This window comes from Methylorubrum suomiense, from assembly GCF_022179765.1.
Taxonomy (GTDB): domain Bacteria; phylum Pseudomonadota; class Alphaproteobacteria; order Rhizobiales; family Beijerinckiaceae; genus Methylobacterium; species Methylobacterium suomiense.
Genome location: NZ_BPRE01000015.1, coordinates 53876 through 111546, shown reverse-complemented (window position 1 = coordinate 111546; position 57671 = coordinate 53876). Strand labels below are relative to the sequence as shown.

The window sequence follows — 57671 nt, the reverse complement described above, 5'->3', positions numbered from 1 at the left end:
GAAGATCGCCCTGCACGTTGACGACCACATCGTGATTGCCGTCGGGATCGACGATCTCCAGCGCCTCGGCGAGACGGTCCGACCCGGATGGGTGGTCGGCCCGGGTCGTCACGGCCAGTCCGCCGCGGGACTCGATTGCCTCGACGACCTCGGGAGCGTCGGTGGCGACCACCACCGGCCCGACACCGGACTCGATCGCCCGACGCCAGACATGGACGATCATGGGCTCTCCGGCGATGTCGGCGAGCGGCTTGTTCGGAAGGCGTGTCGCGGCGAGGCGCGCCGGAATCAGGATCAGCGGATCGGACATGATGAACCGGATGAGGCTGTCCGGCCGGGTCTTCGGGCCCCCGCACCGGGCACCGGAGCCCGCCGGCTCTCGTCGGCAGCCTCTAACAGGGGCCGCGCGGCTTGTCATGACAGGGCGCCGACGCCGATCGCCCACCGAAATCCGTTTCAGAACGCCCTATGCGACAGCGCGCAGCGTACGCGGCCCATTGTCAAGATCGGCCCCGAACGGCTAATCACCCTCGAAGTCTTCCAAAGTCCGGCGTCTTGCCCGTCGGGCCCCCATCCGCCGGGCTCTCTTCCCGCGCGCCGGAGCTGTCGAGCATGGATTCCTTCGAGCTGAACAAGGTCGCCGGCGCGGTTCTCGGTGCCCTGTTGTTCGCGGTCGGGTCGGGTTTCGTTGCGGAGCTGATCTATCACCCGAAGCCGGCCGGCAATGCGGGCTACCCGCTGCCGGAGCCCGAGCCGAAGGCCGCTTCCGCATCGGCCGCCGCACCGAAGGCCGAGCCGATTGCCGTTCGCCTTGCCAGCGCCGATGCCGAGAAGGGCAAGGCCGGCACCAAGGCCTGCCAGGCCTGCCACAGCTTCGAGAAGGGCGGCCCGAACAAGGTCGGCCCGCATCTGTGGGACGTGGTGGAGCGCCAGAAGGCGCATGAACCCGGCTTCGAGTATTCCGCCGCCCTGAAGGAGAAGGGCGGCACCTGGACCTACGACGATCTCGACCATTTCCTCGAGAATCCGAAGGGCTACGTGAAGGGCACGAAGATGGCCTTCGCCGGGATCGGCTCACCGGCCGAGCGGGCCAACGTCGTCGCGTACCTGCGCACGCTGTCCGACAGCCCGAAGCCCCTCCCGGCCGCCGAGAAGAAGGAAGAGGCCAAGCCGGCTGAGAAGGCTGCCGAGAACAAGAGCGACGCCAAGCCTGCCGAGACGAAGCCTGCCGAGACCAAGGCACCTGAAAGCGCCACCGGGGACAAGAGCAAGAAGCCCGAGACCAACGCGCCCCAGGGCAATCAGGGGGACGGCAAGGACACTGCCCGGACGGTGCCGGCGCCCGAGAAGCAGCCGCAGCAGAACGAGGTCGCCCCGTCGCAGCCGGACATCGCCAAGCCGTCGGGCGGCACCGACGCGCAGCAGCAGCCGACCGCGCCGGCGACGCCGCCCGCGACGGACAAGCCGGCCGAGGCGCCCAAGCCCTGATTTCATCGCACACGGACGTGACGGAAGGCCGGATCGAAAGGTCCGGCCTTTTTTGTCGCGCGATCACGGCCAACGACGGGACCGGGATGGATCCGCTCCGCATTGAGCTCCTGCCATGATGCCGGAGGCGGGACCGCACCCTGTGAATGGCCTAGTCAGAGGCCGAAGCCCGCATCGCACAACACGGAGAAATTCAAGCCTGCGCCTCCCCGTTTGAGCGCATGCCGGTGAGGCAAGGCCAATTCCCATTCGTCGCCGAACGCGCCTGAGCGGACGGGACCGCTTGGCGTGAACAGCCCGCCGTCCTAGAACACCGGCCAGAAATTCTCGTTATTCCTGAGAGACCGGGAGAGAGCGCCAACGTGACGGAACACGCCGTGATTGCTCGCCGAAGCTTCCTCGCCGGTGCGCTCGCCGTCCTCGGATTGCGATCCCCAGCCTCGGCTCAGGAGCCCGCAGAATCGGCGGCGCGGGCGTCGGCTCAGGACGCATCCGGCAGAGCGTCGGGAACTTGGCGCCACGCGCTGACCCTGCTCGGCGAACCGAAATACGGTCCGGACTTCGCCCATTTCGAATACGCCGACCCGAAGGCTCCGATCGGTGGACTGGTCCGCCTCGGATCCCAGGGCGGATTCGACAATCTCAACATGATCGTCAACGGATTGAAGGGGGATCTGGAAGGCGGGATCACCCAGATTTACGACACGCTCATGGAAGATTCGGGCGACGAGCCGTTCTCTTCCTACGGCCAATTGGCCGAAGCGGTGCGCATCGCCCCCGATGGCATGTCGGTCGCCTATCGTCTGCGCGCGGGCGCTCGGTGGCACGACGGCAAACCTCTGACCGTCGAGGATGTGATCTGGTCCTTCGACACGCTGAAGGCCAACAGTCCCTTCTACGCCGCTTACTACCACAGCGTCGGCAAGGCCGAGGCCACGGGCGAACGTGAGGTCACGTTCCGGTTCACGGAAGCCGGCAACCGCGAACTGCCGCAGGTGCTGGGCCAGATGCAGGTTCTGCCGAAGCATTGGTGGACGGGGACGGATGCGAGCGGCAAAGCGCGCAATCCGACCGAGACGACATTGGAAATCCCGCTCGGCTCCGGCCCCTATCGCTTGGCCAAGATCGATGCTGGCCGCTACGCGATCTATGAGCGGGTCGCCGATTATTGGGGCAAGGACCTACCGGTCAATCGCGGGCGCAACAATTTCGGCACCGTCCGCTTCGAATATTTTCGTGATGGATCGGTCCTTCTGGAAGCGTTGAAAGGCGATCTCTACGACTTCCGCTCCGAGAATATCGCCCGGAACTGGGCCACGCAGTACGACGATTTCCCCGCCGTGAAGGATGGCCGCCTCATCAAGGAAGAGTTTCCCGGCCGCGGCACCGGCATCATGCAAGCCTTCGTGTTCAACCTGCGCCGCGACAAGTTCAAGGATGAGCGCGTGCGGCGTGCCTTCAATCTCGCGATGAATTTCGAGGAGATGAACCGGCAGCTGTTCTACGGGCAGTACAGCCGCATCGATTCGTATTTCTACGGCTCCGAACTGGCGGCGTCCGGCCTGCCGGAGGGGATCGAGCGGGCCATCCTCGACAGCGTGAAGGACAAGCTGCTCCCGCGGGTCTTCACCGAGCCCTACCGGAACCCGGTCAACGACACGCCGGACGCCGTGCGGGCAAACCTGCGCCAAGCGGTCGGCCTCCTCAAGGAGGCGGGCTACGAATTGAAGGGCGGACAGATGGTCTCGAAGGCCACCGGCGAGCCCCTGACGGTCGAGTTTCTGGAATTCCAGAATGTCTTCGAGCGCGTCATTCTACCGTTCGCGGCGCAGCTGAAACTCATTGGCATTCAATCGAGCGTGCGCGTGATCGATCAGGCGCAGTACCAGAATCGGCTGCGCGCCTTCGACTTCGATATCACCACCTCGAACTGGCCGGAATCGCTCTCGCCGGGCAACGAACAGCGCGAGTATTGGGGGTCGGTCTCGGCCGACAAGCCGGGCTCACGCAACATTGCCGGGATCAAGGATGCGGGGATCGACGCGCTCATCGAGAAGCTGATCTTCGCCAGCGACCGCGAAACTCTCGTGGCGGCGACCCGCGCGCTCGATCGGGCGCTGCTGTCCCACAATTACGTCGTGCCGCAATGGTCGTCGCCGGTGACGCGCACGGTCCGCTGGAACCGCTTCGGTCGGCCGGCGGTCCTGCCGAAATACGGATCGTCCGGCTTCCCGACGACGTGGTGGTACGACGAGGCGCTGGCCGCCAAGACTGGAGCGCCGCGTTGAGCGGCGCCCTGAATCGCCGCGGCATCATCCTCGGTGCCGGGGTTCTGGCCACCTCGGCGGCCCTGCCCCGCTTTGCTCACGCCGCGCCGACCGGACCTCGCCACGGATTGTCGAGCTTCGGTGAGCTGAAATACGGCCCCGATTTCGCGAATTTCGACTACGTTAATCCGATGGCACCCCGCGGCGGGCGCTTCTCGACGCAGCTTGTCCAGACCTTCGGCAATCAGGCCTTCGACACCTTCGATACCCTCAATCCCTACGTCTTCCGCGGCAACGGCGCGGCGGGTTTGAACTTCACCTTCGACAGCCTGATGGTCCGCGCCCTGGACGAGCCGGACGCGCTCTACGGTTTGATCGCCCGCACCGTCGAGACGAGCGAGGATGGCCTGAGCCAGCGTTTCCGTCTCCGGCCGCAGGCTCACTTCCACGATGGTTCGAAGCTCACCGCCCGCGATGTCGCATTTTCGCTGAAGATCCTGCGCGACAAGGGGCACCCGGCCATCGCGCAGGAGCTCCTCGATCTCGAAGACACGACATCCGAAGCCGACGATGTCGTGCTCGTCCGTTACAAGCCGGGATATGCCCGCGACCTTCCCCAGACCGTGGCCGGTCTGCCGATCTTCTCGGAGACATGGTGGAAGGGCCGGGATTTCGAGGCCTCGACACTCGAAGCGCCCCTCGGCTCCGGGCCCTACCGCGTCGGGCGGATGGATGTCGGTCGGTTCATCGAGTTGGAGCGCGTGCCGGATTACTGGGCCGCCGAGCTTGCCGTGAATGTCGGGCGAAACAATTTTGCCGCGCTCCGCTACGAGTATTTCCGCGATCGGCAGGCGGCATTCGAGGCGTTCAAGAGTGGGGCCTTCACCTACCGCGAGGAATTCACATCCTCGATCTGGGCGAACGGTTACGATTTTCCGGCTGCCCGCGAGGGTCGCGTCAAGCGGGTGACCCTCCCGAACAACGCGCCGGCCAGCATCCAGGGCTGGTGGTTCAATACCCGCCGCGACGTCTTCAAGGATCCGCGGGTGCGCGAAGCGATCGGACTCTGCTTCGACTTCGCTTGGACCAACCGCAACCAGATGTACGACACCTACGTGCGGACCGAATCGTTCTTTGAACGATCCGATCTCAAGGCGACGGGGAAGCCCGGGCCCGCTGAGCTCGCTCTGCTCGAACCCCTGCGCGATGCCCATCCTCAGCATCTGCCGGCCGAAGTGTTCGGCGATGCCTGGGTACCGCCCTCGACCGACGGATCGGGTCAGGACCGGGCTTTGCTCAGCCGCGCCAACGCGCTGCTCAGGGAAGCCGGCTGCACCCGCGACGGCAGCGTCTTCAAGCTGCCGAGCGGCGCACCGATCGCGTTCGAGTTCCTCGACAACGACCCGATCTGGGAGGCCCGGACCCAGCCCTTCATCCGTAATCTGGCACGTCTCGGGATACGGGCCAGCCAGCGCATCGTCGATGCTTCACAGTATCAGCTGCGGGTGCGCGATTTCGATTTCGATATCGTGGTTCGCAACGCCTCGCAGGGGGCGACGCCGGGCCCGGAACTGCGCACGAGCTTCGGATCGTCCGCCGCTGCAATACCGGGCACCAACAACATCGCCGGCATCAGCAGCCCGGTGGTGGACGCCCTGGTCGAGAAGGCCGTCACGGCGGCCTCCCGTGCCGAACTCGAGGCGGCCTGTCGCGCGCTGGACCGGGTTCTGCGCGCCGGCCGCTACTGGATTCCGATGTGGTACGCGCCGAGCTACCGGCTGGGGACCTGGGACGTGTTCGGCCATCCGGCGACCCCGCCGGCGTACGGTCTCGGCACGCCCGATCTCTGGTGGTACGACGCCCAGAAGGCTCGGCAGATCGGCCGGGATTGAGGTTCGACCCCGATGCTCGGCTACATCCTGCGGCGCCTCGCCCTCATGGTCCCGACCATTTTCGGGATCATGCTGATCACCTTCGCGATCATCCAGTTCGCCCCCGGCGGCCCCGTGGAGCGCGTGCTCGCGCAGCTCCAGGGCCAGCAGGAGGGTTCGCTCAACCGTGTCACCGGCGGACAAGGCGATCTCGGCGGCGTCAGCCGCAGCGGCTCGGAGAACGCCAAGTATCGCGGCGCGCAGGGTTTGGACCCTGCCTTCATCAAGAAGCTCGAGGCCCAGTTCGGCTTCGACAAGCCGGCACCCGAACGCTTCGCCAAGATGTTGTGGGACTACGCCCGGTTCGATTTCGGCCGAAGCTATTTCCGCGATGTGAGCGTGCTGCAGCTCATCAAGGAAAAGCTACCGGTCTCGATCTCGCTGGGTTTGTGGATGACGTTGATCTCCTACGCGATCTCGATCCCGCTCGGCATTCGCAAGGCGGTCTCCGACGGCTCGCGCTTCGACGTCTGGACTTCCGCCGTCGTCATCATCGGCTACGCGATCCCGAGCTTCCTGTTCGGCATCCTGCTCATCATCCTGTTCGCGGGCGGCTCGTTCGTGCAGATCTTTCCGATCCGCGGCCTGACCTCCGAGAACTTCGAGTCCCTTTCGCTGTGGGGTAAGGCGGTCGATTACGCGTGGCACTTGGCCCTGCCGCTCGCTGCCCTGGTACTCGGCGCCTTCGCGACCTCGACCTTGCTGACGAAGAACTCGTTCCTCGACGAGATCCGCAAGCAATACGTTCTGACGGCGCGGATGAAGGGTCTGACTCAGCGCGGCGTGCTCTACGGTCACGTCTTCCGGAACGCGATGCTGATCGTGATCGCGGGCTTCCCCGGCGCCTTCATCACCGCCTTCTTTACCGGCTCGCTCCTGATCGAGACGATCTTCTCCCTCGACGGGCTCGGGCTGCTGTCCTTCACCTCCATCGTCGGCCGCGATTACCCGGTGGTGTTCGCGACATTGTACATCTTCTCGCTGCTCGGCCTGGCGGTGAATTTGGTGTCTGATCTGATCTATACGTGGATCGATCCCCGGATCGACTTCTCCGCCAAGGCGGCGTGATCGCGCACAGTTTGCCGGCTGCGGACGGGACTGCTATCGGCCGTCGTCCCCGCTCCCGGATGACGCCCGCCTTGACCGCCCTCCCCCTCGTCATCCGCCGCGAACAACCCGAGGACGGGCCGGCCATCGAGCGACTGCACGCCCGCGCCTTCGGACCGGGACGCTTCGCCCGCACCGCCTATCGCCTGCGCGAAGGCACGGCTCCCCTCGCCGAGCTCTGTTTGACGGCTCTGGTCGGCACCTATCTCGTCGGTTCGGTCCGCGTCGGCCCGGCGGAGGCCGAAGGGGGGTGCCTCCTCGTCCTCGGGCCGCTCACCGTCGATCCGAGCTTCTCGGATCGCGGAATCGGAACCGCGCTGATGCGAGCGAGCCTGGACGCCGCCCGCGCCTCCGGTCATCGCGTCGTCGTGCTGGTGGGCGACGCTCCTTATTACCGCCGCTTCGGCTTCGCGCCGGTCCCCCCGGGGCGGCTCGTGTTGCCGGGACCGGTCGATCCGGCCCGATTCCTCTGGCTCGAGCTCGTGGACGGTGCGGCTTCAGTCCTCTCGGGGGGCATCCGTCCGATCCGGCAGACGCCTCAGCTCGACGGTGCCGGGTCGCAACGGACCCTCGACTAAACCGAACCTAATCGGCGACCACCGCCCGTGCCACGGCAGCGATGGCGTCCTCGCGTTCGGACAGCGGTCGATCCGTGGCGGTCAGGTAAACGGCGACGACCTGCGCGGCGCCCTCCGGTGGCCAGATGACGCCGACATCGTTCGTCGTCCCATACTCGCCCGTTCCAGTCTTCTCGCCGATCCGCCAGCCCGACGGCAGCCCGGCCCGCAGCCGCTTACCGCCGGTGCGATTGTCGAGAAGCCAAGCCGTCAGCCGGTCGCGGGAGGGCTGCGTCAGGGCTGAGCCGAGGGTCAGCCCCGCGAGGGTGCGCGCCATCGCCCCCGGGCTCGTCGTATCCCGCGGATCCCCCGGCAGGGCCTCGTTGAGCGTCGGCTCGGTTCGGTCGAGCCGCGTCACGTCATCCCCGAACGCGCGGAGTTGCGCGGTCAGTCCCGCCGGGCCGCCGATCGCCTGAAGCAGGAGATTGCCCGCCGTGTTGTCGCTGCGGATCACGGCGGCCTCGCACAATTCCGCGAGACTCATGCCAGATCCGCCGATGCGGGGCTCGGTGACCGGAGAATACGGCACCAGTGCCTCACGCCCGAACACCACGCGGCGATCCAGGCGCTCCTCTTGCGCGTCGACCCGCGCGAGAACGGCGGCCGCGGCCAGCGCCTTGAACGTGCTGCAGAGGGGAAAGCGCTCGTCGATCCGGCGTCCGGTCAATTCGCCGGAGCCGGTGTCGAGGACCGCAACGCCGAGCCGCCCACCGCTCCGGACCTCGATTTCGGCGAGGGCATCCTCGAACGACGCGGCCCGTGCCGGTCCCACGCGGCCGGACACAATCAGAGCGGCCAATCCGGCCATGGTGGTTTGGCGACGCGTGAACATGCGGCTCCTTCCTGCCGGTCGCGGAGCCGGCCCCCCTTCTTGACGGGCCTCGAACGGCGGCGGACACCGGATGACGCATCGAGACGACCGGACGCCGCCGTGCCGATACCCGACGACCGCCTTCCACCGCCTCGCTTCAATGCGGCCCGTCATTGTCTCGCGGAGAATGCGCGGCAACGCGGCGACAAGACGGCACTGGTGATGGCCGGAGAGAGCGGAGCGGTGAGCCGCCTGACCTTCGGACAGGCCGACCGTGCCGTGCGCGGCATTGCAGCGGGCCTTCTCGGTCGCGGCCTGAAGCCGGGCGACCGGGTGATGATCCGCATGGGCAACGAGACGGATTACGTGCTGGTCTATTTCGGCGCCCTGGCTGCCGGCCTCGTGGCGCTGCCCTCCTCCCCCCAGCTGACGCCGGACGAGGCCGCCTTCCTGATGGGCAATGCCGGCGTGGCGGCGATCGTCGTCGGCGCAGGCTTCGCGAAGCCCCCGTCGGACGACGGACGGCTCTGGCTCGACGCGGATGCCGTCGCCGCGATGAAGGCCGGTCCGCCGCTCGTGGATTACGCCGATACCGGCGCCGACGATCCGGCGACGTTGGTCTACACCTCCGGCACCACCAGCCGTCCGAAAGGCGTGCTTCACGCGCATCGGGCCATTTGGGGCCGACGGCCGATGCATGCCCATTGGCTTGGTCTGACCGAGTCCGACGTGATGCTCCATGCCGGCACGATGAACTGGACCTACACGCTCGGCGTCGGGATCACCGATCCGTGGGCCTGCGGCGCCACGGCGGTTCTCTATAACGGTCCGCGCGACCGAGGAGCCTGGCCACGCCTGATCGAGATGCACGGCGCGACGATCTTCGCCGCCGTCCCGAGCGTCTACCGCCAGATCCTCAAATATTCGGACCTCGCCGCCTACGACCTCGCGCGGCTTCGCCACGGGGTCACGGCGGGCGAGGCGCTGAGCCCCGATCTCCTGGCCGAATGGACCGACCGCACCGGCATCCCGCTCTACGAAGCGCTCGGAATGAGCGAGGTCTCGACCTACGTGTCGAGCGGGCCGACCATTGCCGTCCGACCCGGCTCACCCGGCCGCCCCCAGCCCGGCCGATGCGTGGCGATCCTGCCGGTCGATGGACCGCCTGAACCCCTGCCCCCCGGCGAGACGGGCTTGCTGGCGGTCCACCGCTCCGAGCCCGGCCTGATGCTCGGATATTGGCAGCGACCCGAGGAAGAGGCGGCTGTGATGCGCGGCGCGTGGTTCGCAGGCGGCGACCTCGCCAGCCTCGATGCGGGTGGCTACCTCTGGTTCCACGGCCGCAACGACGACCTCATGAACGCCATGGGCTACCGGGTCTCTCCGGTGGAAGTGGAGAGCGTGCTGGCGGCTCATCCTGACGTGGCCGAGGTCGGTGTGGCGGAACTGGCCGTGCGGGCCGATGTGCGGGTGATCGCGGCTTTCGTCGTCCCGCGTCCCGGCGCCGAGCCCGATGCGGACGGGTTGCTGGCATGGTGCTCCGAACGCTTGGCCGGGTACAAATGCCCCCGCTCGATCCGCTTCCTCGATTCGCTGCCGCGCACCGCCAACGGCAAGGTTCAGCGCAAGCGGCTGGCGGAGACGCAAGGCTGACGCCGCCCTCCGGCGATCGACACACGAGTCCATGTCTCGATAGGACCCGATGCGGGACGATCCGCATCGAGTCCGACGGGATTCCTTCGGGTTGAGATGGGCGCGGGCAGAGTCCTCCCGAGAAACTGCGCTGGTTCGCAATTTTCGAAGGTTCGAGAAGCGCCAGCGCAGCGCGCATCGTACGCGACCCCGATGGGCTGGAGCGCCCCCCGCCCCGTGATGGGGAGAAGGGCCACCAGTCCGATCCTCTCAGCCTTGCCGAGCACGCGCATTCGCGCGTGACGGATCGCCCGCCGTGACCCCTTGGCGAAGGCGCGCGGACCGGCTTGACCCGCCGCCCCGGAGCTTCTAGAGCCGGTGCGCCGGAGACGTGGCCGAGAGGCTGAAGGCACTCGTTTGCTAAATGAGCATACCCCTAATAAGGGTATCGAGGGTTCGAATCCCTCCGTCTCCGCCACCTTTTTTTATAACAGCCGGACAGTGGTTTAGGGTTCGCGGCAACGGATTGTCGTCCGCGTCGTCGGCCCAGCTTCATTGACCCGAATCGGTGACGAAATCACAACCACATTGCCCGTGAGGCTGGCGAGGCCAGCCGGTGCGCCAGAATCCTACTTGTCGAGAGCCACATAGATTCCGCCCCAGTCAGCGGGTGGCGGCGCACGTTCATAAGCGGCGATGCGGGTCTCGTAGAGATCGTAGAGGCCGCCCAGGCCCACACCATCGATGCCGGCTTGGCGTGCGCGGCACCGCGCTAGGTGAGCGCGGGCCTCGGACCAAGCGCAAGCCCGATAGGCCCGCAGGAAATCCATATGGGCCTCGCGCAGAGTCTGGAACGCATCCGATGCGAGGAGAGAGGCATCGCCGACGAGCGTCGAGATACGCTCGGCCTCGGCCTTGCCCTTCACCTGGATCAGATCGATCTCGAGAAGGGCGTAGCGATCCCCGACCGCCGCCGCCGTAGCCGCGCCGAGGATCGTCTTCACGGTGTAGGATTTGGATTGCCCTTCCAATCGGGAGGCAAGGTTCACCGGGTCGCCGAGGACGGAGTAGTCGAAGCGCAGGTGTGATCCCATATTGCCGACGACGCAGCGGCCGGTATTGATGCCGATGCCGATATCGATCGGCAGCACGGGATGCCCGCCGGATTCGGCCTCCACCTTGCGCAGGGCGTTCAGCGCATCCATCCGGGCGATCATTGCGAGCGCTGCGGCGCAGGCATGGGCCTCCTGATCACCGTCGTCGAGCGGCGCGTTCCAGAACGCCATGATGGCATCGCCCATATACTTGTCGATGGTGCCGCGGCTTTCGAGAATCGCGTCGGTCAGGGGTGACAGGAAGCGGTTCATCAGGGCGGTGAGACCGGCAGGATCGGTCTTGTAAAACTCCGCGATGGTGGTGAAGCCGCGCACATCCGAGAACATGATCGTCAGAGTGCGCTCTTCGCCGCCGAGCTTGAGCGTCTCGGGATGGGCCGCGAGCTGCTCCACCAGGGCGGGCGAGAGATACTGACTGAAGGCGGAGCGGATGCGCTGGCGGCCCATTCGCTCGCGCGCGTAGTTTGAGAAGATCAGCGTCGCGTAGACGCTGAGGCTCGCGAGCAACGGAAAGGTCGAATCCTGGAGGGTGTTCTGCTGGGTGAAGCGAATCCAGGTCAGAGCGACCAGCAGAACCGCCACCAACCCGCCGAGGACGAGGAGCCGCAGCGCGCCGAGCACCGGCGCGAGGACGATGATGCCGAGCCCGACCACGAGCGTCAGTCCGACTTCCAGGAGGACGGCGTAGCTCGGATAGGCGAGCGCTGCCTGCCCCAGCATGATCTCCATCATCTGGGCCTGGACTTCGACACCGGGAATGCTCCGGTCGATCGGCGACGTCTTGTTGTCGAGGAGACCGAGCGCCGAAGTGCCGATCATCGCGATCTTCCGCGCGACCCGGTCCGGATCGAAGCTTCCGTCGAGGACCGTGCGGGCGGAGATGAAGCGGGCGTGATCGTGCGCGTTGAAATGCAGCCAAATCGAGCCGTAGGCGTCGGTCGGCACCTCGAGGCCCGGCAAAGCCACGCTGCGGATCCCGCCCGCGTCGGTCCGGACGAGAATCGCCCCGGCCCCGGTCAGGACGCGCAGGGTCTCCAGCGTCACCGCCGGCACCATGCGGCCCTCGGCGAGCATCACCAACGGCAACCGTCGCACGAGCCCATCCCGCTCGGGGACAATGGTGAACATGCCACGCCCTGCCGCCGCATGTTCCAGAAGCGGCAGATTGTGCAGCAGGCCGGGGAATTCGGACAGGAAGGCGGAAGGGTCCGGGCCGAGCACGGCGAAGCCCGTGCGCGGTAGATCGCCATCGCTCGTCGTGGGTTGCGCCAGGGCGGTCTGGCCCAGGATGACCCGCGTCGAACGCATCGCATCGGCGAGTACCGCGTCGGTGCTGGGCAGCGCCTCCAGCCGATCGGCCATCGACGCGTCCATGGGCCGAATCGAGCGGGCGATGCGATCCGGCGACAGCCGATCAGGCTCGGGGAAGACCATATCGAAGACGATGGCGGTGGCGCCGGCCTGCGAGAGGCGGGTCACGAGATCGGCGATCCGGGTGCGCGCCCAGGGCCATTGGCCCTCGCTGCGCAGGCTGTCCTCGTCGATATCGACGATCACCACCGGCCGGATCGTCGTCGGACGCGGGTTCCAGGCCTGCAGGGCATCGAACGTCCGCAATCGAAGGAGTTCGACCGGAGCCGGATCGATGAGGCGCACCGCGATCAGGGCAACGAGCAGCGCGAGGGCGGTAAGCCGGTCGACGCCGACTCGCCGCAGCAGGCTGCGGCGCCGGTACGACGGCGGGGGTGGTGGGGGGACATATCCTGATCCGGTCGGCAGCATGCCGGCTTGCTGGCGCAAGAAGGTCTTCATGACCGTCTTAGGTCGCCGGAAGATCTGAAACGACGACGGACGACCAGTGGGGCTGACCGATCACTCTAAGAGCGTGGAAAGCAGGACGATCGAGCATCTGGACCGTAAAGATCGCGACGGGATGCACGACCCATAGCACGTCGCTCGTCGTATCACTCGATCGGATGAGTGGTCGCCGTTCCCACCCCTCCTCTGCATCGTCTTATCGTCGTCCCACTCGTTGCCGTTCGTGTGGAAGGATCAGATTTATTGCCCCACTGCCGAATCGATACGGCATTAGATATGTCTGAATGTCTTGAAGTCCGACCGCATCTGTACACGCAACGGTCGATGGCCTGCCTGTTCGGTTGCCAGCCGAAACGATGCGGGTTCGGCCGACCACGAATCGCCCCGACCAAGCGGGGCGATGCCTTAGAGCCCGTCGACTTGCGGACGCTCCGGACGAGCACCGATCAACGATCGGCCTGCTCACCCGCCAGCGTGAGTTCGACATATCGCCGGGTCGTCGGCTCGATCAGCGTCCGCACCCGTTGGGCCATCGCCTCCTCTTCCTGCAGCGACTGGCGGAAGCCGGTGAGGCTGGTGCCTTGGCCGGCTGCGTCGCCGATAGTGATGAGGGATTGATAGGCGGCGATCTCAAAGTTCTCGAAGGCGTGGTTGGCGTAGGTATTCTTCAGGATCTCATCCTGCGCGGGCGTGTGGCCGAGGGCCATCATATTGCCAACGAAGCCCAAAAATCCCTCCTTGATGGCCGACGGGCTGTCGCCCAAAGCCTGGAGGGCCTCTTCGAGACGGGCGCGCTGGCCGTGCGTCTCTTCGATGTGTCGGCGCAGAGCCTCCTCCATCTCAGGGTAATTCTTCAACCGCTCCACCTGCCGCTCCATGATCTGCAGAGCCTGCATTTCGAGAGCATGGGTGTTCTTCAGGGCGGTGACGTAAATCTCGCGTGCTTCGATTGCCATGTTGACCTTCTCCATATTGGTATCCTGAATGGATGCCGTCCGACCGGAGACGATTTGCCTCCGGCCGCAACCGGGACGGTTGCCCGGAAGCGGCACTGATCGCGGCGCAAACGCCCGTCAGGCGATCTGCTGAGTCTCGGCCCCGCTGTCGGGACGAGCCGGACCGAGCACCGGCTCCTGGCCCATCGGCTCGTTCTGGACCACGTTGAATTCGCCCTTGCCGTCGAGGGAGCGGCCCCGCGTCCAGCGTCCCTCCGGCGGCGGCGTGCCGTCGCGGCTGGTGGCGAAGAAGCTGTAATTGTATTTCTGGTTCTCTTCCGATTGCGGGAAGCTATTGGGGATCGGGAGCGCCCCCTCGGTGCCACCGAGTTCCTCCACCACGGCCAGCCATTGCTGCTGATGCATCGTGTCCCGGGCGATCAGGAAGGACCACATATCCTTCATGCCGGGATCGTTGGTGGCGTTCGACAGGCGCACCGCCAGCGTCCGCCCGGTCGCTTCAGCAGCAACGTTGCAGTACATATCCGCCGCAATATTACCGCTGGCATAGACGTGGTTCATGTCGAAAGGCACGCCGTCGGCATTGCCCGGAAAGGCTGCCATGCCGGAGGACAGCAAGTGCTTGTGCAGCATGCCTTCGACCAGGTGTCGGGGATTCTCGCCCCCCATCACCGCGCCGACGATCGCATCGGCTGCGCCGGCCTCCTGCACCTTGGTGGGTGCGTTTTCGAGGTTCATCGCAACCGCAGTTGCCAACATCTCAATATGGCCGATTTCCTCCGTTGCGGTATGAAGTAGCATATCGCGATACTTGGTGTTCGGCGCGCGATTACCCCAGGCCTGAAAGAAGTACTGCATACAAACGCGGATCTCGCCTTCCACGCCGCCGATCGCCTGCTGGAGCATACGTGCGTAGATCGGATCGGGGCTGTCGACCTTCACCGGATATTGCAGGCGCTTGTCGTGATAATACATCGGGCACAATCCTTCGCCGGGGCGGGCCACGCGAAGCAAGCGGATCGGACCGCAGCTTCGTTGGCCGGTAAATCACCCGGCTCGGGAATTGTTCAGAATTACTATCATGCGCTCAAGTGCCAAAACATATGTTGGCCAGCTTCGAAGCGCGCCTTAACCTAGGTTGATCTGTAACGATTGAGTTCTTGACCCCAACTCTTTCTGGATTTGCTAGGCTGCTTGGCGGCGCAGCCGGTCGAACAAGGCGTGAATGCCGGCCGCTGGCACAGGCCGGCTGAACAAGTAGCCCTGCGCCTCGTCGCAGCCCTCCAACCGCAGATGCTCCATCTGTGCCTCGGTCTCGATACCTTCCGCCGTCACCGTCATGCCGAGGCTCCGACCAAGGCCGACCACGGAGCGAACGATGAGGCGTGAGCTTGCGGTGATGTCGAGGTTCCGCACGAAAGACTGATCGATCTTGATCTTGTCGAAGGGGAAGCTCTGCAGGTAGCTCAGCGACGAGTAGCCGGTGCCGAAATCGTCCATGGCGACGCGCACGCCGAGGCGTTTCAGGGTGTGGAGCGTGGCGAGAGTCGCCACGTTGTCGGTCAGCAGCACCGATTCGGTGATTTCCAATTCGAGCCGGTAGGCCGGCAGCCCGCTCTCCGTCAGCGCCTCCATGACGGCGCGCACCACGGCGGCGTTGCGGAACTGGGCGGCCGAGACATTGACCGCGACGCCGATCCCGTCCGGCCAGCTTGCCGCTTCGCGGCAGGCGCGGCGCAACACCCATTCGCCGATCGCTCCGATCGCCCCGGTCTCCTCCGCCAGCGGAATGAACTCCGCCGGCGAGACGTAGCCGCGCTCGGGATGCTTCCAGCGCAGCAGCGCCTCGCAGCAGGAGACGCGATGATGGGCGAGATTGACGATGGGCTGGAAGTACACCTCCAACTCGCCGTGGGCGATGGCGAGCCGCAGATCGTTCTCCAGGGCGCGGCGCTTGCGCAGTTCGAGGTCCATCTCCTCGTCGAAGAACGACCAACCGCCGCGTCCGCCGCCCTTGGCGCGGTACAGGGCGAGGTCGGCGCATTTGAGCAAAGTATCCGGATCCGACCCGTGCTCGGGTGCGAGCGAGATGCCGACGCTGACCCCGACGGCAACGACCTGATCCTCAAGGTGGAAGGGTTGCTCGAACATCTCGATCAGACGCGTCGCAAGCGCGACTGCATCCTCCCGCGGGCACGGCCCGGATTGCACGATGGCGAACTCGTCGCCGCCGAGCCGGGCCAACAGGTCGGTCTCCCGCAAGCAGGACTGGAGACGCTCGGCCACGCCGCGCAGCAACGCGTCGCCGACCGGGTGACCGAAGGTGTCGTTCACCTCCTTGAAGCGATCGAGATCGAGGCACAGGATCGCGAAGCCTGAACCGTTCTCCAGACGCGCGGCCGCATCCTCGAGACGCTCGGAAAAGACCATGCGATTGGCGAGCCCTGTCAGCGCATCGCGACGGGCCATGGTGATGATCCGCGCCTCCGCCTCGAAGCGCTGCGTTACGTCCTCGTAAGTCGCGATCCAGCCACCTTCGGCCGTGGGCTGCTGACGCACCGAAACGACCATGTCGCCGCGAATGGTCCGGCACAGGGCGCCGCTGGCTCCGGCGCGCAGCAGATCCTCCTGCTCCAGCAAGAGGTCGAGGGCACGAGCATCGTCGAACGCGGAACCGGCCGCGACCACGGAAGAGATGGCACGCAGCCGCATGCCGGGATGCAAGGTCCCGTATTCGATACCGAACATGTCGCAGAAGCGGCGATTGTGAACGAGCAGGCCCCCCTCCGCATCGAAAAGGCAGAGGCCCTGAAGCATGTTGCTCAAGGCCGCATCGAGTTGCAGGTTGCTGCGCTTGAGTTGGTCTTCCTGCTTCTTCAGGCGCGAAATGTCGGAGCAGACGGCCACGAAGCCGCCGTCGCGGGTCGGAGAGCGGCTGATGCGCAACCAGCGCCCATCCGCCGCGTGGCGTTCGACGGCGGAGGTTCCGTTGGCGCGCATCGCGATCAGGGTGTCGGCCAGAACCGAGCCGCGGGCATCGGCGATGTTGCCGCCAGCGACCTTCTCGGGCTCGAGACCGAGGAGGTCGGCGAAGCGGGCATTGGCCATGACGATGCGGCCTCCCGCATCGGCCACGACGATTCCCTCGTTCGAGCCTTGGACCGCATCGGCCAGAAGCCCCTGCGCCGATCGGCGCTGGGACACTTCCTCCTGCATCATCGCTCGGATGTTGCTGCGCATCCCGTCCATGGCACGGAGCAAGGCGCCGAATTCGTCGGCGCCCCCCTCCGGCACGGGCACGGCGAGATCGCCGGCGGCGATCCGGGTCGCGACCGCGGATGCCTCGGCGACCGGCCGCACGATTTGGCGCGACAGCAGGAACGCGATGATGCCCGACAGCAGAATGGCGAAGACGGTAGCGGCCATGCTGAGGCGTACGTCGCGGGCGACGAGGGCCCGCGCCGCCTGACGATAGGAGAAGCCGTCCCCGGCGGTGAAATTGATGAGCAGATCGATATGCTGCTCGACCACTGACGCGTGCGCGTCGAGAGCTTGCCAAACATCGGCGGTCTGGGGGCCGGTTCCGAATTCCCGGCGGGCTGCCAGCCAATGGCTCAGCGCCTCTTTGGCAGCAGCGGATTCCGCAGCGGCGCGGGTCGATTGGGCGCGCTCTTCGGCGATCGCCAGATCTTCCTCGAAGGATTGGACGAGCGCGTTGACCCGGGCTTCCTGAGCACGGCGCTCGCCGGGGTCGGTCGCGAGGCGGGCCCGTGCCACCGCAGCCTGGATCGCCGCGAAATCGGCAGAGGCGGCGCGGGCATAATTGATCGACATGAGAGAACGGTCGTAGGTCTTGTCGGCCAACTGTCCCGTGGTGGCGATACCGATCGCTGCGTATCCACCCAGAATTGCGGTAATCGCGCTCAGCATCAGCGAGGCCAGAAAGATACGGCCTCGTATCGTTCCGCCCACGCGCCACAGCATGCGGACCGGGCCGCGCCGGCAAAGATCGCTGAATAGGGACCGATAGGATGGCATCGTCTGGTCGGGTACTCCGCGACCCAACGATCCGCTACATTCGTTAAGGTAATCTGCACCCAATCGCAAAGCTGAGTTGCGAAGGAAATCTATCGCACCGATTTCCGTTAAGCCGTGCGCAAGCCTCTTGTGCTGAGATCGGATGATCGGCGATCGCCGCGGCGTCTCATGATAAGCGGGGAATGCATGCCTGAACTGGGCTGGGCCGGACTACGGCGAATTGCCATGGCTAGCCTCGCGCTTGCCCTGATCGGGATCGGAGCCGGCGCCTTGGCCTTGACCGCCGGAGAGGCGCCACTTCAGCGCATCGCTCAGAAAGGGCGTGCCTTCGCCCCAGGCGCCGTCGCGCTCAAAGTCGGCGAGAGCGTCGAGATCGTCAACGACGACGGCGATCTCGTTCACCACGCCTACATCGAACACCCCGACTTCAATTTCGATACCGGCGAACAAATCCCGGGCAGCCGGATCGTCGTCACGTTTCCGGCCAAGGGAAGCTTCACGGTTCTGTGCGGCATTCATCCCAAGATGAAGCTCGCGGTCACCGTAAAGTGATGATCGAGTTGTTTGTTGGAAATATTTTATCGAAAACGCTGCCGTTGATTCACGGTTCGAAAACGACCGGCCCTTAACATCCAAACTCAGAGGTTTGGATGTCGAAGAGCTTGGCAGGTGCGGCGGCGGCCCTGATGGTGATCATGGGGTGCGCTTCGGCCGTCGGAATATCGGGTGAGCCGGATCGTACCGCTCGCCTGGCCGAATTCCGTCGCCCAACAGAGATTCCGTTCCCTGAGAGCAATCCCTACAGCCAAGCCAAAGCCGAGCTCGGTCGCTCGCTGTTCTTCGATCCGATGCTGTCGCGCGATCAAACGCGGACCTGCGCCACCTGCCACGTGCCATCCATGGACTGGACGGACGACAAGCCTCGGGCGGTGCGCAACGACGATGCGCCGATGGCGGTGCGCACGCCGACCTTGCTCGACATCGCTTGGATCGAGCGCAGTCTCGGTTGGGACGGGCGCTTCCGCGATCTCGAAGCCGTGGCCTTCGTGCCGATCTCGGCCAAAGCCAATATGGATATGCCCGACACGCTCTTGGTCGAGCGCCTGAACGCGACGCCTTCCTATGTGGAAGCGTTCCGACAAGCCTTTCCGGACGCCGCGGACGAAGCGCGGCCGGTCACCCGTCTGCGGATCGAGCAGGCGCTTGCCACGTTCGAGCGCCTGATCGTCTCCGGTCCCGCGCCATTCGATGCCTGGGTCGCCGGTGACTCGGCGGCCGTCAGCGCGGGGGCGAAGCGCGGCTTCGATCTCTTCACCGGGAAGGCGAATTGCAGCGCCTGTCATTCAGGGGCGATCTTCACCGACGGCTCGTTCCACGATATCGGAACCGCCTCGGGCGACGATCACGGTCGCGGTCGGTTCTTTCCGAATTCCACCGCGCTCCGCTACGCCTTCAAGACTCCGACCCTGCGCAACGTCGCCCGGCGGCCGCCTTACATGCATGACGGTTCGGCCAAGGATCTCGCCGCGGTGATCGATGTGTACGACCGCGGCGGCATCGAGCGCGCGAGCCGTTCCCGCGACATCCGTCCCCTGGGCCTCTCGAAACAGGAGAAGGCGGACCTGATCGCCTTCTTGGAGACCTTGACCGATGCCGGTGCCGACGGCCCGGCTCATCAGCCGATCACGGCAGAGCCGCCGCGCCCCTGAGGCACGGCGGCTCCGGTCCTGCGAAGCTCCCGGGTCCGGCTCAGATCACCGGCACCGCGCTGAGCGCCGTGGCCGCGCTGTAGAGGTCGCCGTACAGGAGGTTGTGGGCGACGTAGTAGACCCCGAGGAAGGCCGTCAGCGCACCGAGGTAGTAGACCGGGGCCAGAACCGTGTCGCGGCGGGTGGCCGGAACCCTCGCATCGTCGGCGGCGATGCCGATCAGCACCGCGATGATGCCCGAATGGCCGACCGCATCCACCTTCCCGAACTCGACGATCGCCGAGATGAAGACCGCGGCCAGGATGATGGCCGAGGCGCGGCGCACCAGCGGCGTCCAGATCAGCGCGAAGGCCAGGGTGAACTCGATCACGCCCGCCGCCCGCATGAAGGTCTCAGCCGAGGCGCCCATGGTCATGCTGGGCTTGGCGGCGAGCAGCGGATCGGTCCACTGGGGATAAGCCCATTTCTCGACCGAGGCCCACATCAGCGTGATGGCAGCGGTGGCGCGCACCACATCGATCGGACGGTAGCCGAACAGGGTGCGGTCGAGACCGGTCAGGGCGAGGTAGGCCGCGACACCGAGGAAGACCGGATAGTCGGCCAAGTGGAAGGCGCCGTAATGCCAGACCGCGAAACCGAACAGGAAGACGATGCCGAGCGCCGTCAGCGGCAGCGTTCGCTTCCAGATGAGGCAGCCGGCCATGGCAAGCTGGAGCCATGAGATCCAAGACGCGTCCGTCTTCAATTCCGGTGTCAGGATGATGCCACCGAGATTCCACACCGAGATGAGGAAGAAACCGACCACGGCCCGCACGATCAGGCTCGTATCGTCCCGCAGCCGAAGGGTGACACGGTCGAGGGCGTTGAGAAGCGCGGTGCCGAACGGCGTCCCCTCGGCGAGACATCCGACCATGAGGCAGAGGATGGCAAGGCCGGTCAGCCATTCGAACTCGGCGCAGAGCACTTGCTCCAGTCCACGGGGCTGGCCCGCAACGTCGAAAGCACAGAACCATTTCACATGGGCGCTCGCCGCTTGCGTCCCTAGAAGGAGGACGCTGGTGGCAGTTGCGAGCACGACGGGAGAGCGCACCCAAATATTGGACACGATGGACATGGCGCCGCCGGAGAGGGAGTGAGGTCCGTTGTTCGATAAAAACTTAACGAATTCGGACGGGTTGCGCTAAGGTTTTGTTCATGCACGTTGACGAATGGTTAATACCGCCCGGTGAACGAACGCAGCCCCTCCGTGTGACGGACCGCTACCGGCCCTGTCGTCCGTCACAGACGCCCTGTGGATATCGGGGGTTTTCGGCAGATCCGGACACGGATCTCGTGCGTTGACGGTTCCTGAAGCCCATTCGGGCCAGTTCTCAAACGCAACCCGATCGCGTCGCGCGGCCGGCCTCTACCGTATGATCCGGGAAACCGAATGGTCGCGCTCTTCAGCCTCGTTTGCCTGGTCGGCGGCGCCGCCCTCGCGGCCACTGCCGAACGCTATCCGGAATGGACCGCGCGGATCGAGACGGCAGGCGGCCTCGCCCTGGTGACGGGCCTCGCGACGATCGGCGCGGGACTCAAGGTGTCGGTTTAGAACGGCGCTCGGCCCCACGGGGTCGGGCGACATCCCAGACTGTTTGTTCGGTAGTGGGGCAGTTTGAAAGCGCGGATGGCGCGGGTCGGGTAGACATTTGCAATTCGGAACGGGTTGCGACACGTTCGCTTAACCAAACGTTCGAACCATCGGGTAACCCCTGTATGGTCAAGTTAGCGTCTGTCGCGCGACACGGTGATACTCTGCCGGCCGTAGCACGGTCGAAAGATCGGAGCGCATTGTAGGGTTCTCGGCAGGCCCTACCGCGGCAGGGGTTTCGGGGCGCTCCTTTGGGGCGCCCCTTTCTCATGGCCGAAACACGCGCAGGATCTGGCCCCGCTTCAGCAAGGCTCTAGTGGCCCTTAGCCGCGTACGGTGGAAGCTCTTGAGCCAAAGGTCTGGGCTGCGAACAGCCCTTTTGACCACAGCCTTGTACCTTTGGTCGCTATTCGGGATTGGCGACGACACGAGGCGGCATGTTGGCTGTCCTTGTTCCGCTATCCAAAGACCATGCGCGAAAATATATGGTAGTTGAAGAAAGTCGTAATCTATCAGCTCAGGATGTTTTGCTATAATTTCTTCGTATTTTTCGCGCGAGAGGTTAACCGATCGAAAGCTGGTTCCCAAGCTTTGCGCAACTAATTCTGGAATGTCGCCAACGTGAGTCGAGGCCAGTGCCGGGCCGCATTTTAGGCTGTGCAGCCGACTCAACTCCAGGGGCATGTCGCAGAAGGAATCAGCCGGAGAAGGCTGAGTCAATCCAGCAAGTTAGCCCGCCGTAGGGGTTGCCTTACACTTCTTGTGTAGTCCCCGCATACTCGGCTCGGCGTCGATTAATTTAACCACCTTGACGATGTGGTGGATGGTCCAAAGGGTGTCCGTCACGCCCGCCTTCATGGCCGATGTCATGCGAATGCCCCACTGCTCCTAGACGAAGTTGTAGTACATCGCGTGGGGCTCGATGGCGTGTTTAAGTTGACGATTCCAAGTTTCGTTACCAGTCGCCGCGTCCACGATAGACTTGGCGAGCTGGTTTAGATCGTGGGGGGCGCTCGGGTGTGGTCAAGAGATGGCCTCAGGGTGAAGGAACTGAGCGCCACCAGGAACCTTTTTGCAGGCCGGAAAGGCTTTTCGATGCGCGAAGTGCGCGCGCGCGCCGTCGCTATAGTCCCGGTTCGCTGCCACCTGCCCGCGGCAGGACCAGCAGCGGAAGCGAACGCCCTTGTGTTTGCCGAGCGCGTCTTTGATCCCGATGACGGTCCACCCGCCCTCAAGCTCGGCCTCGCACTTGTCCATGGGTCCAGTGCTCATTGGCGGACCATGCCACGCTCACCCGCCTGGACCAAGGCCGGGTCAATCGGAACAAATTTCAAACTGACCCACTACCGTCTATTCGGCGGCGGGTTCGTCGCCGAACGAGTTTCCGCTTCATCGGATGCTTTTCAACCGCCGCTTCGGCGCAGCACACTCGCGAAGAATCCATCGAGGCCCCCTCCCCGGCCGGATCCTCCGTCGAGATGGCAGGGCAGAGTGCGCAGGTCGCCGTTCCCGTCGATCAGCTCCGCATGGCCGCCGACTTGATCCGCGGTGATCGGCACACGTTCGAATGTCGTATGGCGAGCGAGGAACGCGGCGACCTGGTCGCGCCCCTCCTCGACTTCCAGGGAACAGGTGCAGTAGACGAGCCGCCCGCCGGGTGCCGTCAACCGGGCCGCCTTGTCGAGCAGGCGGCGTTGCAGGCCGACGAGGCGACCGATATCGGCCTCGCTCTTGGTCCAGGCGACGTCGGGATGCCGGCGGATCGTGCCGGTGGCCGAACAGGGTGCATCGAGCAGCACGGCGTCGAAGGGCGTCTCTTCCGAGAGATTGAGGGCATCCGCCGTCACCACGTCGGCCGTCAAGTTCAGGCGGGCGAGGTTGCGTTGCAGGCGCTCCAATCGCGCGGCGGAGCGATCGACGGCCGTCACGCGGGCACCCGCCGCGGCAATCTGAGCGGTCTTGCCACCGGGGGCGGCGCAGAGATCGGCAACCCGCTCGTCCGGACGCGGCGCCATGAGACGGACGGGCAAGGCAGCGGCGGCATCCTGTACCCACCAAGCACCGTCGGCGTAGCCGGACAGGTCGGCCACGGCTTCCCGCCCGGAGAGGCGGAGCGATCCGAGATCAAGCAGGCGTCCGCCGAGGCGCTCGGCCCAGGCTTCCGGTGCATCGCGTAAGGTCACGTCGAGAGCCGCGCCTTCGAGATGCGCGGCAGCGATGCCGCGGGCGGTCTCCTCGCCATAGGCGGCGGCCCAGCGTCTCGCGAGCCATTCCGGCGTGTTCACGGCAAGGGGATCGGTTTCGGCGGCCCGGATCGCATCGCGCTCGCGGCCGATCCGCCGGAGTATCGCATTCACCAGCGGCGCGAGATGCTGCAGCTGCGGGTCGGCCTTGGTGAGTCGGACCGCGAGATCGACGGCGGCATGGTCGGCCACGGCGAGGTCGAGGATCTGCGCAGCCCCGGTGACCAGGAGTGCGAGGAGGTGCGGCCTGTCCTCGGGGAGCCCATCGCGCAGACGTTCGGCCAAAGCGGCTCTGAGGAAGCCGAGGCGGCGAAAGCTCGCGGTGGCGATGGCACGGGCCAGGGCGGCATCACCCGGTTCCAGGCTCTCGCCCCGACCGGCTTGGGCGAGCGCGTCGTCGAGAGCCAGGCCACGACTCGGTCCGAGCAGCGTCGCGACCGCGTTGGCGGCCACGCGCCGTGCTGCGAGGCCCGGGACGTTCGGATCGATCGGGGGCGGGTTGCGGCGGTTCGGTGTGGATGCCACGCTCTCGGCCGTTCTCATGACGGAAACAGGGGACGGGACTCGCCCCGAACCCGACGCACTCCCATCTGAGAGCCAGCGATGCAAGCCGATCGAGGGAAACAGGCATGAGCGACGACGCGACGAAGGACGGAGAGAACCGGGAAGCCCGACCGCTCAGCCCCGCCGCGCAGCGGGCTCTTGCCGAGGCCGCCGAGCGCCGCGCCGCCATCGACGCCCGTGCCTCGCAAATCTCCGAGCGCCCGGAGCGGCTCGGTCGCGGCGGTCTTGAGCCGGTTCGCTACACGGATTGGGAAGTGAAAGGTCTGGCATCGGACTTCTGAATCCGCTCGCGCAGCCTCTGATGTCATCAGAGTGTCGCGGAGTGCGGGCGAGGCTGCCTACGTGCGGAGAAGGATCTTAATCCGCGCGCAGGAGTGATCAGCATGGCGGGATCGTCTGTGCAGGGTGTGAGCGATGTCATCGCACCCGCTGCGGAACGCCGCGGCCGGCCCGATCTCGACAGAGGCCACTCCCCTCTCCTCCTGATCGCCATCGTGGCAGCCTTGGTGGCGGCTCTGGCCTATGTCGCCTTCAGCATTCACGAGGATGTCGAGGCCACCGGCGCCCGCGTCACGACGTACCTCCCGTACATTCTGCTCTTCGTGGCCCTGACCATCGCCCTGGGCTTCGAATTCGTGAACGGTTTTCACGACACCGCCAACGCCGTCGCGACCGTGATCTACACGCATGCTCTGCCGCCGAGCGTGGCCGTGATCTGGTCCGGCTTCTTCAACTTTCTCGGCGTCCTGCTTTCCTCCGGGGCCGTCGCCTTCGGCATCGTCTCTCTGCTTCCTGTGGAATTGATCCTCCAGGTCGGTTCAGGCGCGGGCTTCGCCATGGTGTTCGCGCTGCTGATCGCCGCGATCCTCTGGAACCTCGGAACGTGGTTCCTCGGCCTGCCGGCTTCCTCGTCGCACACGCTGATCGGATCGATCATCGGCGTCGGCGTGGCCAATGCGCTGATGCATGGTCGCTCCGGCACCTCGGGCGTCGATTGGTCGAAAGCGACCGAGATTTGCTGGTCGCTGCTGCTCTCGCCGCTCATCGGGTTCGTCGCGGCGGGGGGGCTGTTGCTGACCCTGCGCGTCCTCGTGCGCAATCCCGCGCTCTATGCCGAGCCCGATGCCAAAGCTCCGCCACCGCTCTGGATCCGCGGCCTGCTGATCGCGACCTGCACCGGCGTGTCCTTCGCCCACGGTTCCAATGACGGGCAGAAGGGCATGGGATTGATCATGCTGATCCTGATCGGCACGGTCCCGACCGCCTACGCCCTCAACCGTGCCCTGCCGGAATCATCGGTGTCGCAGTTCCGCCAGACCTCGCAAGCTGCCTCCGCGGTGGTGGCCGGGAAAGCGGCCGGCTACGACATCATCGGCGATCCGCGCCCCGCGGTCACTGCCTACGTCGCGGCCCAGAAGGTCGATTCCGGGACCTACCCGGCGCTCTCGGTGATGATCCGGCAAATCGGCGAGGCGGTCGAGCGCTACGGCAGTCTCGCACAGGTTCCGGCAGAGGCGGTCGGCAACACCCGCAACGACATGTATCTCGCCTCAGAGGCGATCCGCTTCCTGATGAAGGACAAGGAGAGCGCGCTGTCGCCCACCGAGGCCGACACGCTCAAGGCCTATAAGGGCAGCCTCGACGAGGCGACGCGGTTCATCCCGATTTGGGTCAAGGTTGCCGTCGCCGTCGCCCTCGGCCTCGGGACCATGGTGGGCTGGAAGCGCATCGTGGTCACCGTCGGCGAGCGGATCGGCAAGACGCACCTGACCTACGCGCAGGGCGCTTCCGCCGAACTCGTCGCCGCCACGACCATCGCGGCGGCGGACCTCTACGGCCTTCCGGTCTCGACCACCCATGTGCTGTCATCGGGCGTCGCCGGCACCATGGTGGCCAATCGCTCCGGCCTGCAGTTCGGCACCCTGCGGGCGCTGGCCATGGCTTGGCTGTTGACGCTGCCCGTGGCGATGGTGCTGGCCGGCACCCTCTACGTCCTGTTCTCCAAGCTATTCTGAGAACGGCCCTGAGAGGAGGGGCGATCGCGGCGTGGCCGTCGCATCCTCGCGTGGAGCTGCAACGGTGGCGGGCCTGGCGCAGTGGTGCGCCCCATCAGGATCGGCTGCCCGGTCCAAGCGTCTGACCGTGCCGCCGGGACACGGCCATAGATGAATGAAAAAGGGGCCGCCTCTCGGCGACCCCCTTCCTCGTCTTCTGCGGAGGCTCTGAACTTAGAAGTCCATGCCGCCCATGCCGCCGCCGCCCGGCATCGCCGGGGCGCCGCTGTCCTTCTTCGGCGCGTCGGCGACCATGGCTTCCGTGGTCACCAGCAGGCCGGCGACGGAGGCCGCGTCCTGGAGGGCGGTGCGCACGACCTTGGCCGGATCGACGATGCCGGCCTGGATCATGTCGACATACTCTTCGGTCTGGGCGTTGAAGCCGAAGGTCTCGGAGTCGGTCTTGTCGGTGATCTTGCCGACCACGATCGAGCCCTCGACGCCCGCGTTCTGGGCGATCTGGCGGATCGGGGCCTCAAGCGCCTTGAGGACGATCTTGATGCCGGCCTGGACGTCCGGGATGTCGGACTTCAGCTCGGCGACCGCCTTCTTGGCCCGCAGCAGCGCGGTGCCGCCGCCGGGGACGATGCCCTCTTCCACCGCAGCGCGGGTGGCGTTGAGCGCGTCGTCCACGCGGTCCTTCTTCTCCTTGACCTCGACCTCGGTCGCGCCGCCGACGCGGATCACCGCGACGCCGCCCGCCAGCTTGGCCAGACGCTCTTGGAGCTTCTCACGGTCGTAGTCCGAGGTGGTCTCCTCGATCTGCGCCTTGATCTGCCCGACGCGGGCCTCGATGTCGGCCTTCTCGCCGAGACCGTCGATGATCGTGGTGTTCTCCTTCTCGATGCGCACGCGCTTGGCGCGGCCGAGCATGGGGAGCGTCACGTTCTCGAGCTTGATGCCGAGGTCCTCGGCGATCATCTGGCCCTTGGTCAGGATCGCGATGTCCTCGAGCATCGCCTTGCGGCGATCACCGAAGCCCGGAGCCTTCACGGCCGCGACCTTGAGGCCGCCGCGCAGCTTGTTCACCACGAGGGTGGCCAGGGCCTCGCCCTCGATGTCCTCGGCGATGATGACGAGCGGCTTGCCGGTCTGCACCACGGCCTCGAGCACCGGCAGCATGGCCTGGAGCGACGAGAGCTTCTTCTCGTGGATGAGGATGTAGGGGTCCTCAAGCTCTGCGACCATCTTCTCCGCGTTCGTGACGAAGTACGGGGAGAGGTAGCCGCGGTCGAACTGCATGCCCTCGACGACGTCGAGTTCGGTCTCGGCGGTCTTGGCCTCCTCGACGGTGATGACGCCCTCGTTGCCCACCTTCTGCATGGCGTGGGCGATCATCTCGCCGATCTCCTTGTCGCCGTTGGCGGAGATCGTGCCGACCTGGGCAACCTCGTCGGACGAGGCGACCTTCTTGGCGCGGTTGGTGATGTCCTTCACGGCGGCCTGGGTGGCGAGGTCGATACCGCGCTTCAGGTCCATCGGGTTGATGCCGGCGGCGACGTACTTGGCGCCCTCGCGGACGATGGCCTGGGCCAGCACGGTCGCGGTGGTGGTGCCGTCACCGGCGATGTCGTTGGTCTTCGAGGCCACTTCGCGCACCATCTGGGCGCCCATGTTCTCGAACCGGTCGGAGAGCTCGATCTCCTTGGCGACGGTGACGCCGTCCTTGGTGATGCGCGGGGCGCCGAAGCTCTTCTCGATGACGACGTTGCGGCCCTTCGGACCCAGCGTCACCTTCACCGCATCGGCGAGGATGTCGACGCCGCGGAGCATCTTGTCGCGCGCGTCGGCGGAGAAACGAACGTCTTTCGCTGCCATGTGAGTCTACCTCGAATGTCGGAAAGAAGCCCCGAAGCCTGCCGAGTGCACGGGCACGGGCGGCCTCGAAGGGCGGTGAAACGTGTCGGCCGGCCTTAGACGGCGACGACGCCCATGATGTCGGATTCCTTCATGATGAGGAGATCCTGGCCGTCGATCTTGACCTCGGTGCCCGACCACTTGCCGAACAGAACGCGGTCGCCGACCTTGACGTCGAGGGCGTTGACACGGCCCTGCTCGTCACGGGCGCCCGAACCGACGGCGACGATCTCGCCCTCTTGCGGCTTCTCCTTGGCGGTATCCGGGATGATGATGCCGCCCTTCGTCTTCTCTTCGCTCTCGATGCGACGGACGACGACGCGGTCGTGCAGCGGACGGAACTTCATGAGCTGCCCTCTTGCTTCGGAATGGCGGTTGGTCTTGATGCGGCCGGAAGGCGGCCACGCCTACCCTGGCTGTTAGCACTCACGTGATGCGAGTGCTAACGACGGCTGCGAGATAGGCGCGCGGATTTTGCGAGTCAAGACGCCGCATCTCTTGCGGTGACGCTTCGGCGCCCGATCCTTCTCCGAATAACCCGTTTCGAAGACACCTCTCCCGATGATCAATCTCCACGGCCCGCAGGGGGCGGTCGATGTGAGTGGCCTGGATGGCGGCGCGGCGCTGCCCGCTCACGCCGTGTGGATCGACTTGGTCGATCCGACCGCCGAAGAGGCGCGCCGGGTCGAGGAGAAGACCGGTATCCGGGTGCCCTCGCGGGCCGCGCTGAGCGAAGTCGAGCTGTCGAGCCGCCTCCGCCGCAGCCGGGATGGGATCTCCCTGTCGACGCCCATGGTGACCTTCGACCGGTCCGATTTCAGCCTGAAACCGCTCGGTTTCCTCCTGAACAAGAACCATCTCGTGACGGTACGCTACCACGACATGCGGGCCTTCGCGGCGGTGCGCAAACGGGTGGACGAGGAAGGCGGCGACGGCAGCACCGGCGCCCGGATGTTCCTTCTCGTGGTCGAGGAGTTGGTCGATAACCTGGCCGACCTGTTGGAGGAGATGTCCGCCGACCTCGACAATCTCTCGACCCGCATCTTCGACTTCGATGCCAGCGCCCGGCCCGGAGCCCGCAAGGGGGACACCTCGGCACCGAAGCGGCGCGACCTCGCCCTGCGCCGCCTGCTCCGCACCGTCGGGCGTCATGGCAAGTCGCTGTCGAAGGTCCGCGCCAGCCTGCTGGGCCTGGAGCGCATCGTCGCCTTCGCCAAGGGCGAGTGCGGGCAACATCTCGACGAGGGCGACGCGCCCCGGTTCGAGACGCTGGCGCGGGACATCGCCTCGCTCGACGAGTTCGAGACGCGGCTGTCGGAGACGCTGCAATTCCTGCTCGACGCAACGCTGGGCCTCATCAACGTCGAGCAGAACAACGCCTTCCGGATCCTGACCGTCGTGTCCGTGGTCGGCGTACCGCCGACGCTGGTCGCCTCGATGTACGGCATGAATTTCAAGCACATGCCCGAACTCGACTGGGTCTATGGCTATCCCTACGGCCTTGCGCTGATCGCGATCTCGGCGATCGTGCCGCTGCTGTATTTCAAGTCGAAGGGATGGTTGTGATCACCGGCCGATCCCGCCCGATGCCCTTGCTCTGAAGTGCTGCGACACAGCCTCGAAGGATGCCGGTCTCGAACGCGAGACGATGGAAGGCTTTCTTCGGGGCCCGCTTCCGCGAGCCCCTAAGTCGCAAGTGATGGGTGGATGCGCCGTTTCGAGACCGACATTTAATCTCTTGGACAGCATCCGAAGCGAGACCCGCGCGCCTCGGACACTGCGTAAACGCCGCTTAATCGTTTCGAAATCGCACGACCCCATCGTCGACGGCAGCCGCACGATTGGGGTTTGCCCGATGAACGTCCGCCACAATTATGAATTCGCTCAAGCTTCCAAACTGGCCGAACCGCGTGGACTGAAATCGGTCGCAGACAAGAGCTTCGCCTACGTCATCGTGCGCAAATAGGCGGACCGCCATGCCGATCATCGTGGTGGCGGATCACGCCCATATCAACGGCGGACAGGCCAAGGTCGCGATCGAGAGTGCGCTCGGGCTCGCGGCCCGCGGGCATGCAGTAACCTTCTTCGCCGCCGTCGGGCCGGCGGATCCGCGGCTAGAATCGGCCGGTATCGCGACGATCCTGCTCGATCAGGTGGACGTGACGACCACGTCCTCCCTGGCCCGGTTCGGGGTGCAGTGGCTGTGGAATCAGAAGGCCGCCGCCGCACTCGGCACGCTGCTCGCCCGCCACGATCCGGACGACACCGTCATCCACGTGCATGCCTGGGCCAAGGCACTCTCGCCCTCGATCGGACCGGTCCTCGCGGCGAGCCGCGCGCCCATCGTCTTCACGATGCACGAATATTATCTCGCCTGCCCGAATGGCGGATTCTACGATTACCCCGTCTCCGCCGCCTGCCACCGGTCGCCCGTCTCGATGGCCTGCATCGGTCACAACTGCGATTCCCGTGGCTACGCCCGCAAGCTGATGCGGGTCGGCCGTCACGTGCTCATGCGCCACACCGGCATGATCGACAATCTGTCCGCGGTGATCACCATCAGCCGCCTGCAGCGCGAGGTTCTGGCCCCGCACCTGCCCGCGGACACGAACTGGTACGACGTCGCCAACCCGATCGACGCCGTACCCCTCGGGCATAAGGATAGCACCACGGACGAGACGCCCCCGGGCGGCTTCGTCTTCGTCGGACGCCTCTCGGCGGAGAAGGGCGCCGGATTGTTCGCCGAAGCCGCGCGGCTCTCCGGTCAGCAGGCGATCTTCGTCGGCGACGGGCCGCAGCGGGCGGAACTCGAAGCCGCTTTCCCGGAGGCCGCCTTCCTCGGCTGGCACGATCCCGACGGCGTGAAGCAGCAGCTTCGGGCCGCACGCGCCCTGGTCTTCCCCTCCGTCTGGTACGAAGGCCAGCCGCTCACGGTGCTCGAGTCCCTGGCGCTCGGCACGCCGGTGATCGTCAGCGACCTCTGCGCCGGCCGCGAAGCGGTGCGGGACGGGGTCAGCGGTGTATGGTTCCGCTCGGGCGATCCCACCTCCCTCGCGGCTGCGATGACCCGCCTCTCCGACGACGACACCGCGCGCCGCATGAGCCGGGCGGCCTATGACGCGTTCTGGGCCGATCCGCTCACCCTGGACCGCCATCTCGACCGGTTGGAGCGCATCTACCGCGACGTCGCCCTCCGGTCGGCCACTCTCGGAATCGGCAGCCGGCCTGCATCGGCCGCCTTGCGCAACGCCGCCTCGACGTAAAATCGTCTCATCCCTGCATCAGACGTTCCCCGATCGAGCCCCCGGGCAACGCCGAAGAGCCGACTTTCTCAATCCATGGCCGTCATTGCAGCCTACGTCGTCAACGCGGCTCTGAACCTCACCCTCGGTCTGCTCCTCGCGGACATTCTCGGGCCGGCCGATTTCGGCCGCTTCGCCCTCGGCATCGCCGGCTCGGTGGTGCTCACGACCCTGTTCTTCGAGTGGCTGCGGTTGTCGGCGACGCGGTTCTACTCCGAGCGGGTCCGGGGCGAGGAGCCTTGGATCCGGGCCATGCTCGACCGTGCCTACGCGACGACGGCCCTTTGCCTTCTCGGCGCGGCATTGCTCTGCCTTGCCGGGCGGCCCTTCGCCGGGCCGCCCGCGACGCTGGCCGCCGTCGCCGTGGCGACCGCGATCGGCATCGGCTTCTTCGATTATCAGACGACGTTGGCCCGCGCCCGCTTCATCGGTGGGCTCTATCTCAAGCTGGTACTGGTCAAGAGTGGGCTCGCCCTGATCCTCATGGTCGGCACCGCTTGGGCAACCGGAGACGCCACCGCGGTGATCGCGGCGGCGGGCGTGAGCCAGTTCCTGGCCGCCGTCCTGATCCATCGCGGCCTCACCGATCAGCCCCATCGCCCGGAGGCCGAGCGCATGCGGGAGATGCTGCGCATCTTCATCAGCTACGGCCTGCCGCTGATTGCCGCCAACGTGGTCTACCAGCTCCTGCCCTTCGCCAATCGCAGCGCCATCGCGGCGGTCGGCGGCTTCTCGGAATCCGGCTACTTCTCCCTCGCCTCCGACATCGGCACCCGCATCTTCGGGACCCTGGGCGCCGCTCTCGACGTGCTGCTGTTTCAGATCGCGGTGCGGGCCGAGGAGGAAGGCGGACGCGGTGCGGGCGAAGCCCAGGTCGCCCGCAACCTCGCCGTGGTGGCGGCCCTCATCCTGCCGAGCGCCGCCGGCTTCTGGGCAGTCCTGCCCGCCATCGAGGCCATTGCCGTGCCCCACGCCTTCCGCGGGCACTTCTCCGAATATGTCCTGCCGATGCTGCCGGGCCTCGTGGCCTTCGCGGCGATGAACTACGCCCTGAACCCGATCTTCCAGATCCGTCGCCGGACCATGCCGGTGATCGTCGCCGCCCTGTTCGGCGCGCTGGTCAATGCGCTGGCCTTGCTGGCGCTGGCCGGGCCGTTCGGCGGCTACGGCATCGCGGTCGCTCAGACATTGGGCTTCCTCGCGGCATTCGGCTTGCTCGCCGTCCTGGCCCTGAGCGGACCTGTGCGCATCGCCCTCCCCTGGCGGGATCTCGCGACGGCGAGCGCCGCGACGCTGGCCATGACGGTCGCGGTCTGGCCGCTGCGCAACCTCGCGCCCTGGATCGCATTGCCGGTCTGCATCGCCACCGGCATCGCCGTCTACGGTGCCATGGTCTGGCTTCTCGACATCGCCGGGCTGCGCAGCGCGGTGATGGAACGGCTGCGCCCATCGGCACCGGCCGCGGCGGAATAACACTCCGGCGCCCTTCCTGCGAAGGCAAGAGCCTCAGTGTCGAGGAGACGCCGGACGATCTGCGACGAGGCGTGTCGGCGCCTTCGCGACCTATGGCTCGCAGATTCGGCGTCCGAACCGCTTCGCTTCGACGACAGGACGCACGACCGATGATCGGGGCCCGATCAAACCTTCGGCAGACCTGCGCCGTCGGCGGGACTGAATGTGTGAACGCTGCCCCGGAATGTACCGCCGACGTCCCACTGCTTCGCTGCCCCACGCTTGCAACCGGCTCCCGATCCGGGTTTTGTCGCCGGAGACGGCCGCGGGACAAGGCCGAGCGGGATGGAAACCGGGATCATGACGACATACGCGCCGGCGAGCGAGCAGGAGGCGGCAGCCATCGTCGCGCAGGCCGCCGGGCGCTCCGAGCGGCTTCGCCTCGTCGGGGGCAACACCAAGGCCGCGCTCGGTCGCCCGCCGCAGGACGAGGCGACGCTCTCGGGCACAGGGCTTAGCGGCATCACCCTCTATGAACCCGCCGAGATGGTGGTGGCGGCCCGCGCCGGCACGCCGCTGGCCGAGGTCGAGGCTCTGCTCGCCGAGCGCGGGCAGATGCTGCCCTTCGAGCCGATCGATCACCGCCCGCTTCTCAGCTCCTCCGGTGAGCCGACCCTCGGCGCGGTGGCGGCGGTCAACAATTCGGGCCCTCGGCGCATCAATGCCGGGGCGGCCCGCGACAGTCTGATCGGGGTGCGCTTCATCAACGGACGGGGCGAGCCGATTAAGTCCGGCGGTCGCGTGATGAAGAATGTCACGGGCCTCGATCTCGTGAAGCTGATGGCGGGGTCGTGGGGCACCCTCGGCCTTTTGACGGAAGTCACCTTCAAGGTTCTGCCGGTGCAGGAGCGGGTCACCACCCTGGTCCTGACGGGGCTCGACGACGTCGCGGCCGTCGACGCCCTGTCCACCGCCCTCGGTTCGCCCTTCGAATTGACCGGCGCCGCCCACCTTCCGGCGGGAATCGCCGGCTCCGATTCCCTCACCCTGATGCGGGTCGAGGGTTTCGCCAAATCGGTGGAGTATCGCCTGGGTGAATTGCGGCGATTGCTGCGGCGACGCGGCGACGCGCAGATCGTCGAGGGCGAGGACGGCGCCACCCTGTGGCGCGCGGTGCGCGACGCCGCCTTCCTGGCAGAGCCCGGCACGGATGCGGTCTGGCGCATCTCGACCGTGCCCGGCCGGGGGCCAGAGGTGACGGCGGCGGTGGCGCGGGACCGATCGGCCCGCTGGTTCTACGATTGGGGCGGCGGTCTGATCTGGCTCGCCACCGCCGCCGCGGACGATGCTGGAACGACCGCGATCCGCGCCGCCGTTCAGGCCGCGGGAGGCCACGCGACCCTAGTCCGAGCCCCCGAGACGGTGCGGGCGGCATTGCACGTGTTCGAACCCCTGCCCGAGCCTTTGATGCGCATCACCCGGGGCATCAAGGCCGCGCACGATCCTAAAGGGCTGTTCAATCCGGGGCGGATGTATGCGGGTGTCTGATCCCGCTGAGGCGTCATGCTGACCTATCTCCTCATCGTCGCCTTCGTGATCGTGCTGGGCCTGATGGTGGTACGCCAGCGCAACCTCACCTTCTTGATGTCGTTGGCTGGCATCATCGGGGCGGTCCTGACGATGATCTGGCTGCAGAATCAGGGCCTGCTCCCCGGTACGCAGGGCCCGCTGAGCGGAACGCGGCCACAGACGCTGATCGATGCACCGAAGGAGCCGGCGCGCGTTCCCTAGGGCGCTGACCGGAGACGGGACCGAGTCCGCCGGGGGAACCACCCGGCGCCCTGGCGCGTCTGCCGCGTTGAAGGTGTTCCGTGACCGGAGCGCCGCGACCGGAGCAGTCCGTTGCGCAGTCTTCTCATTCTCCTGATCCTCCTGGCCGGTGGCTTCGTGCTGACCGCGATGTACATCGCGCCCAAGCAGCCGGAGCTGCGCGGCTGGTACGAGACCAATGCCTGCCCGCATCTCGACAAGATCAGCCCTCAGATCTGTCAACCGATCCGCGCCGCCAAGGGCACGCAGCCGATCTGATCCGCGTCCGTCGTGGTGCATCCTGCCCGATGGTTGATCCTGCGACCTTCGAACGACACGCCTCGGCCGCGTTCACGGATCAGGGCTCCTGCTAGGCCACGTCGCTCTTCGGAAAACGCTTCGTATGCGCCGTCTCATCGACTGGGCTTTCCGGGATCGCCGCTCCGGAGCGATCGTCGTCGGGCAATGGCCGAACGCGCCGCTCTGGATCTTCCTCGTGGCCTCCGCGGCCGAATGGATCCTGGAAGCCGCAACACCCGGCTCGCCGCCCTGGCTCTTCGCCGGTCTGCGCCTCGTCGCGCTGCTCGCTTTGGCGGTGTGGGCGCTTGACGAGATTGTGAGGGGGGTCAATCCATGGCGCCGCTTCCTCGGGGCTGCCGTGCTGATCGGGCTCGGCTTCAGCCTCGCGGGCCGCCTGTGAGGCTTCTCTGACGTGTACGATCTCCTCGTCATCGGTGGAGGCATCAACGGAGCCGGCATCGCCCGTGACGCCGCCGGACGTGGTCTGTCGGTCCTGCTGTGCGAGCGCGGCGACTTGGCCGAGCACACCTCGTCGGCTTCGACCAAGCTGATCCACGGCGGATTGCGCTATCTCGAGCAGTACGAGTTTCGCCTGGTTCGAGAGGCCTTGGCCGAGCGCGAGCGCCTGATGCGCCTCGCCCCCCACATCATCTGGCCGCTGCGCTTCGTGCTACCGCACGATTCCGGACTTCGCCCGGCCTGGCTCCTGCGGATCGGGCTCTTTCTCTACGATCATCTCTCGCGGCTACGGGCCCTGCCCGGTTCGCAATCCGTGCGGCTGAGCACCGAAGGCGTCGGCGCGCCGCTGCAACCGCGGCTGACCCGGGGCTTCGCCTATTCGGATTGTTGGGTGGAGGACAGCCGCCTCGTCGTCCTCAACGCGCTCGACGCGGCCGAGCGCGGCGCCACCATCCGCACCCGCACCCAGGTCGAGTCCGCCCGGCGCGAGGAGGGTGGCTGGACCGCGACGTTGCACGATTCAGAGACCGGGCGGCGTGAGCGCGTGCGGGCGCGGGCCATCGTCAACGCCGCCGGTCCTTGGGTTGCGCAGACGCTCCTGCGGACGCTCTCCGTCGAGGCGAGCCCGAAGGTGCGCCTGGTGAAGGGCAGCCATATCGTCACCCGCAAGCTCTACGAGGGTGATCACGCCTACATCCTGCAGCAGCCCGACCGGCGCATCGTCTTCGCGATCCCCTACGAGCGCGACTTCACCCTGATCGGCACGACCGACGTGCCGTATGAGGCCGGTCCCGGCCGCGTAACGATTTCGCCCGAGGAAACCCGCTACCTCTGCGACTGCATCAACCGCTCCTTCGCGCGAGCGATCGGGCCGGACGATGTGGTGTGGAGCTATTCGGGCGTGCGCCCCCTCTACGACGACGCGGCCGAGAACGCCTCCGCCGTCACCCGCGACTATGTGCTGGAACTCGATGCGGATGGCCCGAAGGTCCTGTCCGTCTTCGGCGGGAAAATCACCACCTACCGGCGTCTGGCCGAGCATGCGCTGGAAAAGCTCGACCTCCCGGGCCTCAAACCCCCGTGGACTGGCAGCGCCCCCCTGCCCGGTGGCGATATGCCGGAGAGCGATTTCGAGACGTTCCAGGCCGGCCTCCGCGCAACCTATCCGTTCCTGCCGGACGCCTTGGCCCGCAGGCTCGCCCGCGCCTACGGCACCCGGGCCGAGCGTCTCCTGGGCGAGGCGCGCAACCTGTCCGACCTCGGGGAGAGCTTCGACGGCGGTCTCACCGCCCGCGAGGTCGATTATCTGGTGCGCGTGGAATGGGCGCGCTCGCCCGACGACATTCTGTGGCGACGCACGAAGCTCGGGCTGAGAACCGGCCGCGCTGGCGTCGCGCGCCTGTCCCGACATCTGGCCGGGCGGTCGATCGAAGTGGACTGACGTGGCAGGGGTCTCAACGGCCGTGATCCGACCAAGATCGCAGAGCTTGAGACCCGCAGCGCACGGGCCTCAGCGCCCGTAGACGTCCTCGACGCGGATGATGTCATCCTCGCCTGTATACGAGCCGACCTGCACCTCGATCAGTTCCAGCGGAATCTTGCCCGGATTGGTCAGGCGATGCATCGAGCCGATCGGCAGGTAGACCGCCTCGTTCTCGTGAACGAGGATGATCTGATCGTTCAACGTCACCTCGGCCGTGCCCTTCACCACGACCCAGTGCTCGGCCCGGTGGAAATGCTTCTGCAGCGAGAGCCGTCCGCCCGGCGTCACCATGATCCGCTTGACCTGGAATCGCTCGCCGATGTCGATGCGCTGATACCAGCCCCAGGGTCGGTACATCCGCCGATGCGCGTCGGCTTCCGGATGCCCCTTTTCGCGCAGAACCCCGACGAGGTCCTTCACCTTGCCGGAGCGTGCCTTGGAGGCGACCAGCACCGCGTCGGGCGTCGACACGACGATCACGTCGTCGAGGCCGACGACGGTCGTCAGGCCCTCCCCCTCGCTGTGAACGAGGCTGCCGGTGGTCTCGACCAGTTCGACCCGCCCGCGCACCGCGTTGCCCTGCGCGTCGCAGTCGAGCACCTGCCAGACGGCATCCCAAGTGCCCACATCCGACCAGCCGAACGAGACCGCGAGCACACCGGCCCGGCTTGTCCGCTCCATCACCGCATAATCGACTGAAGTCTTCGGCGCGCGGGAGAAGGCGGCGGCGTCCAGGCGCACGAAATCCAAGTCGGTCTTGGCCGCCTCCAAGGCGTCTCGGGCCGCTTCCAGAATGTCAGGAGCGTAAGCCTCCAGTTCGCCGATCATGACGTCTGCGCGGAACAGGAAGTATCCGGAATTCCACAGGGCCCCTTCCTCAATGAGTCGCGCGGCGCCCTCGGCATCCGGCTTCTCGACGAAGCGCTCGACGCGGTGCACGCCCGGAGCGCCCGGCACGGGGGCGCCCTTGTGGATATACCCGTAATCGGTGGCCGGACGGACGGGCGTGATGCCCAGCGTCATGATCTGCCCGAGCCGCGCACCGACGGCCGCTTGACGCGCCGCTTCGGTGAAGGCGGCCGAGTCCTCGATCACGTGATCGGCAGCCAGAATGAGCACCACCGTCTCGGGCCCCTGCCGCGCGGCGTGAAGCGCGGCGACCGCGACGGCGGCGGCGGAATCGCGCCGATCCGGCTCCAGCAGGATGTCGGCGGCGACCTTCGCCTGGGCCAGCTGTTCGGCGACGATGAAACGCGCTTCCGAGGAGGCGATCACGGTCGGCCGGGCGAAGACCGTCGCATCGACGACCCGACGGGCGGTGGCCTGGAAGGTCGAGGAATTGGGATCGACGAGGGGCGTGAACTGCTTGGGCATGCTCTCCCGGGACGCGGGCCAGAGCCGCGTACCCGAGCCGCCACACAGGATGACAGGAAGTATCCGGCTGCCGTCCGACATCGCGCCCCCCCCTCCGGCCTCAGGCCCCGTCGGGTCGCCCGTCTGCCGCGGCGAAAAGCTCGGGAAATTTCCGAACAATCTGCATCGGACGCGGCTCGCGACCTCGCCATCGTGAGGTCGGCGAATGATCGAACACCCTGAGGACGTGTTTTAGCCGAACGTGCCGCAGGGCACTACAGGGAGCCGGCCCGGGTGCACACCCGGGCCGCGATAACGATGAATTAAGATTAAGTTGGCTGCGATTATTCGGCCGCCTGCCGTTCGATGTAGCCCAGGCGCTCGTTGAGTTCCCCCAGCAACTTCACCGCCGCCTCGGCGATGACGGTCCCCGGCGGGAAGATCGCCGAGGCGCCTGCGGCGTGGAGCGCATCGTAATCACCCGGCGGGATGACGCCGCCGACGACGATCATCACGTCCTCGCGGCCCTCTTCCTTCAGCGCGGCCTTCAGTTCCGGCACCAGCGTCAGGTGGCCGGCGGCGAGCGAGGAGACGCCGACGATGTGCACGTCGTTCTCCACCGCCTGCCGCGCCGCTTCCGCCGGGGTGGCGAAGAGCGGGCCGATATCGACGTCGAAGCCGAGATCGGCGAAGGCCGACGCGATCACCTTCTGACCGCGATCGTGACCGTCCTGCCCCATTTTGGCGACGAGGATGCGCGGGCGGCGCCCGTCATTCTCCTCGAAGGCCTCGACGAGGCCGCGCACCTGCTCCACCACCGGCGACATGCCGCCCACCTCCCGCTTGTAGACGCCCGAGATCGAACGGATCTCGGCGCGATGACGGCCCCAGGCCTTCTCCAACGCCTCCGAGATCTCGCCGACGGTCGCCTTCGCCCGCGCCGCATTGACCGCGAGTTCGAGCAAATTGTCGTTCGTGTCCACCGCCCGCGTCAGGGCCGCGAGCGCGGCATCCACATCGGCCTGCTTGCGCTCGGAGCGCAGGCGCTTGAGCTTGTCGATCTGCATCGTGCGGACGTTGTGGTTGTCGACCCGGAGCAGTTCGATCTTCATCTCGTCGTCGGGCTTGTACTTGTTGATGCCGACGATGGTCTGGCGCCCGGAATCGATCCGCGCCTGGGCGCGGGCCGCCGCCTCCTCGATCCTGAGTTTCGGGATGCCGGCCTCGATGGCTTTGGCCATGCCGCCGAGGCTCTCGACTTCGCGGATATGCTCCCAGGCGCGGGCCGTGATGTCCGCCGTCAGGCGCTCGACATAGTAGGACCCGCCCCACGGATCGATGATGCGGGTGGTGCCGCTCTCCTGTTGCAGGAACAGCTGCGTGTTTCGCGCAATCCGGGCCGAGAAATCGGTCGGCAGCGCCAGCGCCTCGTCGAGAGCGTTGGTATGGAGCGACTGCGTCCCGCCCTGCGTCGCCGCCATGGCCTCGATGCAGGTGCGGGTGACGTTGTTGAACACATCCTGCGCCGTGAGCGACCATCCGCTCGTCTGCGAGTGCGTGCGCAAGGGCAGCGACTTGTCCGTCTGCGGGTCGAACTCCTTCACGAGTTTCGCCCAGATCAGGCGCGCGGCCCGCATCTTGGCGATCTCCATGAAGAAATTCATCCCAATCGCCCAAAAGAACGACAGGCGCGGGGCGAACTGATCGATGGTCAGCCCGGCGGCAAGCCCCGCCTTAATATACTCGACACCGTCGGCAAGCGTGTATGCGAGTTCAAGATCCTGCGTCGCCCCGGCTTCCTGCATGTGGTAGCCGGAGATCGAGATCGAGTTGAACTTCGGCATATTCTTGGACGTGTAGCCGAAGATGTCCGAAATGATCCGCATCGATCCTTTGGGTGGATAGATGTACGTATTGCGGACCATGAACTCCTTCAGAATGTCGTTTTGAATGGTGCCGGCGAGCTTCTCCGGCGGCACGCCCTGCTCTTCGGCCGCGACGATGTAGAGGGCGAGGACCGGCAGAACCGCGCCGTTCATCGTCATCGACACCGTCATCTCGTCGAGCGGAATGCCGGAGAACAGGGTCCGCATGTCGTAGATCGAATCGATCGCGACGCCGGCCATGCCGACATCGCCGGACACACGTGGGTGATCCGAATCGTAGCCGCGGTGGGTGGCGAGATCGAAGGCGACCGAGAGGCCCTTCTGGCCCGCGGCGAGGTTGCGGCGGTAGAAGGCGTTCGAATCCTCGGCGGTGGAGAAACCGGCATATTGCCGGATCGTCCAGGGCTGGGTGACGTACATCGCCGGATAAGGGCCGCGCAGATAGGGCGGCAGACCGGGAAACGAGCCGATCCCCTCCAGCCCCTCTCGATCCTCAGGACCGTAGAAGCCCTTCACCGGAATGCCCTCCGGCGTCATCCACGGCTCGCCGACCGGCGGGGGCGGCGCCTGGAAGCCACCGGCCGAGAAGGCGAGCGAGGCGAAATCGGGGATCCGGGAACTCATGCGGCGGTCTCGGTGTCTCGGAGGACGACAAATTTTCTTGCGCATTATAGGCAAGCCACCAAACGCGGCTACTGTCCATAAGGCGGCGCCCGCCACCGGTGTCGCTTCGTCATCAAGCGACCGCCTGGATCACGCCGGATGCTGGGCGCGGGTCCCGTCGGCGCCGCGAGCCAAGCCCGACGCCGAGCGATGAGGTGCTTGAGCCGCTTCATCCGCTCGCGCTTGCAGCCGCAATTCCCGCAACAATCGATATCGTCGGCGCTCACCCCGCCCTCCCCGGTGAGAAACCCGAGAATCATCACGAGCAGGCCGAGGACGAAGATCGCCCCCAACACCGCGACGGGCCACGCGAGTGCGAGGCCGATCATCGCGGCGAGAAACAGCTTAAATCCGAGAGAGACCGCGAGCTTCGTTTTGAGCAGGACGAGCAGCGTCGCACCGGCGCCGAAGCCGCCCCGTATCGTGCGGAAGACCCGACGCTTCAGGCGCGCTCGTGACGCCAGACGCTCGAGACGAGCAAGCTCGCGCTCGGTGCGCCGCACGGTCCTATCCCGCTCCACACCCAGTTGCATTCCCCCTCCCCGACATCACGAATCCGCGAGACGGTGCGCGATTCGGGAGGCAACCAAAAGCAAAGCACAGCTTGCGTCTATTCCCGTAGGACGCGAAGCGTGACGGTGCGCACCTGAGGGGGAGCATCACGGAGAAGGCGGAACTGGGCCGGTGTCCGAGCGCCGCGCGCTCCTGCCGTTCCTGGTCGGCTTCGTTGCCGCCGAGTGTCGGCTCGGGAGGGGCGCAGGCCGGTGGACGGCTCACCCCCTTCGCCTACGAATTCCTGCGCTTCGGGGTGAAGCAGGGCTGGGCCTACCTGTTCGCCGGATTGGTCTGCGCGCTGCTGATCGGCACCGATCTCGCCTGTCCAGCCGATGCCGCCTTGAGCCGCGACGACTTTCCGATGCTGGCGGCGCTGGCGATCCGAGTCTTCCTACTGGTCCCCGGATGGAAACTTGGGAGGAGGCGAAGGCCATCGCACTCTACCACACCGTCGGAACGGTGATGGACGTGTGCAAAACTTCGGTTGTCTGTGGATTTATCTAGGAGCCAGCGTGTTACGGATCGCTAGAGCCGGTCCCGCGCTGGTTGAGACGAGTTAGCGGGTAGCGCGTTGGTGAGTGAAGGAGCTTGCTCATGCCTTCACCCCTGTCTGCGGACCTGCGCGAGCGTGTTGTGGCTGCCGTGATGGCGGGTGCCTCCTGCCATCGCGCCGCAGCCCGCTTCGGGGTCAGCGTGTCGAGCGCCAGCCGGTGGTCGGAGCGCTTCCGCCACGAGGGCCAACTCGCCTCCAAGCCGATGGGCGGTGATCACACCTCGAAGCGCATGCCGGGCTGATCCTGAGGATCTCCAAGCAGGAGCCGCGTCTTTTCCTGCGCGAGGTGCGCGACCGGCTCGCGGAGCAGAGCATCCAGACCAGCACGAGCGGCCTGTCGCGCTTCTTTGCCCGCCACGGGATCAGCCGGAAAAGGGGGCGACATACGCAGCTGAGCAGGAGCGTGCGGACGTAAGAGCGGCCCGCGAGGCGTGGTTCGAGGCGCAGCCCGAGCTCGATCCAGACCGGCTGGTGTTCCTGGACGAGACGGCGGCGGCCACCAACATGGCGCGCCGCTACGGCTGGGCCCCACGCGGCGAGCGCCGCCGGCTCGCAGCCCCGTTTGGTCACTACAAAACTACGACCATCACAGCCGCCCTGCGCACGGGCGGGCTGTGCGCGACCGCACTGCTGGACGGTCCCACGAACGGCAGGCGCTTCCGCAACTATGTCACCGAGACCTTGGTCCCGGTGCTGCACCCGGGCGACATCGTCATCATGGACAACCTGCCAGCCCACAAGGTCGCGGGCGTGCAGGACGCGATCGAGGCTGCAGGAGCGCGGCTGCTCTACCTCCCGTCCTACAGCCCTGATTTCAACCCGATCGAGCAGGTCTTCGCGAAGCTGAAGGCGCTGCTGCGGAGTGCAGCCGCCCGCACGATCCCGGATCTCTGGCCGGCAATCCGTCAGGCCTTCACGCGCTTCACTCCGCAGGAGTGCCGCAACTACCTCGCCGCAGCCGGCTACGAGAACGACTTGGCCGTCGCTACCTGACCGGGAACAGCTCTAGATTACCGCTCTTCGCCGGCTTCATGTGTGCGAGCGTCGGCTCGTAGATCGCCCGCGTGTCGCGGCTGTTCGACTTCCGCTTCACCGGCGTCCGCCGTCGATACGTGCTGCTCGCCGAGACCATCCGACCGTTCGGGCGAACGGTCGTGTCCATCACAGTCTGGCATGTGCACCGCTCGGTGCCGCTTCTCGTCGGCTTCGGGCTGATCTCGCAGTTCGTTGGGCACGCCGAGACTATCGGCACGGGGACACGCGTCTGACTCTACCCGAACCAGAAGACGGCTGGTCGCCGGTCCCGGCGGCCAAGCTCGGCTCTCAGTTCCTGCCGGTGATCGTGTCCGACGTGTGGGTCAAGCTCGTAGGCCAGAGCCGACGCCGGCGGCATCGGCGGCCGACGCGGAGGCAAGCCCGAGGTTGGGCAGCCCGGTCAGTTGAGGTAGGTGCGGATCCAGTTCGGCGAGAGGATCTCGCCCTCTTCGGTGATGATCCAGGGCTGCTGTGCCGGATCGCGCAGGGCGCCCTTGGCGGCCATCAGGGCCTCGCGAAGGGTGTCGTAGCGCTCGGGCTGCGCCAGCGGCGACGAGGCCGGCAGGGTGCGCCAAATGGTGAGGTCTGCCGGTCGTTCGAGGGCCTCGGTTTCCATCTCTTGTTTTTCCTTCCGAACTCTATCGGTTCGCAGACGACCGTCGCCGCGACTGATGTCACAGCGCCGATCTGCGAAGATCTTCCAGGTTGATCGAAGCATCTCTGGGGCAGCTTTGCGATCAATTCGGGTGCTCGTCATCCGAGCGGCCACCGTTTCGTCGCAGTTCCTCGCGCAGACCTTGCCTTGGTTTTGCCAAGGATTGGTCTCCGCCTGCCCACCGATGCTTTTTCATCAGTGTCTCGACACTGCTTTGAAACAGTCACCAAGTGGTTACCTGCGAAGCCTGACTGCTACGGTGCGCTGCCGCACCCTCCCGGTCCGCTTTGGAAAACGGGGATTCGTTGACGGCGGGCCACACCGGACACAGCTTAGCCCCAGTTCGGTGCCCAGGCCGGCCCGACCCGTCGATCGTTCCGGCGCGTCGGCTCACGACGACGTCTTCTCCGCTCCGTCCATTGCCCAAGACCAAGAGAAATGCCCGGTGCCTGATCGTTTCGTGCGCATCGCCCTCGGGGTGACGTTGGGCCTGCTGATCGCCTTCGTGGCGCAGCCCTACATCTTGGCCTTCCTCTACTCGGCCGAGAGCCCCCGGGCGGTGACCGCCCGGGGCGACCTCTCGGCGGCTGAGCGGACTACCGTCGACCTGTTCGCCCGCGCCTCGCCGTCGGTCGTCCACGTCTTCGCTCAGGCTGCCGCCCGGGGGCAGGCCCTCATGGACCCGGACGACGAGTTCGGACAGTTCGGACAGGAAGAAGACGGAGGTCGGCAGCAGCAGGGCGGCAGCGGCACCCAGACCGGCACCGGCTTCGTCTGGGATGCCGCCGGCCATGTCGTGACCAACAACCACGTCGTCGAGGCCGCGACCAAGGGCGGCGGCTCGATCTCGGCGCGCCTGTCCTCGGGCGAGGTCGTGAGCGCGCGCGTCGTCGGCACGGCCAAGAGCTACGACCTCGCCGTTCTCCAACTCGGTCGCGTCGCCAAGATGCCGCCGCCGCTGGCTCTGGGCACGTCCGCCGACCTGAAGGTGGGGCAAGCGGCCTTCGCCATCGGCAACCCGTTCGGCCTCGATCACACGCTGACGACCGGCGTGATCAGCGCGCTGCAGCGGCGTTTGCCGACGCAGGAGGGTCGCGAATTGTCCGGCGTGATTCAGACCGACGCGGCGATCAATCCGGGCAATTCCGGCGGGCCGCTGCTCGATTCCGCCGGGCGGCTGATCGGCGTCAACACCGCGATCTACTCGCCCTCGGGGGCGAGCGCCGGCATCGGCTTCGCCGTCCCCGTCGATGTGGTCAATCGCGTGGTCCCGGACCTCATTCGCAATGGGCGGGTCCGCAATCCCGGCATCGGCATCATCGCGGGCCAAGAGGCGACGGCGGCGCGGCTCGGCATCGACGGCGTGGTGGTGGTGCGGGTGCTGCCCGGCTCGCCCGCGGCGCAGGCGGGCATCGCGGGCATTGATGCCCGCAGCGGCAATATCGGCGACGTGATCGTCGGCGCCAATGGACGCCCGGTCCATCGACTGGCCGACCTGACGGCCGTCGTCGAGGAGGCCGGTCTCGACAAGCCGGTCAATCTTCTGGTCGAGCGCGACGGACGGGTCCGCTCGGTGCGGGTCACGACCACCGACGTGGCACAATCCCGCCTTTAGTCAGCCGGATCGCGAGGAAGCTACCGAGGAACCGCAGCCCCAAGACGGCTTTACCCGAGCCGCGAACCGTTCGATGAGGCGGGATGCTGCTCGCCCTCGGCCTCCTGGCACTCATCGGATTCTGGTGGCTCGGTCGTTACGGCGGGCGCCTCCCCTTCGGACTCACGCCTCGCCGGCTCGCCGGCTATGCGGCCTTCGCCGCGGCCTTCCTGCTCTCGTTGCGGGGCAGCCTCGTTCTGGCCGGCGTCGTCGGCTTGGCCGGTGTCTGGCTGCACGAGGGACGCGACGGCGTGTTCCGCCGGATACCGGGCCTTCGGGGCACGCCGCCACCTCAGCGGCTGCGGACGGCATCGGTCGAACTCGACCTGATGCCCGACGGTACCCCGCTCGACGGCAGCGTGTTCGTCGGTCCCTTCGCCGGCCGCCGTCTCTCGGCGGTCCCGCCCGCCGACCTCGCCGAGCTCGCACGCCTGCTCGCCGCCAACGACCCGCAGGGCGCCAGCCTGCTACAGACGTATCTCGACCGCCGGCATCCCGGCTGGCGTGTAGACGCTGATGGCGATCCGGACGCGAGGGCGGGCCGCCCGTCGAAGCCAGGGACGATGACGGAGGAGGAGGCCTATCAGATCCTGGGGCTTGAGCGCGGGGCGACCTTGGAGCAGGTCCGCGCGGCCCACCGGGCGCTGATGAAGGAGGCCCATCCCGACCAGGGGGGCAGCGTCGCGCGCGCCGCGCGCGTCAACGCGGCGCGGGACAGGCTTTTGGACCGACATCGCTGATACTCCACGCGCGTTGTCAGAAATAGGCAGGCGAATTTGCGCAGCGCCTCGCACCTTTCCCGACGGGGAAAGGATGTGACCGGCTTCGATCCGGTGAGGCCCGCGCGGGACCGGCCCTGAACGAGGGCCGGTCCCCGGTCTTCTCGGAGCCGTCAGCTCCGGGTCGCGAAGCAGCTGAAACCGTTCTTCTTGAGGGCGGTGCAGGCGTCCTGGGCCGCACCCTGCTCGGTGAAGCCGGAGAAGCGGGCGCGGTAGAGCGTGGTGGCGCCATGGGTGACGCGCACGGTGTAGGGCGCGGCCTTCGAGAGGGCGCCGGTGCGGCTGCGGGCATCCGACAGCATCGACTTGGCCTTGTCCTCGTCGTCCATCGCACCGAGCTGGATCACCCACGGGGTCGGCGTCACCGGGCGGAAGGCCTCGGAGCGGGCATCCTTGGGCGGGGCTTCGGTGCGAGAGGCGACACCCTCGACGGCGGGCAACCGCGCGGTGGTCTTGCCGCCGGCGCCCGGGAACGGCGCCTGACCCGCCGGACCGGCATAGGCCTGGGCAGCGCCGGGAAGCGCCTGCAGCCCGGGGCGGCGCACCATGCCCGGCGTGGTGGTGATGGAGGCCGGCGGACGGATATCGACGGGGCCCGTGCTCGTCGAACTCGTCGTCTCGACCTCCTCGTCGTCGGCGGAGGCGATCTCGGTGCGGGTGTGCGACCCGGCCTCGGCGATGACGGCGGGGCGCCCGCGCTCGGCGAGTTCGGTGACCGGGTTGGTCTGGCGGGCGCCGGCATAGGCGCGGGGCAAGCTCGACCGCACGAGATCGGCCATGATCCGGTCGCGGCTCGCCCCCGACTTGCCGCCGAGCACGATCGCCACGATCTGGCGATCGCCGAGCTTGGCGGCGGTCATGAGGTTGAACCCGGAATCGCGGGTGTAGCCGGTCTTGATGCCGTCCACGCCCTCGACGGTGCCGAGCAGCCGGTTGTGATTGCCGATGACCCGGCCGCGGAAGGCGAAGGAGCGGGTCTGGAAGTAGCGGTAGTAGCGCGGGAAGCGGTCCTGAATGGCGCGGGCCAGAATCGTCAGGTCGCGGGCCGTGGTGATCTGGTCCGGATCCGGCAGACCCGAGGCGTTGGAATAGTTGGTGCGGCTCATGCCGAGGGATTTGGCTTTCCGCGTCATCATCTCGGCGAAACGCGGCTCGGAGCCCGCGATGTTCTCGCCGATCGCGCAGGCCACGTCGTTGGCGGATTTGGTGACGAGGGCCTTGATCGCCTCCTCGACGGTGATGGTCGAGCCGGGACGCAGACCCAGCTTCGACGGTGCCTGAGCGGCGGCGTTGGACGAGATCGACAGGTCGGAATCGAGTTCGTAGCGGCCCTTCTCCAGCTGCTCGAACAGCATGTAGAGGGTCATGACCTTGGTGATCGAGGCGGGGTGGCGCAGCGCGTCCTCGTTCACCGCGTGGAGCGTCTTGCCGGATTTCACGTCCACCACCATGGCGGCGTAGGGCGGAGCGTAGCCGCCACCGGCCGGGCGGTGATGGCCCCCTCGCTTCCTCGCCTCCGCCGGTGCGACCGCCGCGGTGAGGACACCCGCCGCCAGGAGCACGACGGCGGCAGCGCGGGACCCCATGGTCCGGCCTTCTACGCGACGCATCTTGGAACCTTCGCCTCGACAACCGGGAAGCAGGCCCGGTTCGCACCAGTCGTTCGCGGATGGCCGGAAGGCCGAAACCCGCATTCTCTGGAGGGCACGGTAGGCGTGACGCGGTTACGCGGGCGTTAATGCTGTGCAGTACGCAACACAGATCGTTGTTTTGCCTCAGGGGTTAAGCAGGTGTGAAGGATCGGTCGCGTCAGCCGGATGCCGGAGCCTTTGCCGTCGGGCGAACATCACGTCGAAGCCGGCGATAGCGGGTGGAAAGGTCCCTCGCCCTCTCGACGCCGGTCGTGGTCGGGATGGGTTTTGGCGCCCCGAAGCTCGTCGCAGCGCGGCGTCGATCGGGCGGCATTCGATCCGGCGCACGTCGATCGAGGCACGCCGAGCCGCTACGGAGTGCTCCTGCGCAGTCTGCAACCCCCTCCCCCTCGCGAGGGACAGTTTCACGCACCTCACTGGCGCAGTCGTTTTTCGGCCTATAGATTGCCTTTCAAGGGCACCGCACCCGAGGGGCGCGGGAGTCGAAGACCGCCAGACAAGGTCGCTGCGTATCAGATGATTTCCATGTCGATCCAGGAGGGCGCGGCATCGTGGGCGGAGCGGGGGCTCCGGCCCGTCGTCGCGGCCTCCACCCCGCGCGGCCCGGGCGACGACGACCGGTCCGGCACTGCCATCATCACCCGCACCAAACCGCGGGCGAAACGGCCGAGCCTGTACCGCGTCTTACTGCTGAACGACGACTACACCCCCATGGAGTTCGTCGTTCATGTGGTCGAGCGGTTCTTCAACAAAAGCCACGACGACGCCTACCAGATCATGATGCACGTCCACCAGAACGGTGTGGGGGAGTGCGGCGTGTTCACCTACGAAGTGGCGGAGACGAAGGTGACGCAGGTGATGGATTTCGCCCGCAAGCACCAACATCCGCTTCAGTGCGTTATGGAAAAGAAATAGGCATCCAGCGAAGGCCAGAGCATTGCCCAGCTTCTCACGTAGCCTCGAGCAAGCCCTCCACCGCGCCCTGGCCTTGGCCGGTGAGCGTCGCCACGAATACGCCACCCTCGAACATCTCCTGCTCGCCCTCGTGGACGATCAGGATGCCGCGGCGGTGATGCGGGCCTGCAACGTCGAACTCGACGTTCTGCGCCGCAACCTCGTCGAATATGTCGACACGGAATTGTCGAATCTGACCGGCGATGGACGCCAGGATGCCAAGCCAACGGCCGGCTTCCAGCGGGTGATCCAGCGGGCGGTAATCCATGTCCAGTCCTCCGGCCGTGAGGAGGTCACCGGCGCCAACGTGCTGGTGGCGATCTTCGCCGAGCGCGAGAGCCACGCCGCGTACTTCCTGCAGGAGCAGGACATGACGCGCTACGACGCCGTCAATTACATCAGCCACGGCATCGCCAAGCGCCCCGGCGCTTCGGAGGCCAAGCCCGTCCGCGGCGCGGAAGAGGATGGGCCCTCCGAACGCCCGAGCGGCGAGGACGGCGAGGCGCGCCCGAAGAAGAAGGGCGATGCCTTGGAAGCCTACTGCGTCAACCTCAACAAGAAGGCCAAGGACGGCAAGATCGACCCGCTGATCGGCCGCCATTCGGAGGTCGAGCGCACGATCCAGGTTCTGTGCCGGCGCCAGAAGAACAACCCGCTGCTGGTGGGCGACCCCGGCGTCGGCAAGACGGCCATCGCCGAGGGCCTGGCGCGCAAGATCATCCAGAACGAGGTGCCGGAGGTTCTTGCCGACGCCACGGTCTTCTCGCTCGACATGGGCACGCTGCTCGCCGGCACCCGCTATCGCGGCGACTTCGAGGAGCGCCTCAAGCAGGTGATGAAGGAGATCGAGGCGCATCCCAACGCGATCATGTTCATCGATGAGATCCACACCGTGATCGGTGCGGGCGCGACCTCGGGCGGCGCGATGGACGCGTCGAACCTACTTAAGCCAGCGCTGGCATCCGGCTCGCTCCGCTGCATCGGCTCGACCACCTACAAGGAGTACCGCCAGTACTTCGAGAAGGATCGCGCCCTGGTGCGCCGGTTCCAGAAGATCGACGTCAACGAGCCGTCGGTGCCGGATACGATCGAGATTCTGAAGGGCCTCAAGCCTTACTTCGAAGAGTTCCACAAGCTCAAATACACCACCGATGCCGTGAAGGCCGCGGTGGAGCTGTCGGCGCGCTACATCAACGACCGCAAGCTGCCCGATAAAGCGATCGACGTGATCGACGAGACCGGCGCTTCGCAGATGCTGGTGCCGGAGGCGCGGCGCAAGCGCACCATCGGGGTCAAGGAAATCGAGGCGACCATTGCCACGATGGCCCGGATCCCGCCGAAGACCGTGTCGAAGGACGATGCGGTGGTGCTGAAGAACCTGACCGAGAATCTGCAACGCGTCGTCTACGGTCAGAGCAACGCCATCGAGGCGCTCACCTCGGCCATCAAGCTGGCGCGCGCGGGCCTGCGGGATCCCGACAAGCCGATCGGTGCCTATTTGTTCGCCGGCCCGACCGGCGTCGGCAAGACCGAGGCTGCCAAGCAGCTCGCCTCGTCGCTCGGGGTCGAGATGCTCCGCTTCGACATGTCGGAATACATGGAGCGCCACACCGTCTCGCGGCTGATCGGTGCGCCTCCCGGCTATGTCGGGTTCGACCAGGGCGGTCTGCTGACCGACGGCATCGACCAGCATCCCCATTGCGTGCTCCTGCTCGATGAGATCGAGAAGGCGCATCCGGACCTGTTCAACATCCTGTTGCAGGTGATGGATCACGGGAAGCTGACCGACCACAACGGCAAGCAGGTCGATTTCCGCAACGTCATCATCATCATGACGTCGAATGCCGGGGCGTCGGATCTCGCGCGCTCCGCCTACGGCTTCACTCAGAACAAGCGGTCGGGCGACGACGTGGAGGCGATCAACCGGCTGTTCGCGCCGGAATTCCGCAACCGCCTCGACGCGATCATCTCCTTCGGTCATCTGCCGAAGGAGGTCGTGGCCAAGGTCGTCGACAAGTTCGTTCTCCAGCTGGAGGCGCAGCTCGCCGACCGCAACGTCACGATCGAACTCTCGGACGAGGCACGCGACTGGCTGGTGGAGAATGGCTACGACGATGCGATGGGTGCTCGCCCTATGGCGCGTCTGATCCAGTCGACCATCAAAACGCCGCTCGCCGACGAGGTTTTGTTCGGTAAGCTGAAGGATGGCGGCGCCGTCCGTGTCGTGCTCCAGCGTCCCGCGGGCGAGGATGCCGGCGTTCTGACGAAGGGCAAGGGCACCCTCGGGTTCGAATTCCCCGCGGGCCCCGTGACCCCGCGTCCCGAGAAGGACGTCACCAATGCCGCGAAGCGCCACAAGCGCTCGAAGCCTCGGTCCGCGCCGCGCAAGAAGCCGGGCAAGGGCGAGAGTGGCAAGGGCGACGGCCCGAGCGGCGGCGGATCGTCCGGCGGCGGTGTCCGTACGGTGCCTAAGGTGCCCCTGAAGGTCTGAAGAGAGGGCGGCACGGGTTGCGTTCCCGTGCCGCCTTGAGGATATGAGCGTCATCGCGGGACGATTGCGCAGCATCGATCCGCGGTGACGCCGCCGGCTTATGGGCCGATGCGGTACTCAAATCGGGGACGTCTTCCTGAATACGGTTCTCAGGACGAAGCCCTCGCCGCACAGTGCCGAGCAGAGTGGGGAACGCATGACGAGCGACGCGCAGGAGGAACCCCTCAGGCCGGTCGCGGCGCCGCCCTCCCCGCCGACGAAGCCCAAACCCCTCACGGCCCGCGAGCAGCGCCGCCGCCGCCGGAGGGCCCGCCACCGCGGGGAAGAGATCCTCGGCTGGATTCTCGTGCCGGTGATCCTGTTCGGGATCTATTGGGGCATCACCGCCGGTCTGGACTTCATGGGCACGAGCCCAGGTGTGGTCTGGGACCAAGTCATGCAGGTGAAGGCGGCCCTCGAAAAGAAGATGTGACGGACCGGTTGCCCTCACGAGCAGCGACCGGCTCACGCCATGGAGCGTGACAGGCTGGTCGAACGCACAGTTTCGGCTGCGCGACAGCTATTCCGCCGCCTGTCGATGCAGGCCGATGCGGCGCCAAATCGTACTCAGGGCCTCGACGAGGTGATCGATGTCGGCATTCGAGTGCAGCGGCGACGGTGTGATGCGTAAGCGTTCGGTGCCGCGCGGCACGGTCGGGTAGTTGATCGGCTGGACGTAGATGCCGAATTCATCGAGCAGGCTGTCGCTGATCGCCTTGCACAGGACGGGGTCGCCGACCATCACCGGCACGATATGGCTGCGATTGGCGAGCGTCGGGATGTCGGCGGCGTCGAGGGCCTGCCGCACCCGGGCGACCCGCTCCTGATGGCGCGCGCGCTCCACGCCGCTTTCCTTGAGATGCCGGATGCTGGCCGCCGCGCCCGCAGCCACGGCGGGCGGGAGGGAGGTCGTGAAGATGAAGCCCGAGGCAAAACTCCGCACAAAATCGCACAGGCGGCTCGATCCGGTGATGTAGCCGCCGTGCACGGCGAAGGCCTTGCCGAGTGTGCCCTCGATCACGTCGAGGCGGTGCGCGAGCCCCATCCGCTCCGAGATGCCGCCGCCACGAACTCCGTAGAGGCCGACCGCGTGCACCTCGTCGAGATAGGTCAGCGCCCCGTGCGCCTCCGCCACGTCGCAGATCTCGTCGATGGGAGCGATATCGCCGTCCATGGAATAGACCGACTCGAACGCGACGAGCTTGGCCCGTCCCGGCTCGATCAGCGACAGCTTGCGGTTCAGATCCTCCGGATCGTTGTGACGGAAGATCTGACGCTCGGCCCGGCTTGAGCGGATACCCTCGATCATCGAGGCGTGATTGCCCTCGTCGGAGAAGATCACGCAGCCCGGCAGGCGGGCGCCGAGCGTGCCGAGCGCTGCCCAATTGGACACGTAGCCCGAAGAGAAGATCAGGGCCGCCTCCTTGCCGTGGAGGTCGGCCAGCTCCTGCTCAAGGAGCACGTGATAGTGGTTGGTGCCGGAAATGTTGCGGGTGCCGCCCGCACCTGCGCCGCAGCGCTCAATCGCCTCGTGCATGGCCCGCACCACCACCGGATGCTGGCCCATGCCGAGATAGTCGTTGGAGCACCAGACGGTGACCTCGCGTTGGCCCGCGGGGCTGTGATGCGTGGCGTAGGGAAAGCGTCCCGCCTGACGCTCCAGATCGGTGAAGACCCGGTAGCGGCCCTCGCGATGCAGGCCGGCGATCTCACTGTCGAAGAACGCTTCGTAGTCCATGGCCGTCCTCCCGATGCCCGCGGATCTGACGTCCGCCTGCAAGCTAGTCGTGTGGGGTTGCGCCGCCCTCCGAGGCGTCGGCGGCGACGGGTGCGGATCGGCCCGGCAGGCCCCAGCTCCAGAGTGCCGCCGAGGGGAGCGGCAACATCAGGAACCAGTGCTCCAGCGTGGCGAGCGCGCAGAGCGTCGCGAGAAGGGTGAGGCTGGTTGCCGTCCCGGCGGTCATCTCCGGGGCGATCGCCCCCCGGACGAGCAGCACGGTGGCCGCTGTGCCGACCGTCACGGAGACCGGAAACAGCGGGTTCATCGGCCGTCGTGACAGGTAACAGGCCAGGTAGCCGAGATGGGCCGGCAGGAATTCGGCGTGGAGATTCCGCACGCCGAGAAACAGATTGAGCCGCGCCGAGGCATTCATCAGCGTGAGCAGCGCGTAGGTCCACAGCGCAACCCGGTTCTCTTGCCCCCAGGTCAGGCAGAGAATAGCCAAACCCCCGGCGAGAATCGCGAACTCGTGCCACAGACTGGTGGCGAGAGCGGCGAAGAACCGGTCGAGCCCGCGCAGCGACGGTGCGCAGGCCGCCGGGCGCGGGCCGGAGACGAAGCCCATGTAGTAGCTCATCTCCTGCCAGCCCCAGACGGCGACCGCCGCGGTGAAGCCGAGATAGGCACCCGCCTCCGACGGATCGCCCGCGCTTGCCCGGATCGCCCAGAACGCCCCCGCCAGCCCGATGCTCGCCGCCAGGATCAAGCGGGCATGGTGCTGCCTCGGCCGGTGCTGGAGCACCAGCACCAGTCCGGTGGCGGCCCACCACAGCAGGACGGCGAAAAGCGCCGGGGCGGCGAGGTCACCCATGCTACCAGACCGGCTGGAGGCGGATGTCGGCGGGCATCCGGTGCTCCTTCACGGGCAGACAGTAGAGGCGGGCGAAGGTCCCGGCCGCACGCAGCGCCTGAACGCCGTGCTTGAGCTTGCCGCCGATTCCCCCCTGTGCCCGTGCGTCGGAGATCTTCCGGGCACAATCGAGCAACCGGTCGAGCCCGGCCTTGAAGCGCGGATCGTCGATGTCGAGGGTGATCGGGAAGGTCTGCTTCGAGATCTCGGAGGTGATCCGGAAGACCTTGAAGTCGTACTCGCTCGGATCGACGCCGAGAGCCTTGTGAAAGGCCGGGCGGCAATGGTCGCGGACATACATCGTCGCGTAGACGGCGAGCAGGAAGAAGCGGATCCAGTAGCGGTTGACGCCCGAGGTCAGTTTCGGGTTGGCCCGCATCAGCAGCGCGAAGGCCTCGCCGTGGCGGAACTCGTCGTTGCACCACTTCTCGAACCACTTGAAGATCGGATGGATGCGTCGATCGGGGTTACGCTCCAGCTCGCGGAAGATGGTGATGTAACGAGCGTAGCCGATCTTCTCCGACAGGTACGTGGCGTAGAAGATGAACTTTGGTTTGAAGAAAGTGTACTTCTTTGATCTCGTGAGGAAGCCGAGATCGACGCCGATCCCGAAATCCTTCAGCGTGTCGTTGATGAAGCCGGCATGCCGGGCCTCGTCGCGGCTCATGAAGCCGAACAGTTCCTTGATGTCCTTGTTCTTCGCGCGTTTGCGCATCTCGGCATAGAGCACGCAGCCGGAGAATTCGGCGGTGATCGACGACACGAGAAAGTCGAGGAACTCCTTCCGCAATTCGGGATCGAGATGCGACAGGTCACAGTCGAACTCTTCGTTGCGCACGAAGTGGCGCTTATTCGGGTCGGAGCGCAGCTCGTCGATCAGGATGTCCCACTCGCGCCGCACCGGCTCGACATTCGTCCGGTCCAGTTCCTCGAAATCCGTCGTGTAGAAGCGCGGGCTGAGGAAGGTCGTCTCCTGGGCGGCCTTGGTCGATTCGTTGACCGGATGGCGCGGGACCGGAATCCCTGCCGGGGGCTGGACATTGGCGTTCACAGCGTCCTCCGTTCGGAAAAGCTCACCTCGTAGAGCTCGGTCAGCTCGAGATGGGCGATCAGCTTGGTCCAAGCCCGCTCCAGGCGGCCGGCACGGGTGACGGTGGCGGTGCGGCGCACGGTGAGCCGTTCGCCGTAGGGCACCTCCGTGGGCGCGTCGTGCACCTGCACCTCGTCGCCCGGCTCGATGTCGAAGCCGGCATCCAGCGTCACGTGGGCGTGCAGGCTTTCGGGCGTCTGCTCGATCTCGACGGTGCACGGCACCTCGACGACCGTTCTGCCGATCCAGGTCATGGCCGGCCCCTCCCCTCTTGGACTTCGTTGCCGGGCAGGAGGCGGGCGAAGGCCGCGGCGTTGGTGGCGCCGAAGGCCTCCAGCGCGACGTGGCGCCCGGTGGCGGCATCCTCCAACGCGAGGGTGCCGTTGTCGAATCGCGTCAATGTGAAGGGCTGCTCGGGCCCCAGCCCCTCGCGCTGACGGGCCTGTGCCAAGCCGCGCAAGGTGCCGCGCACGAACCCACCCTCGCCCGGCGCGATCCGGGCCACCAAGCGATTGTCCTGCGCCCCCACCAACTCGACCGCTCCGTCCGGCCGATCCTCCGCCCGGAAGCCGAGGCTCGCCACCGGGCGGGCCGACGGCAGCTCGGTCAGGCCGACGCCCTCGCGGCGCCCGATGAACACCGCGAGCAGCACGATCCCCAGCAGCGCGCCCACACCGAAGAGAGCGAGCGATTGCAGCGGGCGGCGTACGGGCGGCGGCTCGGATGGGCGGCGGGCGGGGAGCTCGATCGGCATGGGCCTCTCCTCGACCTTATCCGGCTGCGGCAAGGCGGCCGGGCTGCGCCGAGCTGGCCCGCGAACGCTCCGGCATGATCGCAACCGGGCTCTCGGCGACGCGCGGCCCCTCGGCCGCAAGCGCATTGGCCAGACATTCCGCGACCGCCCGCGCCTCGGGCACCGAGCGCAGCATCGGCTCGGGGCGGCTCACCCGCCAGGGCCGGGCATGCGGCCAGAGATGGAGATAGGCGATCCGTTCGCCCGGCGGCAGAAGCAGGGGTATGTCGCCGGTGCCGTCCGCGAAAAGATGGAGGCCCGCCGCCTCGATCCGGGCATGGGGCAGGTTCAGCGTGATAGGCAGAGCGATTCCGACATGCATGACCACCCGGCGGTCGGTGATCGTGTAGACGGTGGTGCGGTGGACCAGCCACGCCAGCACCGTGAGAAGCGCAATGCCGCCGCCGCCGATCAGCAGGGTCGGACCGACCACGCTGAGCGCCGTCATCACGCCGCCCTGAGCCGCGGCGGCGATGCCGAACAGCGTCGCGGTGCCGGCGAACCACGCCACGACGGGACGAACATGGAAGACCTGGGTGAGGACACCGCGCCAGGTCGGGGCGCCGCGCCACAGGATGCGTTCGCCCGCGGGCAAAGGGCCGGGCATCCCGCGCAGGGTGCCCTCGGGGAGGAAATCCGACTCGCTCACAGGATCGGCTCCGCGCGGGCCGGCGTGGCGTAGAGGGTTCCGGCGCCGAAATAGGCCATGATCCGCTCCTCCTCGAGCAGCGTCACCGAATCCGGATCCTTGTGGCCGGGTACGTCGGCGAATTGCGAAGCCAGCAGAGCCTCGGTCGAGACCGTCCGGGTGAACAGGCTGGTGGTGCAGAAGGTCGCCGGCATCAGCACCCGGCGCCCGCCCGCGCCGAGTTCGACCTCGTAGTACCGGACGAACGATTCACCCCGGTCGACCCAGAGGTCGCTGATGGTGCCCGCAACAGTGCGGTCGGCCCCCAGCACCGACATGCCGATGGGATTCGGGCCCGCCTCGTGCACCACGAAGGTGTCGGCGACCCGCAGGGGAACGATTCGGTAATGCCCGTCCCAGGTGCGGTCGTGCTCGTCGTGGCGCGGCGTCCAGGAGCCCGGCCCGACACCGGCCTGGAGCGAGGTGTCGGTGCGGAAATAAGGTGCGCCCGGCCAGGGCTCGCGCTTGGTCGCCGGCACGTCGGTCTCGTAGGCGACGTTGGTCTCCGGCGCGTAGGTGGTGTGGCCGCTCGACAGGCGGAACGCCTTCGGTGTCGGTATCAGCACCGGATCGTAGGACTTCAGACGTCCCGCGGCCTCGTTCTCAAGGGGATATCCCTCGCGGCGATCCTCGCGGCGCAGATAGAAGACCAGCCCCGCGAAGAAGAGCCAGAACGCGTAGAGCGTGATCTGTGCGACGTCGATATAGCCGGTGATCTCGCCTCTGGGCATGACGCTCCTCCCGATCAGGTGGGACGATTGACGAGGGGGTCGAAGGGTCGCGCGCGTCCCTCGTCCGGACGCACGGGCTCAGGGCTGTCGATGCGCACGAGCGGGCCGATCGCCACGAGGGTGGCGAACAGGAGCGCGATCTCGACGTGGTAGACGATGAGGTAGCCGATGGCCGGCTCGTTCATGCCCTCGCCGAGCACGCCGGTCTGGGCCACCGCCGCGCCGACATCGCGCAGAATGCCGCTCGCCGCGATGGCCATCCCGGCGGCGGTCGCCTGCACCGCGCCCCAGGCGCCGAGCGCCAGTCCGGTGTCGTCCGGCCCGGCCTTGGCCATCGAGGCGGTGAGCGTGCCATGGGCGAACAGGCCGCCGCCGATGCCGATCAGCGTCACCCCCGCGGCAAACAGCCGGGCGGAGGCGAGCGGCGCCGCGAAGACGACGGCGGAGAAGGCGAGGATGCCGATGACCGAACCCACCGCCGCGACTCGGTAAGGGTCGCCGCCGCGGGCGAGCCAGCGCGCCGCCGCCACGAGGCCGAGGCCGCCGCCCGCCGCCAGCATCGCCGTGAGCGCCGTGGTCTGGCCGACGCTGAGTCCCAGGATCTGACCGCCATAGGGTTCGAGCAGAATGTCCTGCATCGAGAAGGCCGCCGTACCCAGCCCGATCGCGACCAACCGGCGCCGCGCCGTCGGCTCGCCGGCATAGCCGTGCCAGGATTGCGAGAAGCTCGGACGCGGGACGTCGCGGCCGGTGCGCGCGGGATCGCGCGGCTCCTGCTTCCACAGGGCGATGCCGTTGAGAACGATGGTGATGAGGGCCGCGCCCTGG

General features: G+C 66.6%; 51 protein-coding genes, 1 tRNA gene and 1 pseudogene (2 of these 53 running past the window's edge). 30 read left to right on the top strand and 23 right to left on the bottom strand.

Annotated elements, in window-relative coordinates; all coding sequences use genetic code 11:
* Positions 1-310: the 5' end (the start) of a 3-deoxy-manno-octulosonate cytidylyltransferase gene (locus MFF26_RS20835; RefSeq protein ID WP_137828153.1), read on the bottom strand. It extends 434 nt beyond the left edge of the window; only the first 310 of its 744 coding nucleotides appear in the window; it begins with the start codon at positions 308-310; its stop codon lies beyond the left edge, outside the window.
* 302 nt (positions 311-612) lie between these two features.
* Here MFF26_RS20835 and MFF26_RS20830 point away from each other — a divergent pair, with 302 nt between their 5' ends.
* The 5 genes from MFF26_RS20830 (at position 613) to MFF26_RS20810 (ending at position 7371) form a co-directional block, all read left to right on the top strand.
* Complete coding sequence (locus tag MFF26_RS20830; protein ID WP_137828154.1) at positions 613-1488, top strand: c-type cytochrome; 876 nt, start codon at positions 613-615, stop codon at positions 1486-1488.
* Positions 1489-1850: 362 nt separating this feature from the next.
* A complete protein-coding gene (locus MFF26_RS20825) occupies positions 1851-3776 on the top strand; it encodes an extracellular solute-binding protein (RefSeq protein ID WP_137828155.1) in 1926 nt (641 codons plus the stop codon).
* Positions 3773-5647: an extracellular solute-binding protein gene (locus MFF26_RS20820; protein ID WP_238308490.1), complete on the top strand. Its 1875-nt coding sequence runs from the start codon at positions 3773-3775 to the stop codon at positions 5645-5647. Before MFF26_RS20825 ends, MFF26_RS20820 begins: the two co-directional genes overlap by 4 nt.
* Positions 5648-5659: 12 nt before the next feature.
* Positions 5660-6754, top strand: coding sequence for a microcin C ABC transporter permease YejB (locus MFF26_RS20815; protein WP_137828157.1), 1095 nt, complete (start codon positions 5660-5662; stop codon positions 6752-6754).
* Between the two features lie 71 nt (positions 6755-6825).
* Positions 6826-7371, top strand: a complete 546-nt coding sequence (locus MFF26_RS20810) for a GNAT family N-acetyltransferase (protein WP_137828158.1) — start codon at positions 6826-6828, stop codon at positions 7369-7371.
* Positions 7372-7378: 7 nt separating this feature from the next.
* On the opposite strand, the gene bla is transcribed toward MFF26_RS20810, so the two are convergent.
* A complete protein-coding gene (bla, locus tag MFF26_RS20805) occupies positions 7379-8242 on the bottom strand; it encodes a class A beta-lactamase (protein ID WP_137828159.1) in 864 nt (287 codons plus the stop codon).
* 99 nt (positions 8243-8341) lie between these two features.
* Between bla and MFF26_RS20800 the strand changes: the two genes are divergently transcribed.
* Both MFF26_RS20800 and MFF26_RS20795 read left to right on the top strand, forming a co-directional pair.
* Positions 8342-9874 (top strand): class I adenylate-forming enzyme family protein, encoded by a 1533-nt coding sequence (locus MFF26_RS20800; protein ID WP_137828160.1) that lies wholly within the window; start codon positions 8342-8344, stop codon positions 9872-9874.
* Between the two features lie 364 nt (positions 9875-10238).
* Positions 10239-10331, top strand: a tRNA-Ser gene (locus MFF26_RS20795).
* A 151-nt stretch (positions 10332-10482) separates the two neighbouring features.
* Here MFF26_RS20795 and MFF26_RS20790 read toward each other — a convergent pair.
* The 4 genes from MFF26_RS20790 to MFF26_RS20775 all read right to left on the bottom strand — a co-directional run bounded on the left by MFF26_RS20790 (position 10483) and on the right by MFF26_RS20775 (position 17780).
* The gene (locus tag MFF26_RS20790; RefSeq protein WP_238308489.1) at positions 10483-12780 is read right to left on the bottom strand and encodes a CHASE2 domain-containing protein; all 2298 of its coding nucleotides are present in this window, start codon (positions 12778-12780) and stop codon (positions 10483-10485) included.
* A 452-nt stretch (positions 12781-13232) separates the two neighbouring features.
* The gene (locus tag MFF26_RS20785) at positions 13233-13742 is read right to left on the bottom strand and encodes a ferritin-like domain-containing protein (RefSeq protein ID WP_137828252.1); all 510 of its coding nucleotides are present in this window, start codon (positions 13740-13742) and stop codon (positions 13233-13235) included.
* A gap of 117 nt (positions 13743-13859) precedes the next feature.
* Positions 13860-14717 (bottom strand): manganese catalase family protein, encoded by an 858-nt coding sequence (locus MFF26_RS20780; RefSeq protein WP_137828161.1) that lies wholly within the window; start codon positions 14715-14717, stop codon positions 13860-13862.
* 210 nt (positions 14718-14927) lie between these two features.
* Positions 14928-17780 (bottom strand): EAL domain-containing protein, encoded by a 2853-nt coding sequence (locus MFF26_RS20775; RefSeq protein WP_137828162.1) that lies wholly within the window; start codon positions 17778-17780, stop codon positions 14928-14930.
* A gap of 186 nt (positions 17781-17966) precedes the next feature.
* Between MFF26_RS20775 and MFF26_RS20770 the strand changes: the two genes are divergently transcribed.
* Positions 17967-18332, top strand: coding sequence for a cupredoxin domain-containing protein (locus MFF26_RS20770; protein WP_238308487.1), 366 nt, complete (start codon positions 17967-17969; stop codon positions 18330-18332).
* A 98-nt stretch (positions 18333-18430) separates the two neighbouring features.
* Positions 18431-19489 carry a cytochrome-c peroxidase gene (locus tag MFF26_RS20765; RefSeq protein ID WP_137828163.1) on the top strand — a complete coding sequence of 353 codons (1059 nt, stop codon included), beginning with the start codon at positions 18431-18433 and terminating at the stop codon, positions 19487-19489.
* A gap of 40 nt (positions 19490-19529) precedes the next feature.
* On the opposite strand, the gene MFF26_RS20760 is transcribed toward MFF26_RS20765, so the two are convergent.
* On the bottom strand, positions 19530-20603 hold the full coding sequence (locus MFF26_RS20760; RefSeq protein WP_137828164.1) for a hypothetical protein: 1074 nt from the start codon (positions 20601-20603) through the stop codon (positions 19530-19532).
* A 315-nt stretch (positions 20604-20918) separates the two neighbouring features.
* Here MFF26_RS20760 and MFF26_RS20755 point away from each other — a divergent pair, with 315 nt between their 5' ends.
* Complete coding sequence (locus MFF26_RS20755) at positions 20919-21080, top strand: hypothetical protein (protein ID WP_171015410.1); 162 nt, start codon at positions 20919-20921, stop codon at positions 21078-21080.
* A 1062-nt stretch (positions 21081-22142) separates the two neighbouring features.
* On the opposite strand, the gene MFF26_RS20750 is transcribed toward MFF26_RS20755, so the two are convergent.
* Both MFF26_RS20750 and MFF26_RS20745 read right to left on the bottom strand, forming a co-directional pair.
* Positions 22143-22376 (bottom strand): hypothetical protein, encoded by a 234-nt coding sequence (locus MFF26_RS20750; RefSeq protein ID WP_137828165.1) that lies wholly within the window; start codon positions 22374-22376, stop codon positions 22143-22145.
* 146 nt (positions 22377-22522) lie between these two features.
* Positions 22523-23887 carry an RsmB/NOP family class I SAM-dependent RNA methyltransferase gene (locus tag MFF26_RS20745; RefSeq protein WP_238308486.1) on the bottom strand — a complete coding sequence of 455 codons (1365 nt, stop codon included), beginning with the start codon at positions 23885-23887 and terminating at the stop codon, positions 22523-22525.
* A 104-nt stretch (positions 23888-23991) separates the two neighbouring features.
* On the opposite strand from MFF26_RS20745, the gene MFF26_RS20740 reads away from it, so the two are divergent.
* Positions 23992-24207, top strand: coding sequence for a DUF1674 domain-containing protein (locus MFF26_RS20740; protein WP_137828167.1), 216 nt, complete (start codon positions 23992-23994; stop codon positions 24205-24207).
* A gap of 102 nt (positions 24208-24309) precedes the next feature.
* A complete protein-coding gene (locus MFF26_RS20735) occupies positions 24310-25941 on the top strand; it encodes an inorganic phosphate transporter (protein ID WP_238308485.1) in 1632 nt (543 codons plus the stop codon).
* A 213-nt stretch (positions 25942-26154) separates the two neighbouring features.
* Here MFF26_RS20735 and groL read toward each other — a convergent pair whose 3' ends face one another.
* Both groL and groES read right to left on the bottom strand, forming a co-directional pair.
* Entirely contained in the window at positions 26155-27798 is a 1644-nt protein-coding gene (gene groL, locus MFF26_RS20730) for a chaperonin GroEL (protein WP_137828169.1), read from the bottom strand.
* A 95-nt stretch (positions 27799-27893) separates the two neighbouring features.
* Positions 27894-28184, bottom strand: a complete 291-nt coding sequence (gene groES / locus MFF26_RS20725) for a co-chaperone GroES (protein WP_137828170.1) — start codon at positions 28182-28184, stop codon at positions 27894-27896.
* A 214-nt stretch (positions 28185-28398) separates the two neighbouring features.
* Between groES and MFF26_RS20720 the strand changes: the two genes are divergently transcribed.
* The 9 genes from MFF26_RS20720 (at position 28399) to glpD (ending at position 36600) form a co-directional block, all read left to right on the top strand.
* Complete coding sequence (locus MFF26_RS20720) at positions 28399-29403, top strand: magnesium transporter CorA family protein (protein ID WP_238308484.1); 1005 nt, start codon at positions 28399-28401, stop codon at positions 29401-29403.
* A 172-nt stretch (positions 29404-29575) separates the two neighbouring features.
* Positions 29576-29803 carry a hypothetical protein gene (locus tag MFF26_RS20715; RefSeq protein ID WP_137828172.1) on the top strand — a complete coding sequence of 76 codons (228 nt, stop codon included), beginning with the start codon at positions 29576-29578 and terminating at the stop codon, positions 29801-29803.
* A 10-nt stretch (positions 29804-29813) separates the two neighbouring features.
* Entirely contained in the window at positions 29814-31100 is a 1287-nt protein-coding gene (locus MFF26_RS20710) for a glycosyltransferase family 4 protein (RefSeq protein ID WP_137828173.1), read from the top strand.
* Positions 31101-31175: 75 nt separating this feature from the next.
* A complete protein-coding gene (locus tag MFF26_RS20705) occupies positions 31176-32612 on the top strand; it encodes a lipopolysaccharide biosynthesis protein (RefSeq protein WP_137828174.1) in 1437 nt (478 codons plus the stop codon).
* A gap of 339 nt (positions 32613-32951) precedes the next feature.
* A complete protein-coding gene (glcE, locus tag MFF26_RS20700) occupies positions 32952-34139 on the top strand; it encodes a glycolate oxidase subunit GlcE (protein ID WP_137828175.1) in 1188 nt (395 codons plus the stop codon).
* Positions 34140-34154: 15 nt separating this feature from the next.
* Entirely contained in the window at positions 34155-34382 is a 228-nt protein-coding gene (locus MFF26_RS20695) for a hypothetical protein (RefSeq protein WP_137828176.1), read from the top strand.
* A 111-nt stretch (positions 34383-34493) separates the two neighbouring features.
* Entirely contained in the window at positions 34494-34679 is a 186-nt protein-coding gene (locus tag MFF26_RS20690; RefSeq protein WP_137828177.1) for a hypothetical protein, read from the top strand.
* A gap of 124 nt (positions 34680-34803) precedes the next feature.
* Positions 34804-35100 (top strand): hypothetical protein, encoded by a 297-nt coding sequence (locus tag MFF26_RS20685; protein ID WP_137828178.1) that lies wholly within the window; start codon positions 34804-34806, stop codon positions 35098-35100.
* Positions 35101-35112: 12 nt separating this feature from the next.
* A complete protein-coding gene (gene glpD, locus MFF26_RS20680) occupies positions 35113-36600 on the top strand; it encodes a glycerol-3-phosphate dehydrogenase (protein ID WP_137828179.1) in 1488 nt (495 codons plus the stop codon).
* A 69-nt stretch (positions 36601-36669) separates the two neighbouring features.
* Here the strand turns inward: glpD and MFF26_RS20675 are convergent, their stop codons facing one another.
* Both MFF26_RS20675 and scpA read right to left on the bottom strand, forming a co-directional pair.
* Complete coding sequence (locus MFF26_RS20675; RefSeq protein ID WP_137828180.1) at positions 36670-38097, bottom strand: mannose-1-phosphate guanylyltransferase/mannose-6-phosphate isomerase; 1428 nt, start codon at positions 38095-38097, stop codon at positions 36670-36672.
* 242 nt (positions 38098-38339) lie between these two features.
* A complete protein-coding gene (gene scpA, locus MFF26_RS20670; protein ID WP_137828181.1) occupies positions 38340-40505 on the bottom strand; it encodes a methylmalonyl-CoA mutase in 2166 nt (721 codons plus the stop codon).
* Between the two features lie 194 nt (positions 40506-40699).
* On the opposite strand from scpA, the gene MFF26_RS20665 reads away from it, so the two are divergent.
* From MFF26_RS20665 to MFF26_RS20650, 4 genes and pseudogenes are all read left to right on the top strand, one after another.
* Positions 40700-41002, top strand: a complete 303-nt coding sequence (locus MFF26_RS20665; RefSeq protein WP_238308483.1) for a hypothetical protein — start codon at positions 40700-40702, stop codon at positions 41000-41002.
* A gap of 269 nt (positions 41003-41271) precedes the next feature.
* A complete protein-coding gene (locus MFF26_RS20660; RefSeq protein WP_238308482.1) occupies positions 41272-41562 on the top strand; it encodes a DUF817 family protein in 291 nt (96 codons plus the stop codon).
* Positions 41563-41693: 131 nt separating this feature from the next.
* Positions 41694-42645, top strand: a pseudogene (locus MFF26_RS20655) (IS630 family transposase).
* A 71-nt stretch (positions 42646-42716) separates the two neighbouring features.
* Entirely contained in the window at positions 42717-42920 is a 204-nt protein-coding gene (locus MFF26_RS20650; RefSeq protein ID WP_238308481.1) for a DUF817 family protein, read from the top strand.
* Between the two features lie 167 nt (positions 42921-43087).
* Here MFF26_RS20650 and MFF26_RS20645 read toward each other — a convergent pair whose 3' ends face one another.
* The gene (locus tag MFF26_RS20645; protein WP_137828183.1) at positions 43088-43303 is read right to left on the bottom strand and encodes a hypothetical protein; all 216 of its coding nucleotides are present in this window, start codon (positions 43301-43303) and stop codon (positions 43088-43090) included.
* A gap of 484 nt (positions 43304-43787) precedes the next feature.
* On the opposite strand from MFF26_RS20645, the gene MFF26_RS20640 reads away from it, so the two are divergent.
* Positions 43788-44957: a S1C family serine protease gene (locus MFF26_RS20640; RefSeq protein WP_137828184.1), complete on the top strand. Its 1170-nt coding sequence runs from the start codon at positions 43788-43790 to the stop codon at positions 44955-44957.
* Between the two features lie 83 nt (positions 44958-45040).
* A complete protein-coding gene (locus MFF26_RS20635; protein ID WP_137828185.1) occupies positions 45041-45736 on the top strand; it encodes a J domain-containing protein in 696 nt (231 codons plus the stop codon).
* 152 nt (positions 45737-45888) lie between these two features.
* On the opposite strand, the gene MFF26_RS20630 is transcribed toward MFF26_RS20635, so the two are convergent.
* Positions 45889-47385 (bottom strand): SPOR domain-containing protein, encoded by a 1497-nt coding sequence (locus MFF26_RS20630; RefSeq protein ID WP_137828186.1) that lies wholly within the window; start codon positions 47383-47385, stop codon positions 45889-45891.
* Between the two features lie 567 nt (positions 47386-47952).
* On the opposite strand from MFF26_RS20630, the gene clpS reads away from it, so the two are divergent.
* From clpS to MFF26_RS20615, 3 genes are all read left to right on the top strand, one after another.
* Positions 47953-48342 carry an ATP-dependent Clp protease adapter ClpS gene (gene clpS, locus MFF26_RS20625; protein ID WP_137828187.1) on the top strand — a complete coding sequence of 130 codons (390 nt, stop codon included), beginning with the start codon at positions 47953-47955 and terminating at the stop codon, positions 48340-48342.
* Between the two features lie 22 nt (positions 48343-48364).
* Positions 48365-50872 (top strand): ATP-dependent Clp protease ATP-binding subunit ClpA, encoded by a 2508-nt coding sequence (clpA, locus tag MFF26_RS20620; protein ID WP_137828188.1) that lies wholly within the window; start codon positions 48365-48367, stop codon positions 50870-50872.
* Positions 50873-51068: 196 nt separating this feature from the next.
* A complete protein-coding gene (locus tag MFF26_RS20615; RefSeq protein ID WP_137828189.1) occupies positions 51069-51344 on the top strand; it encodes a hypothetical protein in 276 nt (91 codons plus the stop codon).
* 87 nt (positions 51345-51431) lie between these two features.
* Here MFF26_RS20615 and hemA read toward each other — a convergent pair whose 3' ends face one another.
* The 8 genes in view from hemA to MFF26_RS20575 are tightly spaced (at most 43 nt apart) and all read right to left on the bottom strand, a layout consistent with a single transcriptional unit that may run on beyond the window.
* Positions 51432-52649, bottom strand: coding sequence for a 5-aminolevulinate synthase (gene hemA, locus MFF26_RS20610; RefSeq protein ID WP_137828190.1), 1218 nt, complete (start codon positions 52647-52649; stop codon positions 51432-51434).
* Between the two features lie 43 nt (positions 52650-52692).
* A complete protein-coding gene (gene puhE / locus MFF26_RS20605; RefSeq protein ID WP_137828191.1) occupies positions 52693-53502 on the bottom strand; it encodes a putative photosynthetic complex assembly protein PuhE in 810 nt (269 codons plus the stop codon).
* Between the two features lies 1 nt (position 53503).
* Positions 53504-54592 carry a magnesium-protoporphyrin IX monomethyl ester (oxidative) cyclase gene (gene acsF, locus MFF26_RS20600; protein ID WP_137828192.1) on the bottom strand — a complete coding sequence of 363 codons (1089 nt, stop codon included), beginning with the start codon at positions 54590-54592 and terminating at the stop codon, positions 53504-53506.
* Positions 54589-54885: an O2-dependent cyclase accessory protein gene (locus MFF26_RS20595; protein ID WP_137828193.1), complete on the bottom strand. Its 297-nt coding sequence runs from the start codon at positions 54883-54885 to the stop codon at positions 54589-54591. The genes acsF and MFF26_RS20595 overlap by 4 nt, the downstream gene beginning before the upstream one ends.
* On the bottom strand, positions 54882-55385 hold the full coding sequence (gene puhC / locus MFF26_RS20590; RefSeq protein ID WP_137828194.1) for a photosynthetic complex assembly protein PuhC: 504 nt from the start codon (positions 55383-55385) through the stop codon (positions 54882-54884). The genes MFF26_RS20595 and puhC overlap by 4 nt, the downstream gene beginning before the upstream one ends.
* 16 nt (positions 55386-55401) lie before the next feature.
* Entirely contained in the window at positions 55402-56073 is a 672-nt protein-coding gene (gene puhB, locus MFF26_RS20585) for a photosynthetic complex putative assembly protein PuhB (protein ID WP_137828195.1), read from the bottom strand.
* Positions 56070-56843 carry a photosynthetic reaction center subunit H gene (gene puhA / locus MFF26_RS20580; RefSeq protein ID WP_137828196.1) on the bottom strand — a complete coding sequence of 258 codons (774 nt, stop codon included), beginning with the start codon at positions 56841-56843 and terminating at the stop codon, positions 56070-56072. The genes puhB and puhA overlap by 4 nt, the downstream gene beginning before the upstream one ends.
* 14 nt (positions 56844-56857) lie before the next feature.
* Positions 56858-57671: the 3' portion of a BCD family MFS transporter gene (locus tag MFF26_RS20575; protein WP_137828197.1), read on the bottom strand. Its footprint extends 632 nt past the window's final position; only the last 814 of its 1446 coding nucleotides appear in the window; its start codon lies off the right edge, out of view; it ends in the stop codon at positions 56858-56860.

Coding starts and splice junctions, on each gene's coding strand:
- MFF26_RS20785 (WP_137828252.1), bottom strand. CDS start 13,742: ATGGCAATCGAAGCACGCGAGATTTACGTCACCGCCCTGAAGAACACC.
- MFF26_RS20595 (WP_137828193.1), bottom strand. CDS start 54,885: ATGACCTGGATCGGCAGAACGGTCGTCGAGGTGCCGTGCACCGTCGAG.
- MFF26_RS20765 (WP_137828163.1), top strand. CDS start 18,431: ATGTCGAAGAGCTTGGCAGGTGCGGCGGCGGCCCTGATGGTGATCATG.
- MFF26_RS20675 (WP_137828180.1), bottom strand. CDS start 38,097: ATGTCGGACGGCAGCCGGATACTTCCTGTCATCCTGTGTGGCGGCTCG.
- groL (WP_137828169.1), bottom strand. CDS start 27,798: ATGGCAGCGAAAGACGTTCGTTTCTCCGCCGACGCGCGCGACAAGATG.
- puhC (WP_137828194.1), bottom strand. CDS start 55,385: ATGCCGATCGAGCTCCCCGCCCGCCGCCCATCCGAGCCGCCGCCCGTA.
- MFF26_RS20740 (WP_137828167.1), top strand. CDS start 23,992: ATGAGCGACGACGCGACGAAGGACGGAGAGAACCGGGAAGCCCGACCG.
- scpA (WP_137828181.1), bottom strand. CDS start 40,505: ATGAGTTCCCGGATCCCCGATTTCGCCTCGCTCGCCTTCTCGGCCGGT.
- MFF26_RS20775 (WP_137828162.1), bottom strand. CDS start 17,780: ATGCCATCCTATCGGTCCCTATTCAGCGATCTTTGCCGGCGCGGCCCG.
- MFF26_RS20635 (WP_137828185.1), top strand. CDS start 45,041: ATGCTGCTCGCCCTCGGCCTCCTGGCACTCATCGGATTCTGGTGGCTC.
- MFF26_RS20760 (WP_137828164.1), bottom strand. CDS start 20,603: ATGTCCATCGTGTCCAATATTTGGGTGCGCTCTCCCGTCGTGCTCGCA.
- MFF26_RS20830 (WP_137828154.1), top strand. CDS start 613: ATGGATTCCTTCGAGCTGAACAAGGTCGCCGGCGCGGTTCTCGGTGCC.
- MFF26_RS20645 (WP_137828183.1), bottom strand. CDS start 43,303: ATGGAAACCGAGGCCCTCGAACGACCGGCAGACCTCACCATTTGGCGC.
- MFF26_RS20750 (WP_137828165.1), bottom strand. CDS start 22,376: ATGGACAAGTGCGAGGCCGAGCTTGAGGGCGGGTGGACCGTCATCGGG.
- glcE (WP_137828175.1), top strand. CDS start 32,952: ATGACGACATACGCGCCGGCGAGCGAGCAGGAGGCGGCAGCCATCGTC.
- MFF26_RS20770 (WP_238308487.1), top strand. CDS start 17,967: ATGCCTGAACTGGGCTGGGCCGGACTACGGCGAATTGCCATGGCTAGC.
- puhE (WP_137828191.1), bottom strand. CDS start 53,502: ATGGGTGACCTCGCCGCCCCGGCGCTTTTCGCCGTCCTGCTGTGGTGG.
- MFF26_RS20710 (WP_137828173.1), top strand. CDS start 29,814: ATGCCGATCATCGTGGTGGCGGATCACGCCCATATCAACGGCGGACAG.
- puhA (WP_137828196.1), bottom strand. CDS start 56,843: ATGCCCAGAGGCGAGATCACCGGCTATATCGACGTCGCACAGATCACG.
- MFF26_RS20780 (WP_137828161.1), bottom strand. CDS start 14,717: ATGTATTATCACGACAAGCGCCTGCAATATCCGGTGAAGGTCGACAGC.
- MFF26_RS20755 (WP_171015410.1), top strand. CDS start 20,919: ATGGTCGCGCTCTTCAGCCTCGTTTGCCTGGTCGGCGGCGCCGCCCTC.
- groES (WP_137828170.1), bottom strand. CDS start 28,184: ATGAAGTTCCGTCCGCTGCACGACCGCGTCGTCGTCCGTCGCATCGAG.
- hemA (WP_137828190.1), bottom strand. CDS start 52,649: ATGGACTACGAAGCGTTCTTCGACAGTGAGATCGCCGGCCTGCATCGC.
- MFF26_RS20790 (WP_238308489.1), bottom strand. CDS start 12,780: ATGAAGACCTTCTTGCGCCAGCAAGCCGGCATGCTGCCGACCGGATCA.
- MFF26_RS20685 (WP_137828178.1), top strand. CDS start 34,804: ATGCGCCGTCTCATCGACTGGGCTTTCCGGGATCGCCGCTCCGGAGCG.
- MFF26_RS20720 (WP_238308484.1), top strand. CDS start 28,399: ATGATCAATCTCCACGGCCCGCAGGGGGCGGTCGATGTGAGTGGCCTG.
- MFF26_RS20705 (WP_137828174.1), top strand. CDS start 31,176: ATGGCCGTCATTGCAGCCTACGTCGTCAACGCGGCTCTGAACCTCACC.
- MFF26_RS20630 (WP_137828186.1), bottom strand. CDS start 47,385: ATGCGTCGCGTAGAAGGCCGGACCATGGGGTCCCGCGCTGCCGCCGTC.
- bla (WP_137828159.1), bottom strand. CDS start 8,242: ATGTTCACGCGTCGCCAAACCACCATGGCCGGATTGGCCGCTCTGATT.
- clpS (WP_137828187.1), top strand. CDS start 47,953: ATGTCGATCCAGGAGGGCGCGGCATCGTGGGCGGAGCGGGGGCTCCGG.
- MFF26_RS20735 (WP_238308485.1), top strand. CDS start 24,310: ATGGCGGGATCGTCTGTGCAGGGTGTGAGCGATGTCATCGCACCCGCT.
- MFF26_RS20695 (WP_137828176.1), top strand. CDS start 34,155: ATGCTGACCTATCTCCTCATCGTCGCCTTCGTGATCGTGCTGGGCCTG.
- MFF26_RS20615 (WP_137828189.1), top strand. CDS start 51,069: ATGACGAGCGACGCGCAGGAGGAACCCCTCAGGCCGGTCGCGGCGCCG.
- MFF26_RS20815 (WP_137828157.1), top strand. CDS start 5,660: ATGCTCGGCTACATCCTGCGGCGCCTCGCCCTCATGGTCCCGACCATT.